Raw genomic sequence first — 53,300 nt, forward strand, 5'->3', positions numbered from 1 at the left:
TTCATTTTGTTATCCGTTATAGCGCTGGAAGACGAGCGTCGCATTGGTGCCGCCGAAACCGAACGAGTTCGAAAGAACCGTGTCGATCTTGGCGTCATCGATCCGTTTGCGAACGATCGGCACACCTTCGAACTCCGGGTCGAGTTCGCTGATGTGAGCGCTTTCGCCGATGAAGCCGGCCTGCATCATCAACAGGCCGTAAATCGATTCCTGCACGCCGGCCGCGCCGAGAGAATGGCCGGTCAGCGACTTGGTCGACTGGATGTGCGGCATCTTTTCGCCGAAGACCTCGCGGATGGCGCCGATTTCCTTGGAGTCGCCCACTGGCGTCGACGTGCCATGCGTGTTGATGTAATCGACGTCGCCCTTCACGGTAGAGAGCGCCTGGCGCATGCAGCGCACGGCGCCCTCGCCGGACGGGGCGACCATGTCGTAGCCGTCCGAGGTTGCGCCATAGCCGACGATCTCGGCATAGATCTTGGCGCCCCGAGCCTTGGCGTGCTCGAGTTCCTCCAGAACCAGAACGCCGGCGCCGCCGGCAATCACGAAGCCGTCACGATTGACGTCGTAAGCGCGCGACGCGGTCGAGGGTGCGTCGTTGAATTTCGAGGACATCGCGCCCATCGCGTCGAAGAGGTTGGACATTGTCCAGTCGAGATCCTCATGGCCGCCGGCGAACATCACGTCCTGCTTGCCCCATTGGATCATTTCCGCGGCATTGCCGATGCAATGGGCCGAGGTCGAGCAGGCGGACGAGATCGAATAGTTGACGCCGTGGATCTGGAACCAGGTCGCAAGCGTCGCCGAAGCGGTGGAGGACATCGCCTTCGGCACGGCGAAAGGACCGATGCGCTTGGGGCTGTTGTTCTTGCGGGTGATTTCCGCCGCCTCGACGATCGTGCGCGTTGAGGGACCGCCGGAACCCATGATGATGCCGGTGCGCTCGTTGGTGATGTCACCGGCTTCGAGCCCCGAATCGGCGATCGCCTGCTTCATCGCCACGTGGTTCCAGGCGCCGCCCTGCGACAGGAAGCGCATGGCGCGCCGGTCTACGAGGTCGGTCGGGTCGAGCGACGGCGCGCCCCAGACCTGGCACTTGAAGCCGTTCTCGGCGAAATCTGGCGAAAACGTGATGCCCGATTTCGCCTCGCGCAGCGACTCGGTGACTTCGTCGGCATTGTTACCGATCGAGGAAACGATGCCGAGGCCAGTTACAACAACCCGTCTCATGGTAGATGACCTTTATCTTCGGTTGGATTGGCGCGGGGGAACCCGCAGCTCAGTCGGCCTTTTCCTGGAAAAGGCCGACCCGGAGGTCGGTAGCCTTGTACATCAGTTCGCCGTCGGCCTTCATCCAGCCGTCGGCGATACCGAGGACCAGACGGCCGCGCATCACGCGCTTGAAGTCGATGCCGTATTCTACCAGCTTGGTTTTCGGCGTCACCATGCCCGTGAACTTCACCTCGCCGGTGGAAAGCGCGCGGCCCTTGCCGGGCTCGCCGAGCCAGCCGAGGAAGAAACCGGTCAATTGCCACATCGCGTCGAGACCGAGGCAGCCGGGCATGACAGGATCGCCCATAAAATGGCAGGGGAAGAACCAGAGGTCCGGCGTGATGTCGAACTCGGCTCGGACATAGCCCTTGTCGTGAGGACCGCCGGTCTCGGAAATGTCGGTGATGCGATTGAACATCAGCATCGGCGGCAGCGGCAGTTGCGCATTGCCGGGGCCAAACATTTCGCCTCGGCCGCAGGTCAGGATTTCCTCATAGCTGAAGCTGGATTGCCTGGTGGTCATGAATGGTTGCTTCCCCGAGTGTCTAACTGTTCTCCGACCTGCTTTAGAGCAAGTTCGGCCTGAAATGAAGCGCGGCCCGTATCCGTTGCCGTCGGCCGCACTTCCTGATCATTCTTCCAAATAGAGCGGAACGCGGGCAAAAAAAACCGCTTCATATTTTTTCTCGCCCCGCTCAGGCTGGCAATGTCGTTCCGCCGTCGCTTACAGTATGAATGTGGCCACTGCCAGAGTTAAATGCCTGCCTTCCCCTGCTTTGGGCCGATTTTCAGGCGTTTGCGCCCGTTCAAAGACCGTAATCTATTGAAAGCCTCGACGGCAGAAGTTATATCGCAACCTGATAATCCGTGAATTTGGACAGGATATCGGAACGGCTCCGCATGACGAAAGCAACAGGAATGTGCTCGCAGGAAAAGCTGCGCAAATCGGGTTTGCGCCCGACGCGCCAGCGTGTCGCGCTTGCAGATCTGATCTTCGCCAAGGGCGACCGGCACCTGACCGTCGAGGAGCTTCACGAGGAGGCCATCGAGGCCGGTGTCCCGGTGTCGCTCGCGACCGTCTACAACACGCTCCACCAGTTCACCGAAGCGGGTATGATCCGCGTTCTCGCCGTTGAGAGCGCCAAGACTTATTTCGACACGAATGTCTCGGATCACCACCATTTCTTCATCGAGGGTGAGAACGAGGTCCGCGATATTCCGGTGAGCAACATTCAGATCGACAACCTGCCCGAGGCGCCGGAAGGCATGGAGATCTCGCATGTCGATGTCGTGATCCGCCTGCGCCGCAAATCCGAGCGCTGATCAAAGCGCGCCGTACCCAAACGAGTTCATACGACGCGCTTTACGTCTTTGTTCTATGCATGTCGTTGCCCCAAAACCGCTCCGCACTTTTCGGCGAACTGCGCTACATCACCTCGTCGGGATCGCGCCCCGGGCCGGCCTTGCCGGTCGGCAGCGTCCAGCCGTATCTGAGCGCGCCGCCGCGCACCGCGAAAGCCGCAAGTGCACCGAGCGCCGATGCGGCGGCAAGCGGCATGGCGAACATCGTCGCCAGCACGAAGGCGCCGGCGCCGACCAGCGCCGCGGTGACGTAGATTTCCGGCCTCAGAAGCACCGAGGGCTCGCCGGCGAGCAGATCGCGCAGGATGCCGCCGAAGGTCGCCGTTAGCATGCCCGTCACCAGGGCCACCACTGGCGACCGGTCGCCGCAAGCCCCTTCGCCGCGCCCATCACGCAATAGGCCGAAAGACCGATCGCATCGAGCCAGACCAGCATCCGGTAGCGCGACTCGAAACGGTGCGATGTGAGAAACACCAGGATCCCAACCGAGGCGCAGACAATCAGGTATGCCGGGTTCAAGACCCAGAACACCGGCGTCGCGCCAAGGATCACGTCGCGCATCGTGCCGCCGCCAATGCCGGTGACGGATGCCAGGAACAGGTAGCCGATGATGTCGAGCTGCTTGCGGGAAGCCGATAGCGCGCCGGTCGCGGCGAAGACGGCGACGCCGGCATAGTCGAGAATTTCAAGGATCGGCATCGAAGCTCCGTGACTATAGGAATGGCTGGCGGGCCTTGAGGCTGGCGCATGTCGCCCCCTCCCGTCAACGGACTGTCTGATTGGGGAGAATCGTTTGTGTCCGGCCGAGGAGATAGTAGGCAAAAAGCCCGGTCCATTCCTTGGCGGCGGTCGTCGCCAATTGCGCGTTGAGCGAGGGTTGGGTGAAATCGAAGCCGAGTCGCACTTGGCCGGTCGTTCGATAATCCGTGGGCCAGGGAATGACGTCGACACCGATCGAGCGAAAAAGGCCGATGGAGCGCGGCATGTGGTAGGCCGAGGTGACTAGGGCGCAATGTTCCAACCGGTTCGCCGCGAGCAAATCCTTGGTATAGCGTGCATTCTCGAAGGTCGTCCGCGATTGCTCCTCGCGGATCAGCCGGTCGGTGCCTATGTCGAAGGCTTGGAAGAACGCCTCCGAAGCGCGCGCATCGCCCTCGTACATCCCGCTGAGAGAACCGTCGCCGCCCGAAACGACGATTCGCGCAGCAGGATAGGCCCGGGCGAGCCTCAGGGTCTCGACGAAGCGCTCTGCCGCCTGATTGAACTCCATACCGCCCCGGCTCGCTATCACCACGTTCTCGAAGGCGCCACCGAGCACGATGATGCAGGAGAGCTCGGCAGGCGGCGGCGAGGGGCGGGCGAAGCGGTTTTCGAGGATCTGTAGGAAATACGAGCCTGTCGTCGTGAACAGGCTCACGAACAGCACGGCGAGGCCGATTAAGCCAAAGATGCCGCCACTCCGGCGGAACCGGGCCAGCATGAGCAGCAGCCCGGCGAACAGGCTGAGGAAGGCGAAGGACAGCGGCTGGGCGACAAGCCAGAAGATTTTCGAGGCTAGAAACATGAGGCTGTTCTTCCAAGGGAGGGATTAACATTTCGAAAACTGAGCGGGATTGAGCGGCTATCATCTTCGCAGCGAGAGCCTGCCGCCTACAGCGCCGCAGAAAGATCGCTGTAGTACTTTGAATTTGCTGCATGTTTCTTATCTTAAACCGGCTCCGATTTAAGGAAACATGCGGTAGCTATCTTGGGTGTCTGCCCGAGGGTGCCTCCTTGTCGTATAATTTGGCCATTCGGCGCAATAGGGAGGAAAACCCATGAAACAGATTTGCTGGATCACGACGTGCCTGGCTCTGATGTTGGCCGGTTCGGCAGCGATTGCTCAAGATGATCCGTTGCCCGCGGGATTCGAAACGCAGCCGCTGATCAAATCAAGCGTGAGCCGAGACAACGAGCCGATCGTCTATCCGACCGGAAAGCCTGAGGTGATCTCCGTCATCGGCACGCTCGCAAAAGGCGGCCGTACCCCGCTGCACGAACATCCGGTGCCGGTTTACGTCTATGTTATGGAAGGCGAGGTGGAACTGAGAACCGAGGGCAAGGAACCGCACCGCTACAAGGCTGGAGAGGCGTTCATCGAAACGCAAAACCTCAAGCATCAGGCCTTCAACATGGCCGATACGCCGGCCAAGATCCTCGCGGTCTTCATCGGCGAACAAGGCACCCCGACAACGGTGGCGGCTAAGTGACGGCGATTCGGCCCTGAGAGAAAGTTTGGTGGAGCTAAGCGGGATCGAACCGCTGACCTCTTGCATGCCATGCAAGCGCTCTCCCAGCTGAGCTATAGCCCCATCATGGGTCCGGCAGTGCCGGTTCCGGGAAGATCGTCGGGCATTGTGCCCGGCGAGTGGCGGCTTATTACTTCTGCTCGTCGCAGATGGCAAGCCGAAAATGTGTGGCCGGTGCGATTTTCTATTCGGGCCGGCCGGTCGCCCCGACCGCGCTGTGTTTCGGCGGGCGGGGCGGCTTTTGTGCGTCTTTTAAAAGAGTTAGACGTCTTCGTCCTCGTCGGAGACGCCGATAAGATCGCTCATGTCGTCGTCATCGTCATCTTCGTCGGCTTCGAGGAACGTATCATCGTCGTCGCCGTCGATCTCGACATCGTCATCGCCGAGGTCCGGCAGTTCGTCGCCGCCGGCTGCCTCCTCGTCCGCATCCTCGAGCGACACGAGTTCGACTTCCGTGTTTTCCGTATCGACTTCCGTTACCTCTTCCTCTTCTTCCTTCTCGAGCACCTTGGCGACGGAGCTCTCCTCGAAGAAGGACAGCGGATAGGACTTGCCCGTATAGGGAGAGACGATCGGATCACGGTTCAGATCGTAGAATTTGCGCCCCGTTTCCGGGTCAATGCGCTTTGTTCCGAGTTCCGGTTTTGCCACAGTCAAAGCCTCTTGAATGGCCGGGCGAGCCGGCTCTTGCCGGAAAGCCGGCGGGTGGAAAGGTATCAAGCTTATGATGATTAGCCGGTCCCCATAATCGTCTTGACTGCATCTGTCAAAGGTAAACTTCCGCGGCCGACTGCCGCATTTTCTTCGCGAGGGTGGATGACCCCCTTTGCGCTTTATGTTAGGGAGCCCGCCAGACCGGCGGTTCGACCCTGCGCCTAGAGCGGCGCGGCATTTTTCGCGGCCGCCGGCAAGCCGGATTGTCAGAGGAAAAACATCATGTCCCATGGCTTGAGCCCACGGCCCGCCACCGCACGCAAGTCTTCCGATCTCAAGGGCACGATCCGTATTCCCGGCGACAAATCCATCTCGCATCGCTCCTTCATGTTCGGCGGCCTTGCCGCGGGCGAGACGCGCATCACCGGGCTGCTCGAAGGCGAAGACGTAATCAATACCGGCAAGGCGATGCAGGCCATGGGCGCGAAGATCCGCAAGGAGGGCGACACCTGGATCATCGACGGTGTCGGCAATGGCGCGCTGCTTGCGCCCGAAGCGCCTCTCGACTTCGGCAATGCCGGCACCGGCTGCCGCCTGACGATGGGCCTCGCCGGGGTCTATGACTTCGATTCGACCTTTGTCGGCGACGCCTCGCTTACCAAGCGGCCGATGGGCCGGGTGCTCAACCCGCTGCGCGAAATGGGCGTCCAGGTGAAATCGGCCGAGGGCGACCGGCTGCCGGTGACGCTGCGCGGTCCGAAGACGCCGAACCCCATCACCTATCGCGTGCCGATGGCCTCTGCCCAGGTGAAATCCGCAGTCCTGCTCGCCGGTTTGAACACGCCCGGCATCACCACGGTCATCGAGCCGGTGATGACGCGCGATCATACCGAAAAGATGCTGCAGGGTTTCGGCGCCAACCTGACGGTCGAGACCGATGTCGAGGGGGTGCGCACCATCCGTCTCCAAGGCCGTGGCCAGTTGACCGGCCAAGTGATCGACGTGCCGGGCGACCCGTCCTCGACCGCCTTCCCGCTCGTATCAGCGCTTATCGTTCCGGGCTCGGACATCACCATCCTGAACGTGCTGATGAACCCGACCCGCACCGGCCTTATCCTGACGCTGCAGGAAATGGGTGCCGATATCGAGGTGCGGAACGTGCGGCTTGCTGGCGGCGAGGACGTCGCCGATCTGCGCGTGCGCTATTCGGAGCTCAAGGGCGTGACCGTGCCGGAAGAGCGCGCCCCGTCGATGATCGACGAATATCCGGTGCTCGCCGTCGCCGCCGCCTTCGCCGAAGGTGCGACCGTCATGAACGGCCTCGAAGAGCTGCGCGTCAAAGAGTCGGACCGACTCTCCGCTGTAGCGAACGGCCTGAAGCTCAACGGCGTCGATTGCGACGAGGGCGAAGCCTCGCTCGTCGTCCGCGGCCGCCCCGGCGGCAAGGGACTCGGCAACCCATTGGGCGGGGAGGTGAAGACCCATCTCGATCACCGCATCGCCATGAGCTTCCTCATCATGGGGCTCGCTTCGGAACATCCGGTGACGGTCGACGATTCGACAATGATCGCGACGAGCTTCCCGGAGTTCATGGATCTGATGACGGGGCTCGGGGCGAGGATCGAGCAGGCGGAGACCAAGGCGGCCTGATGACCTTCGTGATCGCCATCGACGGGCCCGCGGCGGCCGGCAAGGGAACGCTCTCGCGCCGGATTGCCGAGGAATATGGCTTCCACCATCTCGACACCGGCCTCACCTATCGCGCCACTGCCAAGGCGCTGCTCGATGCCGGGCTGCCGCTTGACGATGAAGGGGTCGCCGAAAAGATGGCGCGCGAGGTCGAACTCGCCGATCTCGATCGGTCGGTGCTTTCCGCCCATGCGATCGGTGAGGCGGCGTCGAAGATCGCGGTCATGCCCGCGGTCCGGCGGGCGCTGGTCGAGGCGCAGCGCGCATTTTCGCGCAAGGGACCCGGTACCGTCCTCGATGGCCGCGACATCGGCACCGTCGTCTGCCCGGACGCGGTCGTGAAGCTCTATGTCACGGCCTCGCCTGAGGTCCGGGCGAAGCGGCGCTACGAGGAGATCATTGCCGGCGGTGGCACTGCCGATTACGCCGCGATCTTCGAAGAGGTGAAAAAGCGCGACGAGCGCGACATGGGTCGCGCCGACAGTCCCTTGCGGCCGGCCGCAGACGCGCACTTGCTTGATACGTCCGAAATGAGTATAGAGGCGGCATTCCAGGCGGCGAAGACCCTGATCGATGCGGCCTTGAAAGAGAATATTTAAAGAGGGGCCCGTCGTCGGCTACGGCCGATCGCCTTCTTGAAAAGCCTGAAATTCCGTCCACGCGCCGGATTGCTCCTTGAATGGAGCGGACTGGGTTCAGGCCCGTTTAACGCTAGCCCCCGGCGCATATGCGTCTCCGGCAGGAGATGCAGCAGGAGATTATATGTCTGCAACCAATCCCACCCGTGATGATTTCGCCGCGCTTCTGGAAGAGTCCTTCGCCAAAACGGACCTCGCCGAAGGCTATGTCGCCAAGGGCGTCATCACGGCGATCGAAAAGGACGTCGCCATCGTCGACGTCGGTCTGAAGGTCGAAGGCCGCGTTCCGCTGAAGGAATTCGGCGCCAAGGCCAAGGACGGCTCGCTCAAGGTCGGCGACGAAGTCGAGGTCTACGTTGAGCGTATCGAAAACGCGCTCGGCGAAGCCGTTCTTTCGCGCGAGAAGGCTCGCCGCGAAGAAAGCTGGCAGCGCCTGGAAGTGAAGTTCGAAGCCGGCGAACGCGTCGAAGGCATCATCTTCAACCAGGTCAAGGGCGGCTTCACCGTCGATCTCGATGGCGCCGTAGCCTTCCTGCCGCGCTCTCAGGTCGACATCCGTCCGATCCGCGACGTCACTCCGCTGATGCACAACCCGCAGCCCTTCGAAATCCTCAAGATGGACAAGCGCCGCGGCAACATCGTGGTTTCGCGCCGCACGGTTCTCGAAGAGTCCCGCGCCGAGCAGCGTTCTGAAATCGTTCAGAACCTCGAAGAAGGCCAGGTTGTCGAAGGCGTCGTCAAGAACATCACCGATTACGGTGCGTTCGTCGACCTCGGCGGCATCGATGGCCTGCTGCACGTGACCGACATGGCATGGCGCCGCGTCAACCATCCGTCGGAAATCCTGAACATCGGCCAGCAGGTCAAGGTTCAGATCATCCGCATCAACCAGGAAACCCACCGCATCTCGCTCGGCATGAAGCAGCTCGAGTCCGATCCGTGGGATGGCATCGGCGCGAAGTATCCGGTCGGCAAGAAGATCTCCGGTACCGTCACGAACATCACCGACTACGGTGCGTTCGTCGAGCTGGAGCCGGGCATCGAGGGCCTGATCCACATCTCCGAAATGTCCTGGACCAAGAAGAACGTTCATCCCGGCAAGATCCTGTCCACCAGCCAGGAAGTCGACGTGGTCGTCCTCGAAGTCGATCCGACCAAGCGTCGTATCTCCCTCGGCCTCAAGCAGACGCTCGAGAATCCGTGGCAGGCATTTGCGCACAGCCATCCGGCCGGCACCGAAGTCGAAGGCGAAGTCAAGAACAAGACCGAATTCGGCCTGTTCATCGGCCTCGACGGCGACGTCGACGGCATGGTCCATCTCTCCGACCTCGACTGGAACCGTCCGGGCGAGCAGGTCATCGAGGAATACAACAAGGGCGATGTCGTCCGTGCTGTCGTTCTCGATGTGGACGTCGACAAGGAACGCATCTCGCTCGGCATCAAGCAGCTCGGCAAGGATTCGGTCGGTGAAGCTGCCGCTTCCGGTGAACTGCGCAAGAACGCGGTCGTTTCGGCCGAAGTCATCGCAGTCAACGATGGCGGTATCGAAGTGAGGCTCGTCAACCACGAAGACATCACCGCGTTCATCCGCCGTGCCGATCTGTCGCGTGACCGTGACGAACAGCGTCCGGAGCGTTTCTCGGTCGGTCAGGTCGTCGACGCCCGCGTCACCAACTTCTCCAAGAAGGACCGCAAGATCCAGCTGTCGATCAAGGCTCTGGAAATCGCGGAAGAGAAGGAAGCGGTCGCACAGTTCGGTTCGTCCGACTCGGGCGCTTCGCTTGGCGACATCCTGGGCGCCGCTCTGAAGAACCGCCAGGGCAACGAATAATCGTTGTCGAACTGGAAATGATCGAGCCCGCGGCGAGCGATCTCCGCGGGCTTTTTCGTCGGCGTCGATGGCATCGTCGCGAGCTCCAGAAGGCGATATCGTCTCAGCCGAGTCCGCCGAGCTTCCTGTAAAGATCATAGGCGTCGACGGTGCCCGGCTCCTCGGCTGTACCGTGTTCGCAGCTGTCGTCGGAACCGCGCGCTTGCTGCTGCTGGTCCCGGTCACCGTCCTTGGCGTCCGTTCCCCTTCCGCCGTCGTCGCCTGCCTGCCGCTTGTCTCGTTGCTCGGTCTCGTCCTCGGCTTCCTCCGGTGCCGGCAGGTAGGGCACCATTGCGAAGGGAATTGCCTCGCGCGAAAATCCGGCTTCGACAAGCCGGGAGAGTGCTTGTTGCGTCGCCGGATCTTCGCGTAGACGCTGGGGACGCGGCTGAATGGCGGGGATGTCGGAGGCCCTATCGTCGATCGGATTCTCGGATATGGGGTCGGCGAATGGTTGAGTGCCGACCGTCCCGCTCCGCGCCGCCACGGCGCTGTCCCGTAAGCGCTGCGGCGGATCGATGCCGGACGGCGCCTGTACCGCGGGTCGTTCGCTCGCCATCGTTGGCTGGTCGTCCTCTGCTCCGGTGCGTGGAAGGCTCAGGCTGTCGCGAATGACGGGCTTGATCGTGTCGGCAGGCGGAGGTGCTGACCGGCCGCCTGTTTCGCCGGCCAGTACCGCGACCCGCTGCTGCGGTCGACCAGCTTCCCTACCGGCAAGTGGCCGGCCGTAGGTCCCATCCGACTCGAATCCGTCGGTGGTTTCTTCGCCACCTCGTTCCCCCATTGCCGTTTCGGTTTCACCGACAGACTTTTCGATCTCCTCCGATGGAGCGAGAGGGACCACTTCGATGCTTTCGTCGCGGGGCGGCAAAGCTCCGGTATTCCCTCCGATGTCGTGAAGGTCGTCCTCGGAGCCGTCCGGCAGTGAAAGCAACGGCTCCGACTGCGCCTCCCCGCCGTCCTCCTGTGCAATCTCGGCCGAGATTTCAGCGGCTACGGCATCGTCCGTGTCCGTCGGAACGTGAGCCCGGAGTTCGGCTGCCGTCGGCGCTCTCTCCGGTTCCGTTTGCGCCGGTGCCCGAGGCGCGGCCTCCGTAGGCGTGCCTTCGATCACCTCCTCGATTGGCATGCCGCCTTCGTCAGCGCCGAAGGTTTTCTTCAGCATCGCCTGCAGCAGCGCCACTTCGCTTGACGATGGCGGCTTGGCGGCTGCGGGTTGACGCGAGGGTGTCGCCTGCAGCGGCAGGTTTCGAATACCGCTCTGGTCCGGCGGCAACAGCGAGCCTGGCGCCGCAGCGGACCCCGCCGATGCCGGTTTCGTGCTCCGGCTCGCCAGGGTTCCCGTCAGCACGGCGATGCGATGCGCCAGGCTGCGTCCGCCGAGCTGCCGCTCTACGAGCAGCCGCTCCGGCATCGGCATCGATTCGAGAAAGTCGATCAGCCGCCGCACGAAGGCGCGTCCGTTCTCCTGCGGCAGGGGCGGAAATTTGAGGACGCGCGCAAGATCCTCGATCAGCTTCACCAATGCATCCCTGGAAAGAACCTCCCGGCCGGAGAGATGACGGCTGAGCGCATCGAGGATTTTCTGAATCGCTTCGGCGCGCTGGGGGGCAGGCAGTGAGGTGCGGCGCACACTTGGAGCGCTTTCATCGCCGGAACCGACCGCGCTCCTGTTCGTGACAATTGGCAGCATGCTGATCTCCAATTCCGTGCAGCGATGCCGGAGCCACGCTCGCCGTCGAACTTTCCTTGCTGTTGGAGGGCGCCTCATGCGCGCAACGGCTGGTAGGCCGCGCCACCGCGGCTTGATCGCGGATATGGGACTAAGGCATGATCAGCGAGAATAAGGCAGAGAAGTTTATGAAGTCTTAACTATATTCTCGGCCGAGCGCAGCATAGACCGTCCCTTGCACGAGAACGCTTCCGGGTCCATCCTTCGCCGGCGTTCACGGAGATGCCGATGACTTTCCGCCCGCCGCAATCGCTGAGCCGCTTCGATGCCGCCAAGAGCGGTGTCAACGTGCTCGAATATGAGCTTATGTCGGAGCGCGCCGATGCGCTGGGCCGGCATGGTCTGAAGGTCGAGAAGGCCATAGCCGCCTTAAACGGTTTCGATCGCGAGAAACACGAGCCGGGTGTCCGCCAGCGCCTCCTGGATGAAGCGGCGGACGCCGTCTGGGCCTTCCTGATCCAGCGTGAAATCTGCGGTCTTAGAGACAGCCGCGACGCGGTTCGCCGTTATGGCATTCCGAAAGAAGTCATGGCCCGCCTCGGAATTATCCGAAAGCGCTGATCAGGCCCCGGCAACCTTGCGCCTGAGGTAGTCGTAGATACCGTCCTCGTCGACATGAAGAACGAACAGTTCGCGTGCCTCGGCCGCGCGCTCCTCGTCCTCCTGCTCGCCATCCTCGTGCAGCGCCGCCATGAGGCTCGCCTCTTCTTTCGAGATGGCGCCGTTCTCCTCTCTGGCGTTGCTGACCTTCGCAGCGATCCGCTCGTCGCTGTCGCCGCCGTTGCGCGCCTGGCTCTCCGCAATCTCCGCTCCTGCCGCTAGGATCGTCAGCACCTCCGTCGCGTCGATCGCTTCTCCCGTCTTGGAAGTTACTTCGGCGTCAGCCCCGATCTGGGCTCTGTTCCGCTCGTTCACCGCCTCATGCAGCTCTTCAACGTCATCGAGCTTATCCTGTGCCTCAAGCGCGCGGATCGTCTTTTCGCGTTCGGCGCGGGTCTCTTCATCTTCGATCCGGGTCGGGTCCTTCTCCGTCCGTTCGAGCTTCAACTCTTCCAGAGACCTCGGATCGGCAGCATCCTCCAGCCGCTGCAGCACTTTCGCTGTTTCGATGGCATTCATCCCGCCATCCTGCGTTCGCATTTGAAGTGCCGCCTCGAGCTTGTCGTCTTCCATGCCATAAGGATTTTTGATCGCCGCCAGCATTTCGCCGAGGGAGAGGTCGAGGTCATCGAGACCGAGTGTTTTCTCGATCGTGCGGATCTGCTCCGGTTCTAAATCGGCGAGCGCCTCCTCGAGCTGCCGCCCATAGGCGTAGGCCGATTGGCCATCGGCTCTCTTAAGATCGACGAGTTCGCCGAGTCTATCGATCAGTTTGAGCTTGAGCTCGGTGACATCCACGACGGCACGGTTGAAGAAATGATTGTTGATCTTGTCGTTGGCGGTCTTCTGAGCCTCGTCCGACTTGATCCGCGCCCTGAGGACCCTGTCCTCCTTGGCAGCCTTGGTCTTTTCCTCTTCCTCGGCGCGACGCTTTTCGATGTCCTCGATGATCGAGCCCATCAGAGTGGTCGAGACCGTCGCACTCGCTTGCTGTGTCGGGAGCAGCATCGCTTCAATCCGGCATATGATTGCACATGTGCCTGAAACGATAGGTGGGCAAGGTTAATCATGGCTTAAGCCTATCTGCCCGGTCACGGGCGCCGCGGAAGTGCCCCGCAGCGCCTGCTGCATGCTTCCTTAAATCGGAGACGATTTAAGAATAAAAACATTCAGCAATTCAAAGTGCTGCAGCGACCGTGCGTCTGAAGAACGCACGGCGCTGTCGTTTGGGTACTCGCGTTTACCGGTAAGGCGAATAGCAGACCCGATAGACGCCGCCATAGGCCAGGAAGCGGTTGGTTGCCGGATCGTAGGAGCGATAGCGCGACAGGCACCAAGTGGCATGCGCGCCATAACCCCGCCGGATAATGCCAGGGCGGTAGTAGCCGGGGTGATAAGACCGATAGCTGTAATAGCCGGGGCCATAGAAACGGGTTCCATAGTAATAGCGGTTCCCGTAATAATAATGGCGCGGATAGTAGCTCCGGTGGCCGAATCCCGACCCGATAAAGAGGCTGAAGCCGGACCGGCGATAGGGCCTCAAGCCAGGATAATAGCTGGGTCCCCAGCCGGCATGAAAGCCTGGCCCCAAACCGGGATAGAAGCCCGGCCGCCAGGGATGATAGAAGCTGGGTCCCCAACCGTAGTGACGACCGTAGCGTCCGCGATGCCGCACGTTCTGGACATCTGCAGGCCCCGAGACCTCTATGTCGAGCGCCGGACGCGGCATGGCCTGAACAGGCGCGACAGGAGGGATCATGGAGGCGGCGACCAACGCGCAGCTGACAAAGAAATTCCGGAACTTCGTCATTTTCTCCTCACTTTCCGAAAGCTGTTGCTCTCCGATTATGTCCCTTCTTCATAGACGTTTGTTTTCGTAAGTTTATTCTTGACGTCGGGGTGCGAGAACGCTTCCTGCGCCACCGGATTTCCGCCCCGAACTGCCGTCTCCGCAGCATGCGCCTGTCTGGCCGCCATGTCACTGTAATTCTTACCTTATCATGGCCGGAAGGAAATTGCGGGTCGGTCAGCCGCGGTCGGTGCGTCCGTCGCCGGCAAACGACCTTTCTCGGCCTTTTTCGCTATCCGTTACGAAAACTTCAAAATGTCTGTTGACACTTCGGCCACGGCCTTTTACATGCCGGTCCGTCGCCCAGATGGCGGAATTGGTAGACGCGCCAGCTTCAGGTGCTGGTACTCGAAAGGGTGTGGAGGTTCGAGTCCTCTTCTGGGCACCAAATTCCCATTTCAGATTGTCTCGCACGATCATGAAACGCAAAAAAAGCCCGGTTCGCCGGGCTTTTTGCATTATCGGAGGCGATTGATCCACGCGGCTGCGGCGTCAGCCATTGCGGCTACGCTGCCGTTCCCGTCTGCGCGCCTGCTTCCTGCTCGGCGACCGGTTCAGCCGCCAGAACTTCGTAGATTTCGAGCGCCGTTGCCCGGCCCTTCGCCTGCGCGGAGCCAAGCGGACGAAATGTCACAACATCACGGCATTGGGCGACTACGGCGCCGCTCGCGAGTATCGTCGTGCCGTAATCCCTGTTCATGCCTTCGAGCCTGGAGGCGACGTTCACCGTGTCACCCATGGCGGTATATTGCAGGCGCTCTCTCGCGCCGACACTGCCGACGACCGCGGTGCCGGTATGGATGCCGAAGCGGGTACGAAATTCCGGCAATCCCCTGGTCTTTTGTCTCTCGTTGAAGGCGCGCAATCTCTCCTCGACCGCGAGGGCGCAGCGACAGGCATGTTCGGCGTGCCGTTCGTCCGCGACCGGCGCGTTCCACATGGCAAAGACGGAGTCGCCGAGGAACTGGATGATGGTGCCGTCATGGGCGGCAACCACCTCGCTGAAGATGTCGAAATACTCCGAAAGCATCGCCACCACCTCCTCAGGCGAGTGCCGTTCGCTGATGGTCGTGAACTCGTAGATATCGGTGAAGAGCGCCGTCACTTCCTGGCGACGCGCGACGCGGCCGGTGAAATGTCCGGATTCGATACCCTTGCGCACCAGTTCCTTGGGCACATAGAGCGCGAAGGTGAAAATCGCATCGCGGGCCCTGTTCATCGCGCTGTTGAGCATCGAGATTTCCGTTACACGCGAGGGCACGTCGATCGGCGTGGTGAAATCGAGATCCTGTAGCCGGTTGGCGCTGGCCGTGAGCTGATTGAGAGATTTCGTGATTAGATGCGCGAGCACGAGGGCCGAGAGCACGGCGAGCACCACCACCGCGCCTGAAACGGCGAGGCCCTGGACAAGCGTGCTGTTGGCAGCCGCCATCAGCTCGTCGAGTGGCGCCGCGACGACCGCCCGATGTCCTGATAGCAGCAGCTCCGATTCGAGCGGAGTGACGATGACCAGATAGGTCCGGTCGCCGACATCGACGAAGCTTGTTCTGCCCGGCGGCGGCGGATGAAGCCGGATGCGTTCGATCATGGGATCGTTCTGCGCCGGCGAGATAGGATCGCCCTTGTCCTTTGCCGCCATGATGCGGTTCATCATGGCGCGATCGGAGTGGATGATCGGCCGCCCGACCGCATCAAGAATAAAGGAGACGGACCCCTCCGTCAGCCGCTCCTTCGAAAGAAAATCGGTGATAGTATCCAGCATGACATCGGCGCCGATAACGATCTTCGCGTTGCCGTGGTGGGCCTGCGCGATCGTCATGCCCAGATTGCCCGTGGCCGCCATCTCGTACGGGCCGGTCGACGCGGGAAGGGTCCGATCGACCGCGACCCGGTACCAGGGGCGCGTTCTCGGGTCGAAGCCGGAGGGAGGCACGCGGCGCTCCAGCATTCGCTTTCCGCCGGCGTTGAGGAATATCACACGGCTGACCGGCTTGCCGCTCCCGTCCCGTTCCATCGAGCGCACGGCAAGTGACGCCCCGCGCGGAGCGTCGAGTGCCATCCGCCAGGCGACTGATTCGAGATCGACGACCTGAAAGAACGCGCCGCTCGGATAACCGACATAGACGCCGTCGATATGCGGCGATCGGAGGATGCCTTCGCGCAGCACCGCGACCTTGTCGTTCATGCGCTCCGGCGGCGGCACGAGAAAGGAATTGGCGACCGACGCGACAAGGCTTACAAGCGCGGATGTGTCGCCGGAGAGCACGCCGAGCCGATCGACGAGGCGGGAGACGAAGCCGCCTATATTGGCCTCCGCATTCTCGATCGCGGCGCTGCGCGCACGGCGGTAGTCGAGCCCGACCAGTGTGGCGGAGACGACGATGAGCATCGCGACCATGACGAGGCTGAGCAGCGAGCGCAGCGAACTCGTCCAGGTCCCGGGACGCTTATTCTCGTCAGGGCCGTGCATTCGTTTGGTGTTCCTTGCAGCCGGTTTGGCTATGGATCATTGCAATATCGCACCGGATTTGCATAGAGCCGGTAAATTGTCCGCCGTTGAACTGTGCCGGGCCCTCAATTGACGGTAACCGGCCGCGACCGCATCCGCGCGACGGTTTCGCGCTCCGCCCGCCTGCAGCGCATCGGCGGCAGGTCGCGGTCCATCAAGTCCATGTCCTCGAGCACCATCTCGCCCATCCTCTTGAAGGCGGCATCGAGGGCGCCGGCACGGTGGGCCGAGCGCAGGAAGCCGGGAAGCCGGCGAACCGGGTGGTCGAGCGGCAGCGGCTCCTCCGGAAAAACATCGCTTGCCGCTAGGACATGGCCGCTTTCGACCGCCGCGACCAGCGCATCGAAATCGATGACGCCGGCGCGGCTCAATAGAATGAAGGCGGCGCCGGGGCGCATCATCGCGAAGGCTTTGGCGTCGAGGAAGCCTTCGTTCTCGCTCGTCACCGCGGCGACGACGAAGACGAAATCGCTTTTCGTCAGTACCGTGTCGAGCGATGCCGGCTCGACATCGTTGTCGCGAAGAAGCGAAGCCGGCAGCCAGGGATCGTAGACGCGGATCTTCGCGCGAAATCCCGAAAGCACGCGGTTCAGTGCCTTGCCGAGGTCGCCGAAGCCGATGATGCCGATCTCGGAACCGGAAAGCAGCCGGGCGGAGCGATTGCCTTCGCCGCCCCAGATCTCGCGCCCCTCGCGGAAAGCGATATCGGCATCGACGATGCCGCGGGCCAGGTTCAACGCCATGGCAAGCCCCATCTCGGCCACCGGCTCCGCAAAGACCTGACCGGTCGTCAGCACATGGATGCCCCGCTGGAAAAGCACCTCGTAGGGCATGTTGTTGATCAGGTTGCTTTCGACGTTGAGAATGGCGCGGAGCCTCGGCATGCGCTCGAGCGTTTTTTCGTCTAGCGGCGGCTGACCGACGATGTATCCGACCTCGGCGAGGGTCTCGGCGCCGAGCCCGGCGATGTTCTCCGGATCGGCCTCGACGATGCGGTACCGTTCGCGAAGCCGCCGCAGCGCCTGTGCGGTGAAGATCAGATCAAGCGTGCGTGGAGCGGGTGCGCTGATGACCAGCGGCCGGTTCGTCTCGGGCATGCGTTCCTCCCAATCGGCGCCGTTGTCCACGGCATTTCGCGTTCATCTACTGCATGTGTCCTTAGATCGGAGCCGATCTAAGGGCAAAATATGCAGCAATTCATAGTGCTGCAGCGACCTTTGTGCGTCTGAAAAGACGCAGGGCGTCGTATGTCCGAGGAAGCGGGCTTTACCAAGCGGCGCGGCGATCCGGGCGCCGCATGGTGGCTTTCATCCGCTCTCAATAGTTCAGGCCGCGCTTCTGCCGTTCGAGCGAGGGCGGCAGACGGCTCCCCTGAAAAACCGGGCCGTCGCCTCTCCTGCATTTATAGACAGTGTCATAGCGAGGACCTCGGGACGACTCGAAAGGAGCGTAGCGATCGACGAAAATCTGTTCGCAGACCACGTTCTCGCTTTCCCGCAGCGGGGCCTCTGGCAGTACGCCCGGCAAGTCGTGATAGGTCTGGGCGAGCTGCAGCACGGCATCGTGCGCAAGCCCCGCATCCGCGGTGGCTCCAAGGAACAAGGCGGCGAGGGAAAGCGCTGGAATGGAACGAATCGGAATCATGCTTGCGGACTTTCCGGGGAGGGCACCGGCAAACGCGCACCGATGCAAGACACGGGGTATCGCGGTCGGCAAACTTGCGCTAGAGCGGCATGAGCAAAAGCGTGAAGCGGCTTCTTGCCCGTCGCGCTCCAGCTTGGGAAGCGATCGCGATGGTTTTGGGTTGACCCAGTCCAAAACGATCGTGATCTACAGTCCAACCACGTTTAGTTGATCTGGGGATTTTCGATGGCGAATACAATACGGTTCCACGAAGGCGACATTTCCGCAGCTGACGCCGTCCGCTACACCGGAGCGATCGCCATCGACACGGAAACCCTGGGTCTCGTTCCGCGCCGCGACCGGCTCTGCCTCGTGCAGCTTTCGCCGGGCGACGGCACGGCCGACGTGATCCGCATTGCCGCCGGCCAGAAGCAAGCGCCGAACCTCGTCGCGATGCTGGCCGACCCGAGGCGCCAGAAGATCTTCCATTTCGGCCGCTTCGACATCGCGGTGCTGTTCCACACCTTCGGCGTAACCGCCACACCCGTCTTCTGCACCAAGATTGCCTCCCGGCTCACCCGCACCTATACGGACCGGCACGGGCTCAAGGATAATCTCAAGGAACTGCTCGACATCGATATCTCCAAGCAGCAGCAGTCGTCGGACTGGGCCGCGGAGATCCTCTCACCGGCGCAGCTCGAATATGCCGCCTCCGATGTACTGTATCTGCATGCGCTTCGGGACAAGCTGACAGCGCGTCTTCTGCGCGATGGCCGGATCGAGCACGCCGAAGCCTGCTTCACCTTCCTGCCGACGCGCGCCAAGCTCGATCTGCTCGGCTGGGAGGAAACCGATATCTTCGCTCATAGCTAGGCCCCTGATCCTGAGTTTGCTTCAGGTCAGCCGACGAGCATCAGCGGGCTGCCAATGATCGGCAGCTTGATCAGGGCCTAGGTCCTGTCGACATGGCCGAGATCGCGCTCCGGTTCGATCACGTCGCGGATCCGCTGCTTCAGTTCCTTCGGTCCGGGAAAGCCGCCGTCGCGCTTGCGCTCCCAGACGAGCTCGTCATCGACGCGAATCTCGAAATTGCCGCCGGTGCCGGGGATCAGCGCCACCTCGCCGAGCGTATCGGCAAAGGTCGAGAGGAGCTCCTGCGCCATCCAGCCGGCGCGCAGCAGCCAGTTGCACTGGGTGCAATAGAGGATCGTGACGCGCGGCTTTTCACTCATCTGACATGTCCTGTTTGCATCTGTCAGCTCGCACAGTAGCTTCGCGCCTTGGGCCGAACAACGGGCCTTCACCGGCTCTTCACATAAATGTCAACTTGAGAAGTCATGTTTTTATCGCCCGGTCCCTTGTTTTCCGGACGGCGTGCGGGAAGAGACTCGGGGACATTTGCAACAATCTGCGAGAGGAACCCGATGACCGACACCACTATTACGAATGGCCGCCCGAATGCGATCCTGCCGGCGCTCGAAAAGATCTACGTGCCGTTCGACACTTTCGCCGAAACGCTGCTGCGCGTTCTTGCCGGCGCGCTGCTCGTCACCCACGGCTATGGCAAGATCCTCGACCCCTTCGGCGCTGTCGGCATGGTGGAGGGGCTCGGCTTCTATCCTGGCGTCTTCTGGTCGCCGCTGCTTTCCGCCACGGAATTCTTCGGCGGCATCTTCATCGCCATAGGTTTCCTGACCCGGCCAGCCGCCCTCGCTGCCACCATCGTGCTGCTGGTCACCGTCTATTTCCACGGCATCGTCCAGGGCCAGGGTCTCGGCGGTGCCGAAAAGTCGATCCTTTGGGCCGCGATCACCTTCTTCTTTGCTATCCGTGGCGCCAACAGTCAGTCGGTCGACGCCAAAATCGGCAAGCAGTTCTGAGCTTTATGCATGACATACGGGTGCAGCAAATTCGGCCGTATGTCATGCAGTGTGACGACCGGAAGACGCGCAGCAACGCCGCTTTTCTTCCTCCTGCGGGCCTGAAACTCCTTGAACGACGGCTTCACTCATGGTCCTCTCGGGGAGAGGAGGCGGAGCCATGAGTGAATCGATCGAAGGCGGCTGTTTCTGCGGCCGCATCCGTTATCGGCTGAAGCGCCGGCCGATGTTCGTCCATTGCTGCCATTGCAAAGATTGCCAGCGACAGCTGGGTAGCGCCTTCGTGCTGAACGGCATCATCGAGGCGGAAAACGTCGAGCTCCTGAGGGGAGAGCCCGTCACGGTGACGCTTTCGACCGACAGCGGCCGTCCGCACGACGTCTATCGCTGTGCCGAGTGCCAGTCGGCGCTCTGGAGCGACTATGGCAGGCGCAAGTGGCTTTCCTTCGTTCGCGTCGCGACCCTCGACCGCCCGTCGGACTTTCCGCCGGACGTGCACATCTATACCCGCTCGAAACTCGACTGGGTGCCGCTGCCGCCCGGTGCGCAGGTTTTCGAGGAATATTACGATATGAAAGCTCTCTGGCCGAAGGAGAGTTTGGAACGGCGCGATCGGGCGCGCGCGAAGGCGGAGGGATCGGAGCGGACGTGACGGCAAGCGAGCGCGAAAAGATGGCCGCCGGCGAGTGGTACTGCTGCCTCGATCCGGAATTGAATGCTTTGCGCGCAAAGGCTCGCGAGGCCGTGCACTGGCACAACACCATGCCGCCCGACGAGCGCGGCGGCATGGCCCTGGCGCTTAGGGCGCTCTTCGCGAACGTGGCCCCGGATGTCTTCATCGAGGCGCCGTTCCACTGCTCCTACGGCATGAACATCACGCTCGGTCCGCGCGTCTATCTGAATGCCGGCTGCACCATCCTCGACAGCGCCCCGGTTGCCATCGGCAACGGCTCGATGCTCGGCCCGGGTGTCCACGTCTATTGCGCCGAGCATCACAAGGACCCGGCCTTGCGCCGAACCGGACTGGAAATCGCCCGCCCCGTCACGATCGGTAACGATGTCTGGATCGGCGGCGGCGCGATCATCCTCGGCGGCGTGACGATTGGCAATGGCGCCATCGTCGGGGCGGGTTCGGTGGTGACGCGGGACGTGGCTGCGGGTGCGACGATGATGGGGAGCCCGGCGCGGCTACATGACAGCATGTTAAGGGGAGCCAACGTTCGATGACGGATGAGGCGACAACAATCCATATCCGCCCGGCGCGCACTGAGGATGTGCCGGCGCTTTGCACCTTCCTGAACGAGATCATCCGGCTTGGCGGCACGACCGCGCACGAAACTCCGTTTAGTCATGAGAGCTTTGCCTCGCATTTTCTTTGCGGCCTAGGTTTCGTCAGTTGCTTCGTCGCGGAAGATACTGAGGGCCGGCCTTGCGCCTTTCAGGCGCTGGAGCGCTGGGACGGTCTCCCCGTGGGCTGGGCGGATATCGGAACCTTCGCCCGACCGCATGCGAAGGTTCGCGGTGCCGGAACCGCGCTTTTTGCCGCCACAAAGGCGCATGCGCGCACCGCGGGCTTCAAGGTGATCAACGCGACCATTCGCGCCGATAACATGGGCGGCCTGGCCTACTACGACAAAATGGGGTTCGTCGACTACAAGGTCGAAAGCGGAGTGCCGCTGAGGGATGGCCGGCCCGTCGACCGCATCTCAAAGCGCTATCTACTTTCGCGATGATACGCTGGTCGAGAGTGATCAGAAGCCTTGAAATGCGAAATCGATGGCGGCGACGATGTCGTCGCGCCGATCCGACAGATTTGCGACCATGTCGCCAACGCTCAAGGATATGGCGGACATAAGGTGCGTCGCCAAAATGTAGTGTTCGCCGTCGATCGTCACCTGGGGGTTGAGGCGCGACATGGCGCGACCGAATTCAGCTTCAGGAATGAATGGAGCGACCATCCTGGTTTTCAACGCGTCAAAGAGGTCGGCCTGGAGATCGATCACCAACGTGTCGCCCTGCTTCAGGCGATAGACGTGAAAGCGAGCCATTAGAACTGTCGGTGTCTGGCCAGCGGCAGTCCGCGTTTTTCGACAAAGGCGTTCGCATCGGAGATCGCTTCCGCGTTCTGCGTGCGCCAGAGCTTTTCTTGTTCAGCTCTGGTAGCTTTGGCGATGCCCTCCTCTGCCGCGCGCGAGATATTGATCTTGAGATCGCGCGCCTGCGACAGCAGATCGTCATTGAGAGAGGGATTGGTCGGGCGTCTTGCGGTTGATCTGGTCATGTTCGCTCCATGAAGATGCGCACGCTACATGCGCATCTTCATGAGAAGAAAACAATCACTCATCCCCCATCTTCAGCGCCGCGATAAACGCCTCCTGCGGGATTTCCACCTTGCCGAACTGGCGCATGCGCTTCTTGCCGGCCTTCTGTTTTTCCAGAAGCTTGCGCTTGCGGGTGGCGTCGCCGCCGTAGCACTTGGCGGTCACGTCCTTGCGCAGCGCCGAGATGGTTTCGCGGGCGATCACGTTGCCGCCGATGGCGGCCTGGATCGGGATCTTGAACATGTGCTTCGGGATCAGCTCCTTCAGCTTCTCGCACATTTCGCGGCCGCGCTTTTCCGCCGCCATGCGGTGCACCATCATCGACAGAGCGTCCACCGGCTCGCCGTTGACGAGGATGGACATCTTCACAAGATTGCCTTCCCTGTGCTCGGTGATCTGATAATCGAAGGAGGCGTAACCCTTGGAAATAGATTTCAGCCGGTCATAGAAATCGAACACGACTTCGTTGAGCGGCAGGTCATAGGTAAGCATTGCGCGGCTACCGACATAGGTCAGCTCGACCTGGATACCGCGGCGATCCTGGCAAAGCTTCAGGATACCGCCGAGATAATCGTCGGGCGTCAGGATCGTCGCGCGTATCCATGGTTCGTGGATTTCAGCGATCTTGACCACATCCGGCATATCGGCGGGGTTGTGAAGCTCGCGCTCCGAGCCATCGGTCATGAACAGCTTGTAGACGACCGAGGGCGCAGTCGCGATCAGGTCGAGATCGAATTCGCGCTCAAGACGCTCCTGGATGATTTCAAGATGCAGAAGGCCAAGGAAGCCGCAGCGGAAACCGAAGCCGAGTGCCGCGGAGGACTCCATTTCAAAGGAGAAGGAAGCATCGTTGAGGCGCAGCTTGCCCATGGCCGAGCGCAGGTCCTCGAAGTCGGCAGCGTCGACCGGGAAGAGGCCGCAGAACACCACGGGCTGCGCCGGCTTGAAGCCGGGCAGTGCCTTGGCCGTCGGCCGCTTGTCCTCGGTGATCGTATCGCCGACGCGGGTATCGGCCACTTCTTTGATCGAGGCGGTGATGAAGCCGATCTCGCCGGGGCCGAGCGCGTCCATGGCGACCATCTTCGGCGTCAGCACGCCGAGGCGCTCGATCTGGTATTTCGCATCCGTCCCCATCATGCGGATGGTCATGCCCTTTTTCAGCGTTCCGTCGATGACGCGCACCAGAACCATGACGCCGAGATAGCTGTCATACCAGCTGTCCACGAGCAGCGCCTTCAACGGCGCGGTGTCGCCACCGTCGCTTTTCGGCGGCGGCAGCCTGTGAACGATCGCTTCCAGGACATCCGGAATGCCGAGGCCGGTCTTTGCCGAGATCAAGACTGCGTCGGAGGCGTCGATGCCGATCACCTCCTCGATCTGCTCCTTGATCCGCTCCGGCTCCGCTGCCGGCAGATCGATCTTGTTGAGCACCGTGACGAGCTCATGATTGTTGTCGATCGCCTGGTAGACGTTGGCAAGCGTCTGGGCTTCCACGCCCTGGCTGGCGTCGACGACCAGCAGCGAACCTTCGCAGGCCGAAAGCGAGCGTGAGACTTCGTAGGCGAAATCGACGTGGCCGGGCGTGTCGATGAGGTTCAGCACATAGGTCTCGCCGTTGTTCGCCTTATAGTGCAGGCGCACGGTCTGGGCCTTGATGGTGATACCACGCTCGCGCTCGATATCCATGCTATCCAAGACCTGCTCGGACATTTCTCGCTCGGCAAGGCCGCCGGTCGACTGGATCAGCCGGTCGGCCAGCGTCGATTTGCCGTGGTCGATATGGGCCACGATCGAGAAGTTGCGGATATGCGACAGGGGAGTCCTGGAAGATGTTGTGCTCATAGGCCCGCATATAGCAGCGCTCTCAGGCGGCGCAAAGCGGGAAATGAAGGCTTCGTTTACGATAATCCGAAGCCGCCGTCGGCCTACTCCGGCTTGGCTTCGCTCTCGCACAAAGCTCCGGCATTGGGGATCTGGGCCGTCTTCCACTCGAAGCCCTCCCGACTTTCCGACACCTCTTCCGAGCGTTTGCGCAGGCGGTAGAGCACGAAGCCCGCGTAGAGAAGAGCAACGGCCATCGCCGCATAGATGAAGGTGCGCTGGCCGAAAAACGGGGTCAGCACAGTGACGAGCATGGGTACGACGGTGGCCGAAGCTGACCAAGCGATGAGCATGGTGCTGGCGAGCGGCACGAAGTCGGCGGGATCTGTCCGGTCGTTGGCATGCGCATTGGCAATCGAATAGACCGTCTCGACCGCGCCGGCAAAGAGCGCGAAAACCAGCATCAGCAGGACGAGATTGGCGAAAGAAACGGTTAGGGCCGCCATGCCTGCCGCGACGACCAGCAGGCAGGTCGCAATCAGCACGACGCGCCGGTCGATGCGGTCGGAAAAGGCGCCCATCGGATACTGGATGAAAAGCAGCCCGAACTGCATGACGAACATCAGCGCCGCGACGTCCTGCTGGCTGACTGCGTTGGCGGCATAGATCGGGGTAAACCCCTGCACCACCATCGAAAGCCCTCCCGAGGCGAGCACGCCCATCAAGGCGACGGGCGAGTTCCGCCAGACCATCGGGATATCGACGCTCACCTTGGCCGGGGCAGGAGGCGTTGGCAGGCGCGTCAGCCCGATCGGCAGGATGGCCACTGCTGTGAAGAAGACCGTGATGATCGGGGCAAGATTACCCTCCGCCGGAATCCGGCCGAAGAGCCAGGCGCCGGCGCCGAGGCCGATCACATAGGCCATGTAGAACAGCGCCATCGCCTTGCCGCGCCAGTGGTTTTCGCTGGCGTGGTTGAGCCAGCTCTGGGTTATGATGAAATTGGTATTCGCGGCGATGCCATAGAGACCGCGGGCGATGATCCAGAGGATCGGGTGAACGCCGAGGCTGACGAGCAGCGCCGAGAGGATGACGAGGGCCATCGAGCAGGAGAAGGCGCGGGCATGGCCGACGCGGCGGATCAAGGGTCCGGCGATGACGCAGCCGACAAGGCCGCCGAAGGCGATGGCGGTGACCGCCGCGCCCGGCACCCAGGCCGGTGCTCCCAACCGCGTCAGCACGAAAGGAACATAGGCGAGCATCATGCCATTGCCGATAGCCACAGCCGTCATCGAGACCACGATGCTGGCAATCGACAGCAGCGACGAAGGGGGCCTATCCATATGCTGTCCTCCCGCGGTCATGCTCAATAAGACTTCTCTAAATTGTTGAAGAAGGAACATTTTTCTGAAATGACCTGACGGCGACCGTAGCGTGATAGCGGTCGTGGCGTTGTCGCCAAAGCGGCATCGGCGAAATTTATTTGGCGGCTTCGTCCAGCGCTTGACTCCATTATACGAGAAATGCATTCTCAGATAATGGAAAACATCGGCGATCTAATCGAACATACCATAGGCGAGCGCATAAAGGAGTTGCGCGTTGCACAGTCGCTCACGCTAGACGACCTCGCCCTGCACTCCGGTGTCAGCCGGGCCATGATCTCGCGCGTTGAGCGTGGCGAGGCGAGCCCGACGGCGCAGCTTCTGGCAAAGCTCTGCAGTGCGCTTGGCACAACGCTTTCGGCGCTCTTCGCCTTTGAGACGAAGGATGCTTCACCGCTCGCCCGGCGGTCCGAGCAGCGGCTCTGGCGCGACCCGGAAAGCGGTTACCTGCGCCGGTCGGTTTCCCCGGAGGGCATCGGTTCGCCGGTCGATATCGTCGAGGTCGAATTTCCGCCGGGAGCCCGCGTCGTTTTCGAGCGCCAGCCGTCGGACCGTGGGATTACCCAGCACCTCTGGCTCTTTTCCGGCCGTCTCGAATTGACGATGGAGAGAGGGGCCCATCTGCTCGAACCGGGTGATTGTCTCTTTCTCGGACTTGAGCAGGCCCACATTTTTCATAACCCCTATGACGAACCGGCGCATTACGCCGTTATTGTTTGCCGCACCAAGGTCTAGCCATGCCCGACGTAAACATCCGCGTGCTCACCGAAGAAGAAACCCGCGCCGCATTGCCGGCGCTCGCCGAGATCCTCTCGGATTGCGTCGAAGGCGGCGCGTCCGTCGGTTTCATGCAACCTTTTCCGCCGGAGGACGCCCTACCGTTCTGGGAAGGCATAGCCGCTGCCGTTGCCAGAGAGGACGCGGTGCTCATCGTTGCCGAGGTCGATGAACGGATGGTTGGCACGGTGCAGCTCGGCATCGGCACGATGTCGAACCAGCCGCACCGCGCCGACGTCAAGAAGTTGCTGGTGCATCGGGACGCACGTGGCTTCGGCCTGTCGCGCCTCCTAATGGAGAAGGCGGAAGCCGAGGCGATGAGGCGCGGCAGGAGGGTGTTGGTGCTCGACACGGCAACCGGCGAACCGGCGGAAGCGATCTATGAACGTTTCGGCTGGATGCGCGCCGGCATCGTTCCCGACTACGCGCTGATGCCGGACGGCCGCTATTGTGGCACGACTTTCTTCTACAAACATCTTCCGAGCTAATTTAGCACACCGTGGCGCCCGTACGAGCGGGCAACAGGGACTGGCGGCCATGCCGCAACATCCCTTCTCTCGGCCCGCGGGGGAAGGTCGCGGCAGCGGGAAGAGGGGCGAGTCCGTACCATGGAGGCAACATCGGCATTATCGGATGGTCGATACTGGTGCCGCTGGGCGTCGGATCGATTGCCTACGAAACAAAGAAGTTTGAAAGCCCCTGACCGGCGGCAAAGGCTACATAGGCGAGCACGGCGAAGTAGACCGTGGTGGCGACGAGGAAGAGATAGCCGCCGGCCACCATCAGCCCATCACGCTGGATGACGCCGAGCGAAAGCAAGAGAATGGCAATTCCGGGCAGCGTGTTCGACAGCGGGATCAGCCCCAGCGGGAACATCAGCAGCACGCCGCCGGCCATGATCATCAGACCATTGAAGCGGTTCATGACGGCACCCTGCGTCAGGAAATGCAGCCGCGGTCGCACGAAACGGTCGAGTTTCGAGACGAGCGCCGCCCCCTTCTTCAGCGTCGGCACAAGCTTCTCGGTTTCGATCTGCCGATCGAGGATGCGCCGCGGCAGCCAGGGCAGGCGATTAAGGGTGATCGCCAGCGAGATCAGAATGATTGCGGCGCCGAACACCGTGCTGACGCCGGGGATCGAAACGGGAATCAGAAATGGCAGCGTAAGCAATGCGCAAAGAAGCAGGAAGCCGTGCTCGCCGATTTCGATCATCAGTTCGCGCAGCGTGATCGTATCGCCTCTGATCGAAGCGATCATTCCGTTCAGCGTGTCGCTGAGATTGCGTTCCCTGTCGCCGAACTCGATCGCCATTCTATCGTCCCCGCTTTTTTCACCCCTCCGCCCGCATAGCATGGGCGTGTGAAGGTTCGGTTAGCGGGTGCTCTGGTCAGCAATGTGGCGACTCTGGTGATTTCACCGAGCCGCTTCCCGCGTGCCGTGTCGAGGCATGCCAGGCCGGGTTGCGGCTCCGATGGAATGCCTCTTCATCTTCCTGCCTTAATCGATAGTATGAAGCAACTTTGAGCACCAATGGGGACAATCGATTCGATGATAAAGAAATGCGCCATTCTGGCCGTTGCGGCCGTCTACCTTTCCGGATGCACCACCACAGATCCCTATACGGGAGAACAGAAGATGTCGAATACGGCTGGCGGCGCCCTGATCGGCGCGGGGCTCGGCGCCGCAACCGGTCTGCTGGTCGGCGGCAGTGCCGCGGGCCGGCGTGACGCGGCACTCGTCGGAGCCGGGATCGGTGCGCTCGGCGGCGGTCTGATCGGCAACTACATGGATCAGCAGGAGGCGGAACTGCGCGCCCAACTGCAGGGTACCGGCGTCTCCGTCACCCGCGCGGGCGACCGCATTATCCTCAACATGCCGTCGAACATCACCTTCGCGACCGACCGTGACCAGGTGATTCCAGACTTCTATTCGACGCTCGATTCGGTTGCGATCGTGCTGCGCAAGTTCAACAAGACGCTGATCGATGTCGACGGCCACACCGATTCCACCGGTAGCGCCTCCTACAACCAGGGGCTCTCCGAGCGCCGCGCGGCATCGGTCGCCAATTATCTCGGCAGCCGCGGCATCGACCAGCGCCGCGTTTCCACGATGGGCTACGGCATGGAGCGCCCGATCGCCTCGAATGCCAGCGAGGCCGGCCGGGCGCAGAACCGCCGCGTCGACATCTCGATCGCGCCGATCCGGGAGAGCTGATCCCTTCTCAAGAATACGAGAAGGGCCGCGTGGCATGCCACGCGGCCTTCATGCGGCGATCGCCAGGTTTCCAAGCTTGTGGTTCCTGATGCACCGTCTACGGGCGATCCGTATGCTCCTTCGCAAGAGCAGCGCTGCGGCCGGCGCCGCGGGCGCAGATGATACCCAGTGCCGGAGCGAGCGCGAACAGCCAGAAAAGCCAGTTCGCCGCCGCTGCGGTTCCTTCCGGCGTGCCCTCGTCGATGCCGGCGAGATTGGCGACCATGCCGGCGAGCGCGGCCCCGAGCGAGGCGGCAAAGAGCTGGACGGTCGTGATCGAAGCGGATGCTTTCTCTTCTTCGCCCGCAGGCGCGCCGGCGTAGACGGCGGTGACGATATGCGGCCAAGCGATCCCGATGCCAAATCCGACGGCGGCAATACCGAGTGACAGCGGCAAGGCGATCGCGGCGAAGTCGGCCGTTGTCAGCGGCATGAGCACGGCGATCGTCAAGAGACCGGCGAGCCCGAAAAACGGGCCGGCGACGATCGTCTTACGCGCCCGGCTGCCCTGCCAATGGGCGCTGGTCATCGATCCGGCGGTCCATCCAAGCGCCATGAGCGCTGCAATATAGCCGGCGGCAAGCGGAGACCGCCCGTGTAGTTCCTGCAGAAAATAGGGAACGAAGATCTCGGGCTGCATGCCGATCATCGCGAGCGCAATGGTCGCATAGAGCGCCGCAAGCAGCGAGGATGGTCTCAGCGCGTCGCGAGGCAAGAGCTTGGCGATGGAGCGGCGTTCGATCGCGATAAGCCCCGCGAAGAGGACGAGCGCCGCGCCGACGCCCGCAGCCTGCTCGCCCGCCGTCGGTCGCGCACTGGCGACCGACAGGGTGAGGACGATGCCGAGCAGCAGGACGAGCTGCTTCAGCGGCAGCGGTTCGCGTGGTTCGGATCTCGTGCGTGGCAAGGTCGAAAGCGCGAGCGCCGCAAGCAGCACCGTAAATGGCAGCAAGGACCAGAACGCTGCCCGCCAGATGCCGAATTCCGCGAAGACGCCGCCAACGGCGGGGCCGACGAGCGTTGCGGCGCCCCAGGTCGCGGAAATCAGGCCGATCGCCCGCGACCAGAGTGCGGCGGGAAACACCATGCGGATGACGCCATAGGCAAGCGCGTAAAGAAGGCCGCCGCCGAAGCCCTGCACGGCCCGGCCGGCAAGCAGCGTCGGCATATCGGGGGCGGAGGCACAGAGAAGCGTGCCGACCCCAAAGACGAGCGCGCCGGCCGCATAGGCGACGCCTGCCCCCATGCGGCCGAGGAGACGCCCTGAAAGTGCTGCGCCGAGGATCGACCCGGCAACGAACAGCGTGGTGCTCCAGGCATAGTAGTCGAGCCCGCCAATGTCCCGGACGATCGACGGCATGGTCGTCGTGACGATGTAGACGTTGAGCGCGTGCAGCGCGACGCCGCCGCAGAGGACGAGCGAGTGGATGGCGTTGTCGCCGCGGAAGAGCGAGTGCCAGCCGGCGTCGCCCGCCGCCGGCACGTTCTGGTTTTTCTCGAGCATGTTTGAACCTCGTCGATCGGCATACGGTCGTTGAAGCGGGATGAAAGTATCGCGGTTTTTCCGCCCGCATCCGCTCTGACCATTAGCATCGATCGCGGTTAGGTTTCGACCAAAAGTTGAGTTCAGTGGAGGCTGGCCCCTTGAGTTGGGCAAGCTTATCGGGATTGCGCACGATGAAGATGTCGGCAACGCGGCCTTCCGCGTCATGGCCGAAGGAAACGGTGGCAGCGATCTCGTCGGCGCCCTCGCCGCGCAGGATAATGCCGCGTCCGCCGTTGAGGTCGGCCGTTTCCCAGCGATAGTGCGACCAATATTCGGTGAGGCGCTCGGCGATGAAGGCCATGACGGCATCCTTGCCGGAGAGGACGCCGAGCACGGTTGCGGCCTTGCCGCCGCCGTCTGCGGTAAGCTTCACATCCGCCGAGAGCAGAGCCGAAAGGCCGGCGATGCTGCCGCCGTGAATGGCGGCGTGAAAGGCCGTCAACAGTTCCTCCTGGCGCTCGCGTGGTGTCTGATAGCGCGCTTGATCGACGCCGACATTCGATTTCGCGCGCGAGACGAGCTTGCGCGCCGCCGCCTCCTGCACGTCCAGAGCGGCGGCGATTTCGTCGTAGGCTTGACCAAAAATCTCGTGCAGCAGGTAGGCGGCACGCTCCTTCGGCGTCAGGCGTTCGAGCATCAGCAGAAAGGCGGTCGTGAGCGAGGAGGTGAGGGCAAACTTCTCTTCCACATTGTCGTCGCTTGCCGTGTGGATCGGCTCGGGCAGCCACGCGCCGACATAGTCGACGCGCTTCCGGTGGGCCGCCTTGAGCAGGTCCAGGCAACGGCGCGTGCAGGTGGTGGTGAGCCAGGCGGCCGGACTTGCGACAGCCATATCATCGATTTCCTGCCATTTCAGGAACGTGTCCTGAACCGCGTCCTCCGCGTCGGCGCGCGAGCCGAGAATGCGGTAGGCGAGGCCGAGGAGGCGGGGACGCGCCTCCTCAAATATGCCGGTCTTGTCGTCACGGGCCATATTAGTGCCTCGAAATCTGGATGCGGTTCCAGAGATTGATCATCGCGACGGTAGATGTGATGACGCTTATCTCATTTTCACCGAAGTGCTCGCGGAGCTTGGAGCGTAGCACCGCGAAATCGGTGCGGGGCTCGAGCTCGGTCAGTGCCTCGGTCCAGGCAAGTGCCGCCTTTTCGCGCTCGGAAAAATCGCCAACCTGATCCCAGACGACGACGCGGTCGAGCCGCTCGCTGGTTTCGCCGTCCTCGCGGGCCTCTTTCGTATGCATCTTCACGCAGAAGCCGCAGCGGTTGATCTGCGAAGCGCGAAGCTGGACGAGGTGGTGGATCGTCCGGTCGAGGCCGTGGGCGTCCATCTTCTTGTGCACCTCGGCCAGCGCGCCGAGCACATCCGGAATTTCCTGGTCGTAGCGAACGGCTTTCGTATCGGTCATGGTTCATCTCCATCATGGAAGGTTGATGCCTACGACCAGTTGACGATCGGCCATGGAGGTCTGTGACGTCGCCGCCGAAATTTTTAGGCCTTCGGCGGGTAGGCATGCCCCTGACCACGGAAGTCCGTGACCGTATAGCAACCGCCGCCTTCCGCCGCGATGGTGCTTGCGCTGATGACGGCTTTGCCGTGGCCACCGGGGATGTCGAGAATGTAGGTCGGCTGGCAGAGTCCGGAGACGCGGCCGCGAAGCGAAGCGACGAGGGCTTGGCCCTCCTCGATCGACAGCCGGAAATGACTGGTGCCGGGCGCGAGATCCGGGTGATGGAGATAGTAGGGCTTGATTCTCGTTTCGACAAAGGCGCGCATCAAATCGGCAAGCACTGCGGGATCGTCATTGACGCCCTTGAGCAGCACGGACTGGCTCACCATGACGACCCCTGCATCGATGAGCCGCGCGGTGGCGGTGCGAGCCTCTGGCGTCAACTCGCGCGGATGGTTGGCGTGAAGTGCCACATAGGTTGCCTTGCCGCTCGCTTTCAGCGCGGCGATAAGATCGGCGTCGATGCGCTCCGGCTCGACCACCGGCACTCGGGTATGGAAACGCACGATCTTCACATGATCGATTTCGTGGAGGCGTGCCATGATCTCCCCGAGCCTGCGCGGCGAAAGCACGAGAGGATCGCCGCCGGTGAGGATCACCTCCCAGATTTCGGAATGTTCGGCGATATAGGCGATGGCCGCATCGAGCTCCTCGGCTGTCAACATGCCGAGCCCCTGGGGTCCGACCATCTCCCGGCGGAAGCAGAAGCGGCAATAGACCGGGCAGACATGCACTGCCTTGAGCAGCACGCGGTCCGGGTAGCGGTGGACGATGCCGGGGACGGGGCTGTGCGCACCGTCGCCGATCGGGTCGGCGCGCTCTTCCGGCGTGAGCGTCAGTTCGGCCGCGTTGGGCACGAACTGCCGGGCGATCGGGTCGTTCGCATCCTTGCGATCGATGAGGCTCGCAATCGCAGGGCTGATCGCGACCGCATAGCGCGATGCGACGCGCGAGATCGCCGCCTCGTCGCCTGGCGCGACGAGTCCGGCGTCGATCAGTTCGCGGGCCGTTCTGATTGGGCGCTGCTCATTCATGCCATGGGCTCCGCGACCGGCGCCCAGAGAACCTGATCGATTCGGGAGGCTCCGGTCGCCAGCATCACGAGGCGGTCGAAACCGAGCGCGATCCCGCTTGCTTCGGGCATGATGGCAAGTGCTGCGAGGAAATCATCGTCGAGCGGATAGGTCTCGCCGTAAACGCGGGTCTTTTCCGTCATCTCCAGCTCGAAACGGCGCCGCTGCTCCGCAGCGTCGGTCAATTCGCCGAAGGCGTTCGCAAGCTCGACACCGCAAGCATAGAGCTCGAACCGCTCGGCGACGCGCCGGTCGCGCGGCGTCGGCCTGGCGAGCGCCGCTTCGGCAACCGGGTACTCGTCGAGGATCGCGGGGCGGCCGAAGCCGAGATTGGGCTCGACTTTTTCGACGAGCGTGCGGCTGAAGAGATCGGCCCAGCTATCGTCCTCGGCTACACGCAGGCCGCAAGTCCTCATGGCCGCCGCCAGCCGCTCGCGATCGGTAGCGCCGTCCTTGTCGATCGAGGCGAGCAGATCGATCCCGGCGAAACGGTCGAAAGCTTCGGCGACCGAAATCCGCTCCGGTTCGAGAGAGGGATCGCAGTTACCGCCCTGGTAAACAAGCTGCCGCGCGCCGGTCGTTTCGGCCGCGAGAGCGAGGATCTTGGCGCAGTCGCGCATCAGCGTCTCATAGCCCTCCCCGGCGCGGTACCATTCGAGCATTGTGAATTCCGGATGATGCAGCGGGCCGCGCTCGCGATTGCGGTAGACATGGGCGAAACAGGCGATCCGCCTTTCGCCTGCGGCCAACAGCTTCTTGCAGGCGAATTCCGGCGAGGTGTGGAGATACAGCGGCTGAACCGAGCCGTCGGGACCGCGAGCTTCCGTCGCGAAGGCATGCAGATGCGCTTCGTTGCCGGGCGAAACCTGCAGCGTCGCGGTGTCGACCTCGACGAAGTCGCGCTCATCGAAAAAGCGCCGCAGCGCCGATTGAATCCGGTTGCGCCCGATGAGAAAGGGGCGCCGGTCGGCATGGACATCCGGTGTCCACCAAGGGGAAACATGCGGCATGATCGGTTCGGTCCAGGCTTTCTTCCGTGCCAAGTTTCTTCGTGTGAATGCCGGCTCAGGCTGGCTATTTGCCCAAATTTAGGATAGTGGCGGCGCGAAATCACATTCTCGCGTCCTTCGCGGCCAGGTTTTCCGGCCCGCCCGTGTCGCGCATACCTCTGTTACAAGGAAGACTAATGGTCAAGGTCATCGCTTCTTCTGTCCGCAAGGGCAACGTTCTCGACGTGGACGGCAAGCTCTATGTCGTACTCACCGCACAGAACTTCCACCCGGGCAAGGGCACGCCGGTCACGCAGGTCGACATGCGCCGCATTTCCGATGGCGTGAAGGTCTCCGAGCGTTACCGCACCACCGAGCAGGTCGAGCGCGCCTTCGTCGAGGATCGCGAGCATACCTTCCTTTATGAGGATGCCGAAGGCTTCCACTTCATGAACCCGGAAACCTACGATCAGCTCGTCATGTCGGCCGAGGACATCGGTGATCTAAAGGCCTATCTCCAGGAGGGCATGGCCGTGATGTTGTCGATCCACGAAGGCATTGCGATCGCCATTGACCTGCCGCGTCACGTCATTCTCGAAATCACCGAGACCGAACCGGTGGTCAAGGGCCAGACGGCGTCCTCTTCCTACAAGCCGGCTGTTCTTTCGAATGGCGTCCGCACCCTGGTGCCGCCGCACATCCAGGCCGGCACCCGCGTCGTCATCGCGACGGAAGACGGCTCCTACGTCGAGCGCGCCAAGGACTGAGCTAGCGCGGGATGAGGAAAAGTGTGCGCGGTTTTCCGCCCGCATCCCGCGCTAACTTATTAGAATCGATCACGTTCATGATTTTAGGTCGATCCGACCTAAAATCATCGTGATCTAGCGCTCGCCACAATCTAGGAAAATCGGGGACGGCAGCGGAACTGCCGTCCCCGTTGTCGTTTCAGCGGTCTCGCGCAACTCACGATGTAAGCGCGAAACAGTGCAAAATTGGCGTGCATTTTGTCTGCTCGATGCTAGGGTCACACCCTACGTGCCGCCATCGGGGAGCGGGACGAGAGCGAGGCACTGCATGTTCCCACTGTCGCATATGATGAAGTCGTTCATTCGCAAGGGCAGCCTGACGGTGATCGATGCCGATGGCAAACGCCATGTCTTCGCCGGCGAGCCCGGACCGAGCGTGACGATGCGGCTGACAGACAAGCGACTTTATCGGAGCCTCGTCTTCAATGCCGAGCTCGCCGCTGGCGAGGCCTACATGGACGGCACCATGCGATTCGAGGAGGGATCGACGCTTAGGGATTTCCTCACGCTGTTCTCGATCAACCGCCTGTCGCTCGGTTCCTATCCGATCCAGAAGCTGCTCCGCGCGATCAAGATGCGTTTCCGCAAGCGCCAGCAGGCAAACCCGAAGGGCAAGGCGCAGCAGAACGTTGCGCACCATTACGATCTCGGCAACAATTTCTATAAGCTCTTCCTTGACGAGAACATGCTCTATTCATGCGCCTATTTTCGCGAGCCGCATGAGACGCTCGAGGCGGCGCAGCGCAACAAGCTGAGACTGCTGGCGGCAAAACTCTGCCTGAAGCCGGGAATGAAGGTGCTCGACATCGGCTGCGGCTGGGGCGATCTGGCGCTCTACCTGGCGGCGCTCGAAAACGTCGAGGTTCTTGGTGTCACTCTGTCCAAGGAGCAGCAGGCACTCGCTTCCGAGCGGGCTCGTGCGGCGGGCTTGGCCGGCCGGGTGCGTTTCGAACTCAAAGACTATCGCGACGTCGAGGGGCCCTTCGACCGGATCGTTTCCGTCGGCATGTTCGAGCATGTTGGCGTCCATCACTATGACGAGTTCTTCAAGAAGCTGAACGCGTTGATGCCGGATGACGGGATTGCCGTGCTGCATTCGATCGGCCATATGAGCCCGCCCGGAATGGCAAGCTCTTGGCTGCGCAAGTACATCTTTCCCGGTGCCTATTCGCCGGCGCTCTCGGAAGTCTTCGAGGTCGTCGAGCGCAACAGTCTGTGGGTTACCGATCTCGAATTCCTGCGTGTGCACTACGCAACGACGCTTGCGCATTGGGGCGAGCGCTTCGAGAAGAACCGCGACAAGGTGATCGCGATGTACGACGAGCGCTTCGCCAGGATGTGGGAGTTCTATCTGATCAGCGCCGAGATGATGTTCCGCACCGGCAGCCAACTCGTCTTCCATATGCAGCTATCGCGCTCGCGCGATGCCGCACCGATCGTGCGCGACTACATCACCGACCGCCAGCGCGCCTATATCGAGCAGGAAAACACACTCAACCTGTTAGTTTGACAGTCCCTCTCGGGACCCCGTCTTCCTCGAGCTTCGCGGTCTGCAGTTGGGCGGACGCAATACCGGCGCGTCTCCGCGTCGGTAGGCTCTTTTCCATTGAGAATTGCGTGCAGCTTGGCATTTGCGCCTTGACGCTCGCTGACGCGGTTTCTATTTTTAGAATTATTCTAAACAAGGTTCTTGCTGATGTTTTCCCGCCTTTTCTCCCGTTCCAAGCGTCCGTTCCTTTCCTTGAGCGAACAGGAAATCCTCGCGCTGGCGATCTCGGCGGAAGAGGATGACGGTCGCATCTATCTGGCCTATGCCGATGCGCTGCGCGGGAAATATCCGCACTCCGCCAGGGTCTTCGAGGACATGGCGGAAGAGGAAAGTCATCACCGGCAGGCGCTGATCGATCTGCATGTGGCCCGCTTCGGCAACCGCATTCCGCTTATCCGTCGCGAGCACGTGCGCGACTTTCCGGAGCGTAAGCCCGACTGGCTGATTGCCGAGATGCCGATCGAAAAGGCGCGCGATGAAGCGGAGGCCATGGAGGCGACGGCCCACCGCTTCTATGTGCAAGCGGCGGCGCGCACCCGTGACGCGGCAACGCGCAAACTCTTGGGAGACCTGGCGATTGCCGAAAAGACGCATGAATCGCTCGCCCGCCGCCTTGGCCAGAAGCATGCGCCTGAGGATGTGCGCGAGGAGGAGGATCAGACCGCCCGCCGCCAAATCATCCTCACCTATGTGCAGCCGGGTCTCGCCGGGCTGATGGACGGCTCGGTCTCGACGCTCGCGCCGATCTTCGCCGCCGCCTTCGCCACCCAGGACACATGGCAGACCTTTCTCGTCGGGCTCTCCGCCTCCGTCGGCGCGGGCATTTCCATGGGTTTCACCGAAGCCGCCCATGACGACGGCAAGCTTTCCGGCCGTGGTTCGCCGGTCAAGCGAGGCCTTGCCTCCGGCACCATGACCGCGCTCGGCGGCCTCGGCCATGCGCTCCCCTACCTGATCCCACATTTCTGGACGGCGACGGCGACGGCGGTCGCGATCGTTTTCTTCGAACTCTGGGCGATTGCCTTCATCCAGAACCGCTACATGGAGACGCCTTTCCTGCGGGCGGCCTTCCAGGTCGTGCTCGGCGGCGGCCTGGTGCTTGCGGCAGGCGTGTTGATCGGCAACGCGTGATGACATGAAAAAGGGCCGCTGAGCGGCCCTTTTTTTTGAAAGAGCGATGTCTGTCGATCAGTTGCCGACCGAGCCGACGAGCACTTCTGCGCCGTTGTCGATGGTCACCCAACGGCCGCTGTTGGAGGACGCCTGGCGCTTCAGGTAGCGGTATGGCGTGCGGGTCCACAACTTCACGCTGTTTTCGAGATTGTCGAGGATGAAGTCGCCCTGGGCGGTGCGCAGCGTCAGCACCGCATGGCCCTCGCCATCAGGTTTGCGGACGACAGTCATAAGCAGGTTGCCGGCGGAAAAGCCCTTCCGCATCAGGCGTCTGCGCTTTTCGAGCGCGAAATCTTCGCAATCGCCTTGAGCGGTCGGGTAGGACCAGATCTCGTCCCTGCCATGCAGCTGTTGATCGGTGACCGGCGCGATCTCGCGGTTGACCGCGGCATTGACCTGGCGGATAGCCGCCCAGCCACGCTCCGTGACGCGTGGTGCGACAGTTGCCTTTGACCGGACGCCGCATTCGCGCCGGTGCTGCTGACAAAACTCGTAATGCCCGATCGGCTGCGACGTTGCCGAGCCGGTCTGCATCCAAGGAGAGGCTCCCGCCTGTGCGGGAATTGCCGTATTTGCTGAAATGAAAACTGCGCAGAATGCCGCGATACTTGCCTTAACCCCGGTCCAAGACGTCATACAGATCCCCTGCAACGCGGCGACCGGCTCTTTCTGTCCGGACCTGTCCGCGCAATCCTGAGTTGACGACAGCTTTTGTAGGTCTTCCCCTAGCGCTGCTCTAATCGTTAACAAAGAGTTAATAGCGTCGGATCGCTTGAGTCAATCTTCAGATTTGGGCATCCGCCTTTATGGTTAAGGCGGCGAGCGAAAGTCAGGGCAAATCCCTGCCCGGTATGGATCCGTGCGGCGCTTCGGCGAGCTGTCGATTGGCGCCCGTGATCAGGCTTCTTGATCAGGCCTTTAGAAGCATGGCGCCGATCGCCTGTTTCAATTTGGCAATGTCCTCCTCGCGCGACAACCGATGGTCGCCGTCGCGAATGAGGGTCATGACGACGTCGTCGGCCGGCATATGTTCCATCAGCCTTAGCGCATGCGTGTAAGGCACATCCGGATCACGCATCCCCTGGAGAATGTGTACGGGGCATCCCGTTTCGATAGGCCCGGTGAGCACGCGGTTGTCACGGCCGTCCTCGATCAAGGCGCGGGTGAAGATATTCGGCTCAGGGCTGTATTCCGATGCCTCCTCGAAATAGCTTCTTTCGGCGAGCGAGGCTATTTCGGCCGCGGTGAGATTGGGCTCAATCAGTTCGGCGGTGAAATCCGGGGCCGGGGCAATCAGGACGAGGCCGGCGACGCGCGCCGCTTCGCCCCGTCGCCTGAGTTCCTGAACTAGGCGCAGGGCGATCCAGGCGCCCATCGAGGAGCCGACGATGATCATGCGGGCGACTGCGGCGTGATCAATGACGGCGAGCCCTTCTTCGACCCACCGCGAGATCGTGCCGTCCCGGAAGTCGCCTCCGGATGCGCCGTGGCCGGAATAGTCGAAGCGAACGCAGTCCGTTCCGACCGCCCGCGCATAGCGTTCTAGCTCGACAGCCTTCGTGCCGGTCATATCGGAACGATAGCCACCGAACCAGACGAATGCCGGGTGTTTCGAGGCCGGCTCGGCGCGGAAAATTCGCATGGCAATGCTGCGGGCTCCCAGATCCTCGCCCACCTCGATCCGGGTGATTTCGGTGTCGGCTGACGTCATGGACATCGATATTCCTCTAAAAGCATCTGTCTCGGGCGGATTTCCTTCTAAAACAGATTCGTCTATGCTTCGACAGAGGGTGATTTTCCTTGTGGGCCATGCTATTGACTCTGGCGCCGCAATTCACACATTGCCGTCAGTGACAGTTTCAAGCGCTTAGTTTGAGATCGCGCTGACCGTTTAATCGGATCACAAGACACGTAAACAGCTCGAGGAGAGTACGACCATTCGCAGACCGTTCAAAGCGGACGCCCCAGTTAAAGAGGGGCCGCGCTCAAACAAGGAAATCCGGGTCCCCCGGGTCCAGCTTATCGATGCCGAAGGCCAGAATGTCGGCGCCGTTCCGATCGACCAGGCGCTCCGCATGGCGGAAGAGGCCGGTCTTGATCTGGTAGAGATCGCACCGAATTCCGAACCGCCGGTGTGCAAGATTCTCGATTTGGGCAAGCTGAAATACGCGAACCAGAAGAAGGCCGCGGAAGCGCGCAAGAAGCAGAAGATCGTCGAGGTCAAGGAAATCAAAATGCGCCCGAACATCGACACCCACGATTACGAGGTGAAGATGAAGGCCATGAACCGCTTCTTCGAAGAGGGCGACAAGGTCAAGGTGACGCTGAAGTTCCGTGGTCGCGAAATGGCTCACCAGGAACTCGGCATGAAGCTTCTGCTTCAGGTGAAGGATGATACCCAGGCGATCGCCAAGGTTGAAGCCGAACCGAAGCTCGAGGGCCGCCAGATGATGATGGTGCTTGCGCCGAAGTGATCGATGCCGGCGGCATTGAAGATCAGCGAAGTTTGATGAGAAGCCGCCGCTCCGGCGGCTTTTCTTTTTATGACCGGCGCCATTCTGTCAGTGTAGCGGTCGGTTTCGATACGGATCTTCGCACTTGCGGCGGGCTTCTTCGTTTGCCGGCTTGCGCTTTTTAGGATGTGCGGGTATAAGCCCCCGTCCGAACGGTCCGGCAGGGCATGCCGTGGCCGTTCTTAACGCTGGAAATGGGCTTCGTCTGCCTGTTTCGCATATCAAGAACAATGGAGTAGCAAAATGCCCAAGATGAAGACGAAATCGTCTGCCAAGAAGCGGTTCAAAGTCACCGCTACCGGCAAGGTTCGAGCTGCTGCGGCTGGCAAGCGCCACGGCATGATCAAGCGGTCCAACAAGTTTATTCGCGACGCACGCGGAACCATGGTTCTCGCCGAAGCAGATGGCAAGAAGGTCGTCAAGAACTACCTGCCTAATGGTCTTTAAGACGTCTGGCGATTTGGATTTTAAGGAGATCATGACATGGCACGTGTAAAACGCGGCGTAACCGCTCACGCCAAGCACAAGAAGACGCTGAAGGCCGCCAAGGGTTTCTACGGCCGTCGCAAGAACACCATCCGCGCAGCGAAGGCAGCGGTTGACCGTTCCAAGCAATTTGCCTATCGCGACCGTAAGGTCAACAAGCGCAACTTCCGCGCGCTTTGGATCCAGCGCATCAACGCTGCTGTCCGCGAATTCGGCTTGACCTATGGCCGCTTCATCGACGGTCTGAACAAGGCTGGCATCGAAGTCGACCGCAAGGTTCTGTCCGACATGGCTATCCATGAACCGGCAGCATTCGGTGCCCTCGTCGAAGCTTCCAAGAAGGCGCTCGCCTATCTCAAGGACGCCGGCACGGCAAACGAGTTTGAAAGCGCTGTCCGTTAAGCCAGCGTTTTCCCAAGACCGTTTCTGAAATTGTTGGGAAACCCGCGCTGGCAGGGCTGGCGCGGGTTTTTCTTGTTCGGCAGGCGCCCCGCCGACCGCAGATTCGGTTCGCTGCTTCCGGCGGGCGCCTGAGGTTGCAAGGCGATCACATTCCTGAAGATTTGAACCGATATAGAACCGAACCATTCCCGCATCGAGGCAAGACAGAATGAGCGAACTGGAAACTTTGGAACGAACATTGCTGGCGGAAATCGATGCTGCCAACGACGAAGGGGCGATTGAGGCGGTGCGCGTCGGTGCGCTCGGTAAGAAAGGCTCGATTTCCGAACTCTTGAAGACGCTCGGCACGATGACGCCGGAAGAGCGCCAGACCCGCGGCGCCCAAATCAATGCGCTGAAGAACACCGTGACGGAGGCGATTTCCGCCCGCAAGTCGGCCTTGAGGGATGCGGCAATCGCCGAGCGGCTGGCGCGCGAAACGGTGGATATCAGTCTGCCCGTCCGCTCCTCACCCGTCGAGCGGGGCCGCATTCACCCGATCAGCCAGATCGTTGACGAAATCACCGCAATCTTCGGCGACATGGGCTTCTCAATCGCCGAGGGGCCGGACATCGAGACGGACTATTACAATTTCACGGCCCTGAACTTCCCGGAAGGTCACCCGGCCCGCGAGATGCACGACACCTTCTTCTTCCATCCGGATGAGAGGGGCGAACGCAAGGTGCTGCGAACCCACACCTCGCCGGTGCAGGTGCGCACGATGGAAGCGCAACAGCCGCCGATCCGCATCATCATCCCCGGCAAGACCTATCGGCAGGATTCCGATGCCACCCATTCGCCGATGTTCCACCAGGTCGAGGGCCTCGTGGTCGACAAGACGGCGAAAGTCGCTAACATGCGCTGGGTGCTCGAAGAATTCTGCAAAGCCTTCTTCGAGGTCGATCAGGTGACGATGCGGTTCCGCCCGTCCTTCTTCCCGTTCACCGAACCGTCCTTCGAGGTCGATATCCAGTGCGACCGCTCCGGACCGATCGTGAAGTTCGGCGAGGGGACGGACTGGATGGAAATCCTCGGTTGCGGCATGGTCCATCCGAACGTGCTTCGTGCGGGCGGTCTCGATCCCGACGAGTATCAGGGCTTTGCCTGGGGCATGGGCCTCGATCGCATCGCCATGTTGAAATACGGCATGCCGGACCTGCGCGACTTCTTCAACGCCGACGTCCGCTGGATGACCCATTACGGCTTCCGCCCGCTCGACATGCCGACGCTCTTCGGCGGCCTTTCGGCGTGATCGCTTGCTGAGAATTATTAGGACACAGGTGAAATCATGAAGTTCACGCTTTCCTGGTTGAAGGACCATCTGGAAACCGACGCCTCGCTCGAGGAAATCTGCGCCCGCCTGACGATGATCGGGCTGGAGGTGGAGGACGTCGACGACAAGGCCGCCTTCAAGCCCTTCGTCATCGCCAAGGTCGTCTCCGCCGAGCAGCATCCGAACGCCGACAAGCTGAAGGTGCTGATGATCGATACCGGCTCGGGCGCGCCGGTGCAGGTCGTCTGCGGCGCGCCGAACGCGCGCAGGGGGCTGGTCGGCGCTTTTGCCGCTCCGGGAACCTACGTGCCCGGTATCGACGTGATGCTCTCGGTCGGCAATATCCGCGGCGTCGAAAGCCGCGGCATGATGTGCTCGGAAAAGGAACTGCAGATTTCCGACGACCACACCGGCATCATCGACCTGCCCGAGGATGCGCCGGTCGGCACCAGCTATGCTGCTTACGCGGGCCTTGATGATCCGGTCATCGAGATCAACCTGACGCCGAATCGGCCGGATTGCACCAGTGTTCACGGCATTGCCCGCGATCTCGCCGCCTCCGGCCTCGGCAGCTTGAAGACGAAGCCGGCACCATCCTTCCCGGTCAAGGGAGAGACCCCGGTGAAGGTGAGGCTCGATCTCGGCGAAGACAGGCACCTCTGCCCCGGCTTTGCGCTCCGCCTCGTGCGCGGCGTCAAGAACGGTCCGAGTCCCGTCTGGATGCGCCAGCGGCTGACCGCGATCGGGCTCAGGCCAATCAATGCGCTGGTCGACATCACCAACTACATCACCTTCGACCAGGGACGTCCGCTGCACGTTTTCGATGCCGCCAAGGTCACGGGCAATCTGACGGTCCGCCGGGCGAAGGAGGGCGAGAAGGTGTTGGCGCTCGATACCCGTGAATACACGCTGTCGCCGGCCAACGTGGTGATCGCCGATGAGGACGGCATCGAATCGATCGGCGGCATCATGGGCGGCGAGCATTCCGGCTGTGACGAGAACACGACCGACGTGCTGATCGAATCGGCGCTATGGGACCCGATGAACATCGCCAAGACCGGCCGCACGTTCGGCATCATCACCGATGCGCGCTATCGCTTCGAACGCGGCGTCGATCCGGAATACATGGTGCCCGGCATAGAACGGGCGACCGAACTCGTGCTTGAACTCTGCGGTGGCAACGCGGCGAAGCTGGACGTCGTCGGTTATGAGGGCCACACGCCCAAGATCGTCGATTTCCCGGTCTCGGAAGTCAAGCGGCTGACCGGTCTGGAAATCTCCGCGGGTGAGAGCGCCTCGATCCTGACGAAGCTCGGCTTCGGCGTCGAGGGCTCGGGTGAGCGCTTCCGCGTCACGGTGCCATCCTGGCGGCCGGACGTCGATGGAAAGGCGGACTTGGTCGAGGAGGTCATGCGTATCCATGGCGTCGACAACATCGTAGCCGCGCCGCTCCCGAGCCATAACGCCGTCAACGGCAAGATCCTGACGACGCTGCAGATCCGCACGCGCCTTGCCAAGCGTGCGCTCGCGAGCCGCGGCATGCTGGAAGCGGTTACCTGGTCCTTCATTTCGGAAGAGCACGCGAAGCTCTTCGGCGGCGGTCAGCCGGAGCTCAAGCTGGCCAATCCCATCGCTGCCGACATGTCCGACATGCGCCCTTCGCTGCTGCCGGGGCTCCTGACGGCAGCGCAACGCAATGCCGACAAGGGCTATGGCGACGTGGCGATCTTCGAAGTGTCGGGTACCTATGAAGCCGATACGCCCGAGGCGCAGCGCCGGGTCGCCGGCGGTGTCCGCCGCGGCACCGCATCGCTGACCGGGGCGGGCCGGCTCTGGTCGAACGCCGCCAAGGGCGGCGGCAAGCCGGTCGATATCTTCGATGCGAAGGCCGATGCCATCGCCGTGCTCGAGGCTTGCGGTGTACCTATGGGCAATGTCCAGTTCGAGGCCGGCGGCCCGGCCTGGTATCATCCCGGCCGCTCTGGCACTGTCAAGCTCGGTCCGAAGATCGTGCTCGGCACTTTCGGCGAGTTCCATCCGAAGACCTTGGAGGCGCTTGACGTCTCCGGCGCGCTCTGTGGCTTCGAGATCTACATCGATGCGATGCCCGAGCCGAAGAAGAAGGCGACACGCACGAAGCCGGCGCTGGAGCTTTCGCCATTCCAGGCGGTCAAGCGTGACTTCGCCTTCGTCGTCGACAAGACTGTAGAAGCGGCCGCGATCATGAGGGCGGCATCCGGTGCCGATCGCAAGCTGGTTGCGGGCGTCAGTGTCTTCGACGTGTTCGAAGGCGCCTCGCTTGGCGAAGGCAAGAAGTCGATCGCCATCGAGGTGACTATCCAGCCGGTAGAGCGCACGCTGACAGACGAGGATTTCGAAGCGCTGACCGCCAAGATCGTCGCCAATGTCGCGAAGAGCACGGGCGGCATGCTTCGCGCCTGATGAAAAGTGAGAGGCCGTCGTCTTTGCGGCGGCCTCTCTGCTGCATGATTCCTTAAATCGGCACCGATTAAGGCCAAACCGTACAGCCATCCGAAGTCTTACAGAGAACTTTGTGGGGTTGAAAAGATGCGCGATGCGGTAGCGAAGTTCTCAATCCTGGGACTGCATCAGTTCTATGCGGTTGCCGAATGGATCGCTGACATATCGGCGCACGAATCTGGCGAGCGGCTCGTCTTCCTTTGCGTGAATTCCAGCCGCCTCAAGTCGTGAAATCAGGGCGAAAAGATCATCGACGATGAACGCCGGGTGCGCCTTGCGGGCGGGCGAGAATTGCTTCTCGATACCAAGATGGATCTTGAGGCCCGGGTGCTCGAACCAGCAGCCGCCGCGTGCGGCGAGGTTGGCCGGTTTTGCCACTTCCGGAATGCCGAGAAGGCCGGAATAAAAGCGGCGAGCCTCGGCTTCGCCTCCTTCCGGCATCGCCAGTTGCACATGATCGATCGCGATCAGCATTCCGGATGCAGCCGGCGGGGAGGGGGAGCATGCATGCAGTACCTATGAATGTATGTGCCAGACCTTGTTGACGATCAGCCATCGCCCCTCGATCTTCAGCAGCGAGAGATAATCCGTGTAGCGCGAACCGGCAAATTCGTCGACAACCTTGACGCTCGCGGCGTCGCCGGTGATGTGGATCATCTCTACGTCCATGACTGGTTGGGTTTCCGGCGGCGCCGAACCCTCTTTCAGAATTGCTGCGATGAAGTCGTCGCGCGTCAGCCATTCGGCAGCCCCTCCCTGGTTGCCGACAATCGACGCGTTCGGGTGAAAGGCCTTGCGAAGCGCCGCCTCGTTGGCGAAGGCCATGCCGTCGACATAAAGATGGACAACCGCGTTGATCGCCTGCTCTTCGGACATCCTGACCCTCCTTTTTCTGTCCGGATGGAGCTATAGCTAGGGCACCGCAGCGGAAATGCGATGCCCTATAGAGCCGTGCGTCTTTTCAGACGCACAATGGTCGCCGTCACACTCTTCCGATTTAAGGCTCACGCGGTGGAAGAGCATGAGCAGACTCGCAGCGTCATCTGTTCGTCAGAGCCAGCGATGCCTCGGAATAGCGTCTGCCGACAACAAGCATCGGAGACAGGGCATTGCCGAGTTGCGCGAGTTCGCTCTCGGAAAGAACGATGTCTGCGGCGGCAACGTTCTGCTCCAGGTGATCGAGCTTGCGGGCGCCCGGGATGGGCACGACGTCGTTGCCCTGATTGACCACCCAGGCAAGCGCCAGTTGGGCAGCTGTTATTCCCCTTTCCTCGGCGAGCCCGCGAAGGGCGCCTATCAGCGCAGCGTTGGCGTCAAGGTTCTCCGCCTGGAAGCGCGGCAGTGACCGGCGAAAATCGTCGACGGCGAGGTCGTCGACTTTGCTGATGGCGCCGGTGAGCATGCCGCGTCCGAGCGGGCTATAGGGAACAAAACCGATGCCGAGTTCGCGGCAGGTGGCGAGCACCTCTTCTTCCGGGTCGCGCGACCAGAGCGAATATTCGCTCTGCATCGCCGCAATCGGGTGGACCGCATGGGCGAGGCGGATGGTGGCGGCGCTTGCTTCCGAGAGGCCGAGTGCGCGCACCTTGCCCTCCCTTACGAGCTCCGCCATGGCACCGACCGTTTCCTCGATCGGCACGCTGGGGTCGACGCGGTGCTGATAATAGAGGTCGATCACATCGATGCCGAGCCGTCTCAACGATGCCTCGGCGACGGCTCTGGCATTTTCCGGTCGCCCGTCGACGCCCTTGATCGCCTCGGCCGCCGGCTTGCCGGGCTCGATGCGGAAGCCGAATTTCGTGGCGATCGTCACCTGATCGCGCCGGTCCTTGAGCGCCCTGCCGATGAGCTTCTCGTTTTCGTAAGGCCCGTACACCTCGGCAGTGTCGAAGAAGGTCACGCCGAGCTCGACGGCGCGATGGAGCGTGCGGACCGATTGGCGCTCGTCGGCCTCGCCATAGGCGAAGCTCATACCCATACAGCCGAGACCGATGGCCGAAACGGTAAGTTCATTGCCGAGCTTGCGGGTTTTCATAGGGATTTCCTTTCAGGCTGGAAGCGGAGCCGTTGTGCCGCACTCTGCGAACGCTGGCTCCCGTCGAATATACGGGGTGATCGCCAAAACATCGCGTGCCTCTTGTTCCCGGCGCCGCACTCTGACGATGAGAAGAAGATAGGGCCTCGATCGGCGGCTGAAAATCGCTGTCAATTCTCACAGGTTGTTCTATTATTTCGATCAATGAGCCGCACCCAGCTTTCCCAGCTCGCAGTCCTTTCCGCCGTAGCCGCCCATGCCAGCTTCCGCGGCGCGGCGAAGGAACTCGGCATCGCACCTTCGGCCGTAAGCCACGCCGTCGCCAGTCTGGAGAGGAGCCTCGGCATTCGCCTGCTCGCGCGAACGACGCGCAGCGTCGCGGCAACGGAGGAGGGAAGGCGACTTCTGGAACGACTGCGGCCGGCGCTCGATGAAATTGCCCATGCGCTCGAACTGGCGGCGGAGGCGAGGGAACGCCCGGCAGGCAACCTGCGCGTCACCGCGCCGCGGTTCGCTGCCGATCTCATTCTTGCGCCGCGCCTCGGCGATTTCCTCGCCCGCTATCCCGACATCGTGCTCGAAATCGCCAACGAGGACGGTTTCACCGACATTGTCCAAGAGGGTTATGACGCTGGGATTAGGCTCGGCGAGAGCCTTGAGGCGGACATGATCGCCGTGAAGGTCGGCCCGGAGTTGGTGAGCGCGGTCGTCGCAGCACCGTCCTATTTCGAGCGTTTTCCACGACCCGACCACCCTCGCGACCTGACAGCGCATCGCTGCATTCGCCGGCGCTTCTCCAACGGCACTCTCTACCGCTGGGAATTCGAGAAGGATGGCGAGGAGATAACGGTTTCAGTGAGCGGACCGCTGATCCTTGGCGAAGACAGGCCAATCGTCGAGGCGGCGCTCAGCGGCGCCGGCCTTGCCTATCTCTTCGAATCGCGCGTCGGCGACTATATTGCGGACGGGAGATTGGTGCGGGTGCTTCAGGACTGGTGCGCGCCCTATGCCGGTCCCTTCCTCTATTACCCGAGCCGCCGGCAGATGCGCCCGGCGCTGAGAGCCTTCATCGATTTCTTCCGGCATATAGCCTGACGGGGCGACCGGCTGTTTCGCCGGTCGCCAGCAGCGGTCATGCTGCTCTCTTGTTCGCCTGCGCCACTGCCAGTTTCGTCAAATCCTCGTCGGTAATGATTTCTTCCTTCAGCGTCGCGTCGAGAAGCGACGCTGCATCCTTGAGGCCGATGGTCTGGGCCCAGGTTTTCAGCGTGCCGTAGCGCGAGATTTCATAATGCTCGACGGCTTGCGCGGCAGAGATCAGGCCGGCGTCGAGAGCAGGGGTGCCCTTGAAGTCGTCCATGATGTCCTCGCTCTCGGCAACGATCCCTTCGATGGCTTCGCAGGTTTTCCCTTGGGCACGTTTGCCGATCATATCGAAGACCTGCTGCAGCCGCTCAACGTGGGTTTCGGTCTGCTCCCTATGTTTTTCGAACGCCGCCTTGAGCTCCGGCTCCTGTGCGCCGCGGGCCATCTTCGGCAGCGCCTTCAGGATCTTGCGCTCGGCATAGTAGATGTCCTTTAGCGTGTCGTAGAAGAGGTCGTCCAATGTCTTTCCCTTGGCCATTGCGGTTTCCTTCCTCGTCTGGTGGGGGTTATGAGTGACGCCCAATCAACATCAGACAGAGCCATTTGTTCCTCTCCAGAGGAAAATGCGCTCGGCGTGCATCCTTTTGTCCATGTCCCGGAAAGGCGGAGCTTTTCACTGCAGCGGAAAACGGGTGGCCGCGACCTTCGTCATCTGGAATTTTTGCGGCCATCAACGAAACGGACGGGAGCAAACAAGATGTCGAGACTGGAAGGAAAGACCGCGATCGTGACGGGCGCAAGCTCCGGTATAGGTCGCGCAGCCGCGTTGCTCTTTGCGCGCGAAGGCGCAAAACTCGTCCTCACCGCCAGGCGCGGCGAGGCCCTCGAGCAGCTTGCGCGTGAGATCGCAGATGAAGGTGGTGAAGCGGCAGCGCTTGCCGGCGACGTGCGCGACGAAGCCTTGAATAAGGCGCTGGTCGATCTGGCGCTCAACCGCTTCGGCGGATTGGACATCGCCTTCAACAATGCCGGCGCGCTCGGCGCCATGGGCGATGTCGCGTCGCTCTCTGTGGAAGGATGGCGGGAAACGCTCGATACCAATCTGACCAGCGCCTTTCTCGCCGCTAAGCATCAGGCGCCGGCAATGATTGCTCGCGGCGGCGGTTCGCTCGTCTTTACCTCAAGCTTCGTCGGGTATTCGGCAGGTTTTCCGGGCATGGCTGCCTATGCGGCCGGCAAGGCCGGGCTGATCGGCCTCGTTCAGTCGCTGGCGGTCGAGTTCGGTGCCCGCGGGGTGCGGGCGAACGCGCTGCTGCCTGGCGGCACCGATACGCCGTCCAATGCCGCGAACCTGCCCGGCGCTGCTCCCGAGACACGCGATTTCGTCGCAGGCCTGCACGCCCTGAAGCGCATGGCGCAGCCCGAGGAAATCGCTCAAGCCGCGCTTTATCTTGCCTCCGATGGCGCTAGCTTCGTCACCGGTGCGGCATTGCTGGTCGATGGCGGCGTTTCGATCAGCAGGACATGATCTAACGATCGTCGTTAAAGGGCACGGGGAAGCAAATGAAAAAACCGGGATCGATGAAATCGCTGGAAGAGCTTGGCCGCGTGCGCCTGTCGCGAAACTTCTTCCTGCGCGATTTCCTTCATTCGGAGATCGCTGACTTCTACAGGATTCCAAACATCCCGGACGATCCGGATCTTGCCGTCGAGGCCGGCCGGAAACTTTGCGAGGAACTGCTGGAGCCGTTGCAGGCGACCTTCGGCCGCTTGCACATCCGCTCTGCCTATCGAAACCGCGCCGTCAACGCCTTCGGCAACGCGAACAAGCTCAATTGCTCCACCAATGCCGCGACGGCGGCAGATCATATATGGGACATGCGCGATGCGGACGGATGCATGGGGGCGACCGCCTCCATCGTCATTCCCTGGGTATGGGATCGCGAGCGTCACGGAGGCGGTTGGCAGAGCCTCGCCTGGTGGATTCACGACCACCTTCCCTATGCTTCGCTCTGCTTCTTCCCAAAACTTTGGGCCTTCAACATCCAGTGGCACGAAAGACCGGGGCGGACGATCAGGAGCTTTGCCGAGCCACGCGGATTGCTGACGAAGCCGGGCATGGCCAACCACGAAGGCAGCCATGCGCAATATTATCCAGGCTTCCCGAAACCTGTCGCGGCGGAAAGGGGCTGAAGGACGCCTCCTATTCGCTTACCTCGTTCAGGCGCCTCACCGCTTCGTCCGAGAGCTTGAGCTCGGCGGACCGCATAAGGCTTGCCAACTGAGCGAGATTGGTCGCGCTGGCGATCGGTGCGGTCACGCCCTCGCGGGCGATGATCCAGGCAAGCGCAATCTCCGCCTGCTTAGCGCCGATCTCCTCCGCAATCTCGTCGAGCACGCCAAGGATACGCATGCCGCGGCCATCGAGATATTTTTCGACGCCGCCACCCCGGGCCGATCCCTCAAGATCCTTGTGCGAGCGGTATTTGCCGGAAAGGAAACCTCTGGCAAGGCTGAAATAGGTAATGACGCCGATGTCTTCGGCCATGCACAGGTTGCGCAATGGTCCATCATAGGACGCCCGGTCATAGAGGTTGTATTCCGGCTGCAACACGTCGTAGCGCGGCAGTGCTTTCGTCGCCGCGACGTCGAGGGCACCGCGCAATTGTGCGGCATCGAGGTTCGACGCGCCGATCGCACGCACCTTACCTTCGGTCAGAAGCTCATCATAAGCGGCGAGCGTCTCTTCGTAGGGCGTGTCGGGATCCGGCCAATGCGAGAGGTAAAGGTCGATATAGTCCGTCTGAAGGCGCCTCAGAGATTGCTCCACCGCCTGCAGAATCCAGCGGCGCGAAAGACCCTTCTGATCCGGCCCCATTTCCGATCCGACCTTGGTGATGATGACGGCTTCGTCGCGCGCACGCCGTGAATGCTTCAGCCAGTTGCCGATGATCGTCTCGGACTCGCCGCCCGTGTTGCCCGGCACCCAGGAGGAATAGGCATCCGCCGTGTCGATGGCATTGAAGCCAGCGTCGAAGAAAGCGTCGAGAAGGGCGAAGGACGTTTTTTCATCCGCCGTCCAGCCGAAGACATTGCCGCCGAAGACGAGCGGCGCGATGGAAAGACCGGTGCGGCCAAGTCTGCGCATGTCCATGGTTTCGCTCCACATGGTTGGATGAAAACAAGCTAGCGATCGGGAGGATTGCCGGGAGGAACATAGGTCAGCCCGGAGCGGAATGACACCTTGGCGGGTGGTTTTTCTGTGCCGGACACGGCTTGCTAGGTACGTACCTCGGCGATAGTGTCGGCGCAGCCTCGATCACGCGAGCTGGATTTCCGGACGTGATCGATCTCGGGACGGGAAACGGCCGCAGGTCCCGGCCTGCTTCAGAAGGAGTCTGCTCATGTTGCGTTTCGGAATTCTGTCGACCGCCAGGATCGGCCGCGAACTCGTCGTGCCCGCCATTCAGGATGCGGAAAACTGTGTCGTATCGGCGATCGCCAGCCGCGATCACGCCAGGGCGAGGGCGATGGCCGACCGTTTCTCGGTGCCGCATGCCTTCGGGTCCTATGAGGAGATGCTCGCGTCAGACACGATCGATGCCGTCTATATTCCCTTGCCCACGTCGCAGCATGTGGAATGGGCGATCAAAGCGGCCGATGCCGGCAAGCACGTGCTTTGCGAGAAGCCGCTGGCGCTGAAGGCGGACGAGATCGATGCCGTCATCGCGGCACGCGATCGCAACAGAGTGCTGATCTCGGAAGCCTACATGGTGACCTACAGTCCCGTCTGGCGAAAGGTGCGCTCGCTGCTGGCCGACGGCGCCATCGGCAAGCTGCGGCATATTCAGGGCGCCTTCACTTACTACAATCGCGATCCCGGCAATATGCGCAATGTCCCGGCCCTCGGCGGCGGCGGTCTGCCGGATATCGGCGTCTATCCGGCGATCACCACCCGTTTCACCACCGGCAAAGAGCCGCTGCGCGTGCAGGCCAATACCGATCGCGATCCGGAATTCGGGACCGACATCTATTCGAGCGTTCGTGCCGACTTCGGCGATTTCGAGCTGAGCTTCTACATCTCTACCCAGCTTGCCGCCCGTCAGATCATGGTCTTCCACGGCGACAAGGGCTACATTGAGGTGAAGTCGCCCTTCAATGCGGACCGCTACGGCCGCGAGGAGGTGGAACTGACCAACCAGAACCACGCTCAGTCGCAGCTTTTCCGCTTCCAGGATGCGCGCCAGTATAAGCTCGAGGCGGAAGCCTTCGCGCGAGCGGCCAAGGGAGAGCCGGAAGAGGTGGTGACGCTCGAAAGCTCGCGCCTCAACCAGAAGCTCATCGATGCCATCTATCGCGCCAGCGAGAAGGACGGCTGGGAACAGGTCTGAAACAGAATAAGCACGTGAGGGCCCGCCGATGCGGCGGGCCTTTTTCTTTTTGAATAATCAGACGACCGGAGACATCCGCGCCAGCGAGGCGCCCTTCATCTTGAAAAAGAGAAAGTCGGCGACGCCGATCATCGCCACGACGATCAGTACAATCCCGATCGCCGTCAGCGAGCGGTAGACTGCGGCGAGGAGCACCAGACTTCCGATCTGCCAAAGAATGTCGCCGCCGATACTGATCCGGGTTGCGAGCACGCTCGGTCCTCCTTTTCTTAGCGAGACGATGTGGAAGACGCCCCAGAGCAGCAGCCCGACGCCCAACGCTATCAGGCTGGCGGAAGAGCTTTCGCGGCTGACAAGCGCTGCCAGGCGCTCAGCGCCGACGATCAGAACCGAACCGGCGACCAGCGAGAAGATGCCGTCGGCGACGAATGTCTTGTTGAGAAGCGTGCGGCTGGAAAGGTCAATCATGTCTATCTCCATCGTTATTGATAGACGGATGCTGACCTGTGACGATCATCAAACCAATTACCTCCAAGGTAATGGATTCTACGCTACCGTTGCGCCAATCTGCCGGCACGATGGAGGGAGCGTTCATGGAGTTCGGCAGTCACCTGAAGGAATGGCGCGGGCATCGCCGGATGAGCCAACTGGATCTTGCCGTTGCCGCCGGCATTTCGGCGCGCCATCTCTCCTTTCTGGAGACTGGCCGTTCGAAACCGTCGGAGGGAATGATCCTGCGGCTCGCTTCGGTGCTCGATATTCCGGCGCGCGACCAGGGCACGCTCTTTTCCGCGGCAGGCTACCGGCCGCGCATGGCGACGCGACCAGCAGCCGGCTTGGAAGCCATGCCGCCCGCCGTGGCCCATGCTATCCGGCTAATGCTTGACCGCCACGATCCCTATCCAGGCCTCGTTTTCGATCATCAATACACGGTGCTCCTGACCAATCCCGCCTTTGCCGCGCTCGTCGAGGCGACCGATGTTCCGCTCAAGCCGGGACAGAATTTCCTGGACGCTTTCCTTGGTGCGGAGAGCGTCCGCGCGCTCGTGATAAACTGGGAGGCTGCGGCCGCCGACCTCGTCCAGCGGGTGCGCACGGAGGCCTGGCTGCAGGGGCCGCGCAGTCCTCTGCAGAGGCGCCTTGAGCGGCTCGTCGCCGACCCTACAGTGGCGAAGGCGATCGAGAAACATCCCGCGACCGACCGGCTGCCGGTGCTGCCGATCGAACTGCGGCTCGGTGAAGCAGAACTGCGCTTCATCACCACGCTTTCGACCTTCGGCTCGACCCAGGATGCGCTGGTCGAAGGTGTCCTGATCGAATCCTTCTTCCCGGCCGACGAGGCCACCCGGCGCTTCTTCGAGCAGGGGAATGAGGCTCGCGGCTGAGACCTATCACAGAAATCCGGACGGAATGTTGACTGAACTTCGGAT

General features: G+C 61.8%; 58 protein-coding genes, 2 tRNA genes and 1 pseudogene (2 of these 61 cut by a window edge). 29 read left to right on the top strand and 32 right to left on the bottom strand.

From position 1 onward, the window contains the following. The 3 genes in view from fabI to fabA are tightly spaced (at most 49 nt apart) and all read right to left on the bottom strand, a layout consistent with a single transcriptional unit that may run on beyond the window. Window positions 1–5 carry the start of an enoyl-ACP reductase FabI gene (gene fabI / locus PYH37_RS12140; protein WP_280735193.1) on the bottom strand. The gene continues 802 nt to the left of window position 1, outside the view, so the window shows 5 of its 807 coding nt (coding positions 1–5); the start codon lies at window positions 3–5; the stop codon falls past the left edge of the window. Window positions 6–9: 4 nt separating this feature from the next. After that, window positions 10–1,230 (bottom strand): beta-ketoacyl-ACP synthase I, encoded by a 1,221-nt coding sequence (gene fabB, locus PYH37_RS12145; RefSeq protein WP_280735194.1) that lies wholly within the window; start codon window positions 1,228–1,230, stop codon window positions 10–12. Window positions 1,231–1,279: 49 nt separating this feature from the next. Next, entirely contained in the window at window positions 1,280–1,795 is a 516-nt protein-coding gene (gene fabA, locus PYH37_RS12150) for a 3-hydroxyacyl-[acyl-carrier-protein] dehydratase FabA (protein WP_280735195.1), read from the bottom strand. A 377-nt stretch (window positions 1,796–2,172) separates the two neighbouring features. Here fabA and irrA point away from each other — a divergent pair, with 377 nt between their 5' ends. After that, the gene (gene irrA / locus PYH37_RS12155) at window positions 2,173–2,595 is read left to right on the top strand and encodes an iron response transcriptional regulator IrrA (protein WP_280735196.1); all 423 of its coding nucleotides are present in this window, start codon (window positions 2,173–2,175) and stop codon (window positions 2,593–2,595) included. Window positions 2,596–2,698: 103 nt separating this feature from the next. Here irrA and PYH37_RS12160 read toward each other — a convergent pair. After that, window positions 2,699–3,333, bottom strand: a pseudogene (locus tag PYH37_RS12160) (trimeric intracellular cation channel family protein). A 64-nt stretch (window positions 3,334–3,397) separates the two neighbouring features. Then, window positions 3,398–4,198 (bottom strand): YdcF family protein, encoded by an 801-nt coding sequence (locus tag PYH37_RS12165; RefSeq protein WP_280735197.1) that lies wholly within the window; start codon window positions 4,196–4,198, stop codon window positions 3,398–3,400. A gap of 253 nt (window positions 4,199–4,451) precedes the next feature. Between PYH37_RS12165 and PYH37_RS12170 the strand changes: the two genes are divergently transcribed. Further along, a complete protein-coding gene (locus PYH37_RS12170) occupies window positions 4,452–4,883 on the top strand; it encodes a cupin domain-containing protein (protein WP_280735198.1) in 432 nt (143 codons plus the stop codon). 26 nt (window positions 4,884–4,909) lie between these two features. Here the strand turns inward: PYH37_RS12170 and PYH37_RS12175 are convergent. Next, a tRNA-Ala gene (locus PYH37_RS12175) sits at window positions 4,910–4,985 on the bottom strand. Window positions 4,986–5,183: 198 nt separating this feature from the next. Then, entirely contained in the window at window positions 5,184–5,573 is a 390-nt protein-coding gene (locus PYH37_RS12180) for a TIGR02300 family protein (RefSeq protein ID WP_280735199.1), read from the bottom strand. A 285-nt stretch (window positions 5,574–5,858) separates the two neighbouring features. Between PYH37_RS12180 and aroA the strand changes: the two genes are divergently transcribed. From aroA to rpsA, 3 genes are all read left to right on the top strand, one after another. Next, window positions 5,859–7,226, top strand: coding sequence for a 3-phosphoshikimate 1-carboxyvinyltransferase (gene aroA / locus PYH37_RS12185; RefSeq protein ID WP_280735200.1), 1,368 nt, complete (start codon window positions 5,859–5,861; stop codon window positions 7,224–7,226). Then, entirely contained in the window at window positions 7,226–7,864 is a 639-nt protein-coding gene (gene cmk, locus PYH37_RS12190; protein WP_280735201.1) for a (d)CMP kinase, read from the top strand. The genes aroA and cmk overlap by 1 nt, the downstream gene beginning before the upstream one ends. Before the next feature lie 163 nt (window positions 7,865–8,027). Further along, entirely contained in the window at window positions 8,028–9,734 is a 1,707-nt protein-coding gene (rpsA, locus tag PYH37_RS12195) for a 30S ribosomal protein S1 (protein WP_280735202.1), read from the top strand. A gap of 103 nt (window positions 9,735–9,837) precedes the next feature. On the opposite strand, the gene PYH37_RS12200 is transcribed toward rpsA, so the two are convergent. Beyond that, window positions 9,838–11,466, bottom strand: a complete 1,629-nt coding sequence (locus PYH37_RS12200) for a hypothetical protein (RefSeq protein WP_280735203.1) — start codon at window positions 11,464–11,466, stop codon at window positions 9,838–9,840. Between the two features lie 267 nt (window positions 11,467–11,733). Between PYH37_RS12200 and PYH37_RS12205 the strand changes: the two genes are divergently transcribed. Beyond that, on the top strand, window positions 11,734–12,066 hold the full coding sequence (locus PYH37_RS12205) for a DUF6665 family protein (protein ID WP_280735205.1): 333 nt from the start codon (window positions 11,734–11,736) through the stop codon (window positions 12,064–12,066). Here PYH37_RS12205 and PYH37_RS12210 read toward each other — a convergent pair whose 3' ends face one another. Together PYH37_RS12210 and PYH37_RS12215 are read right to left on the bottom strand one after the other, a co-directional pair. Then, window positions 12,067–13,113, bottom strand: coding sequence for a coiled-coil domain-containing protein (locus tag PYH37_RS12210; RefSeq protein WP_280735206.1), 1,047 nt, complete (start codon window positions 13,111–13,113; stop codon window positions 12,067–12,069). Between the two features lie 232 nt (window positions 13,114–13,345). Beyond that, window positions 13,346–13,915: a BA14K family protein gene (locus PYH37_RS12215; protein WP_280735208.1), complete on the bottom strand. Its 570-nt coding sequence runs from the start codon at window positions 13,913–13,915 to the stop codon at window positions 13,346–13,348. Window positions 13,916–14,255: 340 nt separating this feature from the next. Here PYH37_RS12215 and PYH37_RS12220 point away from each other — a divergent pair. After that, a tRNA-Leu gene (locus tag PYH37_RS12220) sits at window positions 14,256–14,342 on the top strand. Between the two features lie 117 nt (window positions 14,343–14,459). Here PYH37_RS12220 and PYH37_RS12225 read toward each other — a convergent pair. The 3 genes from PYH37_RS12225 to PYH37_RS12235 form a co-directional block, all read right to left on the bottom strand. Beyond that, window positions 14,460–16,424 carry an adenylate/guanylate cyclase domain-containing protein gene (locus PYH37_RS12225; RefSeq protein WP_280735209.1) on the bottom strand — a complete coding sequence of 655 codons (1,965 nt, stop codon included), beginning with the start codon at window positions 16,422–16,424 and terminating at the stop codon, window positions 14,460–14,462. A 104-nt stretch (window positions 16,425–16,528) separates the two neighbouring features. Then, entirely contained in the window at window positions 16,529–17,560 is a 1,032-nt protein-coding gene (locus PYH37_RS12230; RefSeq protein WP_280735210.1) for a hydroxyacid dehydrogenase, read from the bottom strand. 220 nt (window positions 17,561–17,780) lie between these two features. After that, window positions 17,781–18,107: a hypothetical protein gene (locus PYH37_RS12235; RefSeq protein WP_280735212.1), complete on the bottom strand. Its 327-nt coding sequence runs from the start codon at window positions 18,105–18,107 to the stop codon at window positions 17,781–17,783. Between the two features lie 225 nt (window positions 18,108–18,332). On the opposite strand from PYH37_RS12235, the gene PYH37_RS12240 reads away from it, so the two are divergent. Next, window positions 18,333–18,959: a ribonuclease D gene (locus PYH37_RS12240; RefSeq protein ID WP_280735213.1), complete on the top strand. Its 627-nt coding sequence runs from the start codon at window positions 18,333–18,335 to the stop codon at window positions 18,957–18,959. A gap of 77 nt (window positions 18,960–19,036) precedes the next feature. Here PYH37_RS12240 and PYH37_RS12245 read toward each other — a convergent pair whose 3' ends face one another. After that, window positions 19,037–19,318: an Rdx family protein gene (locus PYH37_RS12245; protein ID WP_280735214.1), complete on the bottom strand. Its 282-nt coding sequence runs from the start codon at window positions 19,316–19,318 to the stop codon at window positions 19,037–19,039. Window positions 19,319–19,510: 192 nt separating this feature from the next. Between PYH37_RS12245 and PYH37_RS12250 the strand changes: the two genes are divergently transcribed. The 4 genes from PYH37_RS12250 (at window position 19,511) to PYH37_RS12265 (ending at window position 21,699) form a co-directional block, all read left to right on the top strand. After that, on the top strand, window positions 19,511–19,966 hold the full coding sequence (locus PYH37_RS12250) for a DoxX family protein (protein ID WP_280735215.1): 456 nt from the start codon (window positions 19,511–19,513) through the stop codon (window positions 19,964–19,966). A gap of 160 nt (window positions 19,967–20,126) precedes the next feature. After that, window positions 20,127–20,618 carry a GFA family protein gene (locus tag PYH37_RS12255; RefSeq protein WP_280735216.1) on the top strand — a complete coding sequence of 164 codons (492 nt, stop codon included), beginning with the start codon at window positions 20,127–20,129 and terminating at the stop codon, window positions 20,616–20,618. Then, a complete protein-coding gene (locus tag PYH37_RS12260) occupies window positions 20,615–21,193 on the top strand; it encodes a sugar O-acetyltransferase (RefSeq protein WP_280735217.1) in 579 nt (192 codons plus the stop codon). Before PYH37_RS12255 ends, PYH37_RS12260 begins: the two co-directional genes overlap by 4 nt. Beyond that, window positions 21,190–21,699: a GNAT family N-acetyltransferase gene (locus PYH37_RS12265; protein ID WP_280735218.1), complete on the top strand. Its 510-nt coding sequence runs from the start codon at window positions 21,190–21,192 to the stop codon at window positions 21,697–21,699. Before PYH37_RS12260 ends, PYH37_RS12265 begins: the two co-directional genes overlap by 4 nt. An 18-nt stretch (window positions 21,700–21,717) precedes the next feature. On the opposite strand, the gene PYH37_RS12270 is transcribed toward PYH37_RS12265, so the two are convergent. The 4 genes from PYH37_RS12270 to PYH37_RS12285 all read right to left on the bottom strand — a co-directional run bounded on the left by PYH37_RS12270 (window position 21,718) and on the right by PYH37_RS12285 (window position 25,451). Next, a complete protein-coding gene (locus PYH37_RS12270) occupies window positions 21,718–22,014 on the bottom strand; it encodes a CcdB family protein (RefSeq protein ID WP_280735219.1) in 297 nt (98 codons plus the stop codon). Next, on the bottom strand, window positions 22,014–22,247 hold the full coding sequence (locus PYH37_RS12275; RefSeq protein WP_280735220.1) for a type II toxin-antitoxin system CcdA family antitoxin: 234 nt from the start codon (window positions 22,245–22,247) through the stop codon (window positions 22,014–22,016). The genes PYH37_RS12270 and PYH37_RS12275 overlap by 1 nt, the downstream gene beginning before the upstream one ends. 55 nt (window positions 22,248–22,302) lie before the next feature. After that, a complete protein-coding gene (gene lepA, locus PYH37_RS12280; RefSeq protein WP_280735221.1) occupies window positions 22,303–24,129 on the bottom strand; it encodes a translation elongation factor 4 in 1,827 nt (608 codons plus the stop codon). A gap of 83 nt (window positions 24,130–24,212) precedes the next feature. Further along, window positions 24,213–25,451 (bottom strand): MFS transporter, encoded by a 1,239-nt coding sequence (locus PYH37_RS12285; RefSeq protein ID WP_280735222.1) that lies wholly within the window; start codon window positions 25,449–25,451, stop codon window positions 24,213–24,215. A gap of 180 nt (window positions 25,452–25,631) precedes the next feature. Between PYH37_RS12285 and PYH37_RS12290 the strand changes: the two genes are divergently transcribed. Together PYH37_RS12290 and PYH37_RS12295 are read left to right on the top strand one after the other, a co-directional pair. Next, entirely contained in the window at window positions 25,632–26,225 is a 594-nt protein-coding gene (locus tag PYH37_RS12290) for a helix-turn-helix domain-containing protein (protein WP_280735223.1), read from the top strand. Window positions 26,226–26,227: 2 nt separating this feature from the next. Beyond that, window positions 26,228–26,755: a GNAT family N-acetyltransferase gene (locus PYH37_RS12295; protein ID WP_280735224.1), complete on the top strand. Its 528-nt coding sequence runs from the start codon at window positions 26,228–26,230 to the stop codon at window positions 26,753–26,755. A gap of 184 nt (window positions 26,756–26,939) precedes the next feature. On the opposite strand, the gene PYH37_RS12300 is transcribed toward PYH37_RS12295, so the two are convergent. After that, the gene (locus tag PYH37_RS12300; protein ID WP_280735225.1) at window positions 26,940–27,578 is read right to left on the bottom strand and encodes an exopolysaccharide biosynthesis protein; all 639 of its coding nucleotides are present in this window, start codon (window positions 27,576–27,578) and stop codon (window positions 26,940–26,942) included. A 237-nt stretch (window positions 27,579–27,815) separates the two neighbouring features. Here PYH37_RS12300 and PYH37_RS12305 point away from each other — a divergent pair, with 237 nt between their 5' ends. Next, on the top strand, window positions 27,816–28,481 hold the full coding sequence (locus PYH37_RS12305; RefSeq protein ID WP_280735226.1) for a YiaD family glycine zipper/OmpA-like lipoprotein: 666 nt from the start codon (window positions 27,816–27,818) through the stop codon (window positions 28,479–28,481). Window positions 28,482–28,578: 97 nt separating this feature from the next. On the opposite strand, the gene PYH37_RS12310 is transcribed toward PYH37_RS12305, so the two are convergent. The 5 genes from PYH37_RS12310 to epmA all read right to left on the bottom strand — a co-directional run bounded on the left by PYH37_RS12310 (window position 28,579) and on the right by epmA (window position 33,657). Beyond that, a complete protein-coding gene (locus PYH37_RS12310) occupies window positions 28,579–30,024 on the bottom strand; it encodes an MFS transporter (protein ID WP_280735227.1) in 1,446 nt (481 codons plus the stop codon). 82 nt (window positions 30,025–30,106) lie between these two features. Beyond that, a complete protein-coding gene (sigJ, locus tag PYH37_RS12315) occupies window positions 30,107–31,039 on the bottom strand; it encodes an RNA polymerase sigma factor SigJ (RefSeq protein ID WP_280735228.1) in 933 nt (310 codons plus the stop codon). A gap of 1 nt (window position 31,040) precedes the next feature. Next, the gene (locus tag PYH37_RS12320; RefSeq protein ID WP_280735229.1) at window positions 31,041–31,472 is read right to left on the bottom strand and encodes a carboxymuconolactone decarboxylase family protein; all 432 of its coding nucleotides are present in this window, start codon (window positions 31,470–31,472) and stop codon (window positions 31,041–31,043) included. 83 nt (window positions 31,473–31,555) lie between these two features. Next, window positions 31,556–32,608, bottom strand: coding sequence for a lysine-2,3-aminomutase-like protein (locus tag PYH37_RS12325; RefSeq protein ID WP_280735231.1), 1,053 nt, complete (start codon window positions 32,606–32,608; stop codon window positions 31,556–31,558). Next, on the bottom strand, window positions 32,605–33,657 hold the full coding sequence (gene epmA / locus PYH37_RS12330; RefSeq protein ID WP_280736019.1) for an EF-P lysine aminoacylase EpmA: 1,053 nt from the start codon (window positions 33,655–33,657) through the stop codon (window positions 32,605–32,607). The genes PYH37_RS12325 and epmA overlap by 4 nt, the downstream gene beginning before the upstream one ends. Before the next feature lie 176 nt (window positions 33,658–33,833). Here epmA and efp point away from each other — a divergent pair, with 176 nt between their 5' ends. The 3 genes from efp (at window position 33,834) to mbfA (ending at window position 37,122) form a co-directional block, all read left to right on the top strand. Further along, a complete protein-coding gene (gene efp, locus PYH37_RS12335) occupies window positions 33,834–34,403 on the top strand; it encodes an elongation factor P (protein ID WP_280735233.1) in 570 nt (189 codons plus the stop codon). 307 nt (window positions 34,404–34,710) lie between these two features. Further along, entirely contained in the window at window positions 34,711–35,952 is a 1,242-nt protein-coding gene (cfa1, locus tag PYH37_RS12340) for a cyclopropane-fatty-acyl-phospholipid synthase (protein WP_280735234.1), read from the top strand. 186 nt (window positions 35,953–36,138) lie between these two features. Next, the gene (gene mbfA / locus PYH37_RS12345) at window positions 36,139–37,122 is read left to right on the top strand and encodes an iron exporter MbfA (protein ID WP_280735236.1); all 984 of its coding nucleotides are present in this window, start codon (window positions 36,139–36,141) and stop codon (window positions 37,120–37,122) included. 57 nt (window positions 37,123–37,179) lie between these two features. Here the strand turns inward: mbfA and PYH37_RS12350 are convergent, their stop codons facing one another. Both PYH37_RS12350 and PYH37_RS12355 read right to left on the bottom strand, forming a co-directional pair. Further along, window positions 37,180–37,800 carry a transglutaminase-like cysteine peptidase gene (locus tag PYH37_RS12350; RefSeq protein WP_280735238.1) on the bottom strand — a complete coding sequence of 207 codons (621 nt, stop codon included), beginning with the start codon at window positions 37,798–37,800 and terminating at the stop codon, window positions 37,180–37,182. Window positions 37,801–38,074: 274 nt separating this feature from the next. Beyond that, window positions 38,075–38,881 (bottom strand): alpha/beta hydrolase, encoded by an 807-nt coding sequence (locus PYH37_RS12355; RefSeq protein ID WP_280735239.1) that lies wholly within the window; start codon window positions 38,879–38,881, stop codon window positions 38,075–38,077. 220 nt (window positions 38,882–39,101) lie between these two features. On the opposite strand from PYH37_RS12355, the gene infC reads away from it, so the two are divergent. The 5 genes from infC to pheT all read left to right on the top strand — a co-directional run bounded on the left by infC (window position 39,102) and on the right by pheT (window position 44,319). Continuing rightward, window positions 39,102–39,638, top strand: a complete 537-nt coding sequence (gene infC / locus PYH37_RS12360) for a translation initiation factor IF-3 (protein WP_280736020.1) — start codon at window positions 39,102–39,104, stop codon at window positions 39,636–39,638. A 282-nt stretch (window positions 39,639–39,920) separates the two neighbouring features. Then, the gene (gene rpmI / locus PYH37_RS12365) at window positions 39,921–40,124 is read left to right on the top strand and encodes a 50S ribosomal protein L35 (protein ID WP_026613581.1); all 204 of its coding nucleotides are present in this window, start codon (window positions 39,921–39,923) and stop codon (window positions 40,122–40,124) included. A 36-nt stretch (window positions 40,125–40,160) separates the two neighbouring features. Next, complete coding sequence (rplT, locus tag PYH37_RS12370) at window positions 40,161–40,565, top strand: 50S ribosomal protein L20 (RefSeq protein WP_113538910.1); 405 nt, start codon at window positions 40,161–40,163, stop codon at window positions 40,563–40,565. A gap of 208 nt (window positions 40,566–40,773) precedes the next feature. Beyond that, window positions 40,774–41,856 carry a phenylalanine--tRNA ligase subunit alpha gene (gene pheS / locus PYH37_RS12375; protein WP_280735241.1) on the top strand — a complete coding sequence of 361 codons (1,083 nt, stop codon included), beginning with the start codon at window positions 40,774–40,776 and terminating at the stop codon, window positions 41,854–41,856. A 36-nt stretch (window positions 41,857–41,892) separates the two neighbouring features. Beyond that, window positions 41,893–44,319 carry a phenylalanine--tRNA ligase subunit beta gene (gene pheT, locus PYH37_RS12380; protein ID WP_280735242.1) on the top strand — a complete coding sequence of 809 codons (2,427 nt, stop codon included), beginning with the start codon at window positions 41,893–41,895 and terminating at the stop codon, window positions 44,317–44,319. Window positions 44,320–44,469: 150 nt separating this feature from the next. Here pheT and PYH37_RS12385 read toward each other — a convergent pair whose 3' ends face one another. The 3 genes from PYH37_RS12385 to PYH37_RS12395 all read right to left on the bottom strand — a co-directional run bounded on the left by PYH37_RS12385 (window position 44,470) and on the right by PYH37_RS12395 (window position 46,393). After that, window positions 44,470–44,832 carry a VOC family protein gene (locus tag PYH37_RS12385; protein WP_280735243.1) on the bottom strand — a complete coding sequence of 121 codons (363 nt, stop codon included), beginning with the start codon at window positions 44,830–44,832 and terminating at the stop codon, window positions 44,470–44,472. Window positions 44,833–44,874: 42 nt separating this feature from the next. Continuing rightward, window positions 44,875–45,234 (bottom strand): nuclear transport factor 2 family protein, encoded by a 360-nt coding sequence (locus tag PYH37_RS12390; protein WP_280735244.1) that lies wholly within the window; start codon window positions 45,232–45,234, stop codon window positions 44,875–44,877. A gap of 163 nt (window positions 45,235–45,397) precedes the next feature. Next, window positions 45,398–46,393 carry an aldo/keto reductase gene (locus tag PYH37_RS12395; RefSeq protein ID WP_280735245.1) on the bottom strand — a complete coding sequence of 332 codons (996 nt, stop codon included), beginning with the start codon at window positions 46,391–46,393 and terminating at the stop codon, window positions 45,398–45,400. A 204-nt stretch (window positions 46,394–46,597) separates the two neighbouring features. Between PYH37_RS12395 and PYH37_RS12400 the strand changes: the two genes are divergently transcribed. Continuing rightward, entirely contained in the window at window positions 46,598–47,488 is an 891-nt protein-coding gene (locus PYH37_RS12400; RefSeq protein WP_280735246.1) for a LysR family transcriptional regulator, read from the top strand. 37 nt (window positions 47,489–47,525) lie between these two features. On the opposite strand, the gene PYH37_RS12405 is transcribed toward PYH37_RS12400, so the two are convergent. Further along, the gene (locus PYH37_RS12405) at window positions 47,526–48,017 is read right to left on the bottom strand and encodes a YciE/YciF ferroxidase family protein (protein ID WP_280735247.1); all 492 of its coding nucleotides are present in this window, start codon (window positions 48,015–48,017) and stop codon (window positions 47,526–47,528) included. 219 nt (window positions 48,018–48,236) lie between these two features. On the opposite strand from PYH37_RS12405, the gene PYH37_RS12410 reads away from it, so the two are divergent. Both PYH37_RS12410 and PYH37_RS12415 read left to right on the top strand, forming a co-directional pair. Further along, window positions 48,237–49,007 carry an SDR family oxidoreductase gene (locus PYH37_RS12410; protein ID WP_280735248.1) on the top strand — a complete coding sequence of 257 codons (771 nt, stop codon included), beginning with the start codon at window positions 48,237–48,239 and terminating at the stop codon, window positions 49,005–49,007. A 35-nt stretch (window positions 49,008–49,042) separates the two neighbouring features. Beyond that, on the top strand, window positions 49,043–49,672 hold the full coding sequence (locus PYH37_RS12415; RefSeq protein ID WP_280735249.1) for a hypothetical protein: 630 nt from the start codon (window positions 49,043–49,045) through the stop codon (window positions 49,670–49,672). A gap of 10 nt (window positions 49,673–49,682) precedes the next feature. Here PYH37_RS12415 and PYH37_RS12420 read toward each other — a convergent pair whose 3' ends face one another. Beyond that, on the bottom strand, window positions 49,683–50,633 hold the full coding sequence (locus tag PYH37_RS12420; protein ID WP_280735250.1) for an aldo/keto reductase: 951 nt from the start codon (window positions 50,631–50,633) through the stop codon (window positions 49,683–49,685). 250 nt (window positions 50,634–50,883) lie between these two features. On the opposite strand from PYH37_RS12420, the gene PYH37_RS12425 reads away from it, so the two are divergent. Then, entirely contained in the window at window positions 50,884–51,870 is a 987-nt protein-coding gene (locus tag PYH37_RS12425) for a Gfo/Idh/MocA family protein (protein WP_280735251.1), read from the top strand. 57 nt (window positions 51,871–51,927) lie between these two features. Here the strand turns inward: PYH37_RS12425 and PYH37_RS12430 are convergent, their stop codons facing one another. Continuing rightward, on the bottom strand, window positions 51,928–52,338 hold the full coding sequence (locus PYH37_RS12430; RefSeq protein WP_280735253.1) for a hypothetical protein: 411 nt from the start codon (window positions 52,336–52,338) through the stop codon (window positions 51,928–51,930). A gap of 125 nt (window positions 52,339–52,463) precedes the next feature. On the opposite strand from PYH37_RS12430, the gene PYH37_RS12435 reads away from it, so the two are divergent. Together PYH37_RS12435 and PYH37_RS12440 are read left to right on the top strand one after the other, a co-directional pair. After that, window positions 52,464–53,255: a helix-turn-helix domain-containing protein gene (locus PYH37_RS12435; protein WP_280736021.1), complete on the top strand. Its 792-nt coding sequence runs from the start codon at window positions 52,464–52,466 to the stop codon at window positions 53,253–53,255. A 25-nt stretch (window positions 53,256–53,280) separates the two neighbouring features. Next, window positions 53,281–53,300, top strand: the 5' end (the start) of a protein-coding gene (locus tag PYH37_RS12440) for a hypothetical protein (protein WP_280735255.1). The gene runs 232 nt beyond the window's last position; only the first 20 of its 252 coding nucleotides appear in the window; its start codon is at window positions 53,281–53,283; its stop codon lies beyond the right edge, outside the window.

The organism is Sinorhizobium numidicum (assembly GCF_029892045.1).
GTDB classification, from domain to species: domain Bacteria; phylum Pseudomonadota; class Alphaproteobacteria; order Rhizobiales; family Rhizobiaceae; genus Sinorhizobium; species Sinorhizobium numidicum.

What these genes read in the sequence shown, in the direction of transcription:
- fabB (WP_280735194.1), bottom strand. Translation starts at nt 1,230, where the DNA reads ATGAGACGGGTTGTTGTAACTGGCCTCGGCATCGTTTCCTCGATCGGT.
- fabA (WP_280735195.1), bottom strand. Translation starts at nt 1,795, where the DNA reads ATGACCACCAGGCAATCCAGCTTCAGCTATGAGGAAATCCTGACCTGC.
- irrA (WP_280735196.1), top strand. Translation starts at nt 2,173, where the DNA reads ATGACGAAAGCAACAGGAATGTGCTCGCAGGAAAAGCTGCGCAAATCG.
- PYH37_RS12165 (WP_280735197.1), bottom strand. Translation starts at nt 4,198, where the DNA reads ATGTTTCTAGCCTCGAAAATCTTCTGGCTTGTCGCCCAGCCGCTGTCC.
- PYH37_RS12170 (WP_280735198.1), top strand. Translation starts at nt 4,452, where the DNA reads ATGAAACAGATTTGCTGGATCACGACGTGCCTGGCTCTGATGTTGGCC.
- aroA (WP_280735200.1), top strand. Translation starts at nt 5,859, where the DNA reads ATGTCCCATGGCTTGAGCCCACGGCCCGCCACCGCACGCAAGTCTTCC.
- cmk (WP_280735201.1), top strand. Translation starts at nt 7,226, where the DNA reads ATGACCTTCGTGATCGCCATCGACGGGCCCGCGGCGGCCGGCAAGGGA.
- rpsA (WP_280735202.1), top strand. Translation starts at nt 8,028, where the DNA reads ATGTCTGCAACCAATCCCACCCGTGATGATTTCGCCGCGCTTCTGGAA.
- PYH37_RS12200 (WP_280735203.1), bottom strand. Translation starts at nt 11,466, where the DNA reads ATGCTGCCAATTGTCACGAACAGGAGCGCGGTCGGTTCCGGCGATGAA.
- PYH37_RS12205 (WP_280735205.1), top strand. Translation starts at nt 11,734, where the DNA reads ATGACTTTCCGCCCGCCGCAATCGCTGAGCCGCTTCGATGCCGCCAAG.
- PYH37_RS12210 (WP_280735206.1), bottom strand. Translation starts at nt 13,113, where the DNA reads ATGCTGCTCCCGACACAGCAAGCGAGTGCGACGGTCTCGACCACTCTG.
- PYH37_RS12215 (WP_280735208.1), bottom strand. Translation starts at nt 13,915, where the DNA reads ATGACGAAGTTCCGGAATTTCTTTGTCAGCTGCGCGTTGGTCGCCGCC.
- PYH37_RS12225 (WP_280735209.1), bottom strand. Translation starts at nt 16,424, where the DNA reads ATGCACGGCCCTGACGAGAATAAGCGTCCCGGGACCTGGACGAGTTCG.
- PYH37_RS12230 (WP_280735210.1), bottom strand. Translation starts at nt 17,560, where the DNA reads ATGCCCGAGACGAACCGGCCGCTGGTCATCAGCGCACCCGCTCCACGC.
- PYH37_RS12235 (WP_280735212.1), bottom strand. Translation starts at nt 18,107, where the DNA reads ATGATTCCGATTCGTTCCATTCCAGCGCTTTCCCTCGCCGCCTTGTTC.
- PYH37_RS12240 (WP_280735213.1), top strand. Translation starts at nt 18,333, where the DNA reads ATGGCGAATACAATACGGTTCCACGAAGGCGACATTTCCGCAGCTGAC.
- PYH37_RS12245 (WP_280735214.1), bottom strand. Translation starts at nt 19,318, where the DNA reads ATGAGTGAAAAGCCGCGCGTCACGATCCTCTATTGCACCCAGTGCAAC.
- PYH37_RS12250 (WP_280735215.1), top strand. Translation starts at nt 19,511, where the DNA reads ATGACCGACACCACTATTACGAATGGCCGCCCGAATGCGATCCTGCCG.
- PYH37_RS12255 (WP_280735216.1), top strand. Translation starts at nt 20,127, where the DNA reads ATGAGTGAATCGATCGAAGGCGGCTGTTTCTGCGGCCGCATCCGTTAT.
- PYH37_RS12265 (WP_280735218.1), top strand. Translation starts at nt 21,190, where the DNA reads ATGACGGATGAGGCGACAACAATCCATATCCGCCCGGCGCGCACTGAG.
- PYH37_RS12270 (WP_280735219.1), bottom strand. Translation starts at nt 22,014, where the DNA reads ATGGCTCGCTTTCACGTCTATCGCCTGAAGCAGGGCGACACGTTGGTG.
- PYH37_RS12275 (WP_280735220.1), bottom strand. Translation starts at nt 22,247, where the DNA reads ATGACCAGATCAACCGCAAGACGCCCGACCAATCCCTCTCTCAATGAC.
- lepA (WP_280735221.1), bottom strand. Translation starts at nt 24,129, where the DNA reads ATGAGCACAACATCTTCCAGGACTCCCCTGTCGCATATCCGCAACTTC.
- PYH37_RS12285 (WP_280735222.1), bottom strand. Translation starts at nt 25,451, where the DNA reads ATGGATAGGCCCCCTTCGTCGCTGCTGTCGATTGCCAGCATCGTGGTC.
- PYH37_RS12290 (WP_280735223.1), top strand. Translation starts at nt 25,632, where the DNA reads ATGCATTCTCAGATAATGGAAAACATCGGCGATCTAATCGAACATACC.
- PYH37_RS12295 (WP_280735224.1), top strand. Translation starts at nt 26,228, where the DNA reads ATGCCCGACGTAAACATCCGCGTGCTCACCGAAGAAGAAACCCGCGCC.
- PYH37_RS12300 (WP_280735225.1), bottom strand. Translation starts at nt 27,578, where the DNA reads ATGGCGATCGAGTTCGGCGACAGGGAACGCAATCTCAGCGACACGCTG.
- PYH37_RS12305 (WP_280735226.1), top strand. Translation starts at nt 27,816, where the DNA reads ATGATAAAGAAATGCGCCATTCTGGCCGTTGCGGCCGTCTACCTTTCC.
- PYH37_RS12310 (WP_280735227.1), bottom strand. Translation starts at nt 30,024, where the DNA reads ATGCTCGAGAAAAACCAGAACGTGCCGGCGGCGGGCGACGCCGGCTGG.
- sigJ (WP_280735228.1), bottom strand. Translation starts at nt 31,039, where the DNA reads ATGGCCCGTGACGACAAGACCGGCATATTTGAGGAGGCGCGTCCCCGC.
- PYH37_RS12320 (WP_280735229.1), bottom strand. Translation starts at nt 31,472, where the DNA reads ATGACCGATACGAAAGCCGTTCGCTACGACCAGGAAATTCCGGATGTG.
- PYH37_RS12325 (WP_280735231.1), bottom strand. Translation starts at nt 32,608, where the DNA reads ATGAATGAGCAGCGCCCAATCAGAACGGCCCGCGAACTGATCGACGCC.
- epmA (WP_280736019.1), bottom strand. Translation starts at nt 33,657, where the DNA reads ATGCCGCATGTTTCCCCTTGGTGGACACCGGATGTCCATGCCGACCGG.
- efp (WP_280735233.1), top strand. Translation starts at nt 33,834, where the DNA reads ATGGTCAAGGTCATCGCTTCTTCTGTCCGCAAGGGCAACGTTCTCGAC.
- cfa1 (WP_280735234.1), top strand. Translation starts at nt 34,711, where the DNA reads ATGTTCCCACTGTCGCATATGATGAAGTCGTTCATTCGCAAGGGCAGC.
- mbfA (WP_280735236.1), top strand. Translation starts at nt 36,139, where the DNA reads ATGTTTTCCCGCCTTTTCTCCCGTTCCAAGCGTCCGTTCCTTTCCTTG.
- PYH37_RS12350 (WP_280735238.1), bottom strand. Translation starts at nt 37,800, where the DNA reads ATGACGTCTTGGACCGGGGTTAAGGCAAGTATCGCGGCATTCTGCGCA.
- PYH37_RS12355 (WP_280735239.1), bottom strand. Translation starts at nt 38,881, where the DNA reads ATGTCCATGACGTCAGCCGACACCGAAATCACCCGGATCGAGGTGGGC.
- rpmI (WP_026613581.1), top strand. Translation starts at nt 39,921, where the DNA reads ATGCCCAAGATGAAGACGAAATCGTCTGCCAAGAAGCGGTTCAAAGTC.
- rplT (WP_113538910.1), top strand. Translation starts at nt 40,161, where the DNA reads ATGGCACGTGTAAAACGCGGCGTAACCGCTCACGCCAAGCACAAGAAG.
- pheS (WP_280735241.1), top strand. Translation starts at nt 40,774, where the DNA reads ATGAGCGAACTGGAAACTTTGGAACGAACATTGCTGGCGGAAATCGAT.
- pheT (WP_280735242.1), top strand. Translation starts at nt 41,893, where the DNA reads ATGAAGTTCACGCTTTCCTGGTTGAAGGACCATCTGGAAACCGACGCC.
- PYH37_RS12385 (WP_280735243.1), bottom strand. Translation starts at nt 44,832, where the DNA reads ATGCTGATCGCGATCGATCATGTGCAACTGGCGATGCCGGAAGGAGGC.
- PYH37_RS12390 (WP_280735244.1), bottom strand. Translation starts at nt 45,234, where the DNA reads ATGTCCGAAGAGCAGGCGATCAACGCGGTTGTCCATCTTTATGTCGAC.
- PYH37_RS12395 (WP_280735245.1), bottom strand. Translation starts at nt 46,393, where the DNA reads ATGAAAACCCGCAAGCTCGGCAATGAACTTACCGTTTCGGCCATCGGT.
- PYH37_RS12400 (WP_280735246.1), top strand. Translation starts at nt 46,598, where the DNA reads ATGAGCCGCACCCAGCTTTCCCAGCTCGCAGTCCTTTCCGCCGTAGCC.
- PYH37_RS12405 (WP_280735247.1), bottom strand. Translation starts at nt 48,017, where the DNA reads ATGGCCAAGGGAAAGACATTGGACGACCTCTTCTACGACACGCTAAAG.
- PYH37_RS12410 (WP_280735248.1), top strand. Translation starts at nt 48,237, where the DNA reads ATGTCGAGACTGGAAGGAAAGACCGCGATCGTGACGGGCGCAAGCTCC.
- PYH37_RS12415 (WP_280735249.1), top strand. Translation starts at nt 49,043, where the DNA reads ATGAAAAAACCGGGATCGATGAAATCGCTGGAAGAGCTTGGCCGCGTG.
- PYH37_RS12420 (WP_280735250.1), bottom strand. Translation starts at nt 50,633, where the DNA reads ATGGACATGCGCAGACTTGGCCGCACCGGTCTTTCCATCGCGCCGCTC.
- PYH37_RS12425 (WP_280735251.1), top strand. Translation starts at nt 50,884, where the DNA reads ATGTTGCGTTTCGGAATTCTGTCGACCGCCAGGATCGGCCGCGAACTC.
- PYH37_RS12430 (WP_280735253.1), bottom strand. Translation starts at nt 52,338, where the DNA reads ATGATTGACCTTTCCAGCCGCACGCTTCTCAACAAGACATTCGTCGCC.
- PYH37_RS12435 (WP_280736021.1), top strand. Translation starts at nt 52,464, where the DNA reads ATGGAGTTCGGCAGTCACCTGAAGGAATGGCGCGGGCATCGCCGGATG.